This window comes from Pseudomonas mosselii (assembly GCF_003205295.1).
GTDB classification, from domain to species: Bacteria; Pseudomonadota; Gammaproteobacteria; order Pseudomonadales; family Pseudomonadaceae; genus Aquipseudomonas; species Aquipseudomonas mosselii_B.
Window position 1 is genome coordinate 112936 of sequence record NZ_QJRP01000001.1, and the last position, 53033, is coordinate 165968.

Below are 53033 nucleotides of genomic sequence, written 5' to 3' on the forward strand. Positions count from 1 at the left end.
TGACAGCTGTGCTGGCGAACCTGGGCTTGAATGCCGCCGCCGAGCGGCTGGCGCGCCCGGATTCGGCCTTGCTGCAGGCCAACGACGATCGTGTGGTGCAGGGGCGTACCTTGCTGGGTCGCGTGGGCGGCCGAGGCGTCCCGACATTTGTCCTGCAAGAAGCGGACGATGCCCTGCAGTTGTTACCTGCCAGCGCTATCTTTTCAGATCCACAGGCCTTCATTCGCGAGCTGAACGCGGGGGTAAAACCATGAGCAAGAGCAACCTGGACATCATCCGAGCCTCGTACGAAGGCTCAGCCGAACAGAATGGCCAGAATCTGCTGGCGGCGTTGGCTGCGGACGTGAGCTGGACCGAGGCGGCCGGCTTTCCTTATGCCGGTACCTATGTCGGCCCCCAGGCGATCATGGAGGGTGTGTTCCATCGCCTGGCCACCGAATGGGATGGCTACCAGGCCAAGGTGCATACCTATGTGGCCGAGGACGACCGAGTTGCCGCCTTTGGCGTTTACTCAGGTACCTATCGCAAGACCGGGAAAGCGATGACCGCAACCTTTGCCCATCTGTACCGTTTGACGAACGGCAAAATCGTCAGCATGGAGCAATACGTCGACAGTGCGCAGGTCAACGCGGCGCTCACCTGAGTCCGTGGCACACACGTTTTGGAGTCGTGGACGGATCAAGGGGCAGGCCGCTGCAGGGCGGCCTGCCCCCGCTGGCAATTACTTGCCCGAAGTATCCTGCTCGACCACCAGGTCCAGCACATAGACCTGCGACGGGGCGTCGGCCGGCGGGTTCTTCCATTCGTATTGCTTCACGCGCAGCACGGTGCGCACGCCGTCGCGGTGCTCGAAGCCCTCGATGGACTGGTACAGCGGATGCCAGCTGTCCTGGGTCGCCAGCTGCAGGCCGGCGTCGTCATAGCGACGCTCGCGCACTTGCAGGCACTGGTAGTTGGGGATCAGCGGGTGGCTGCACTTGACGGTCTTGGCGGCCACCTCGAGGAACTTGATCTCGCCCTTGCTGCCGTAGCGGGTCTCCGGGGTGGCTTCACCCTGGAACTTCAGCACCGAGCCGTCCTGTGTGGTCAGTTGCAGCACCGGCTCCCCGGCATCGTCGGAGAGGGTGGTGCGCAGGTCGCCCTTGAACAGGCGCCCGACCTGGGCATCCAGTTCCATCAGGGGCTTGTCGCAGGCTTTCAGGGTCGAGGCCAGTGATTGCACCTTCAGTACGCCGTCCTGGACGGTATAGCCGCCAAACTGGTTGTTGCAGCCGCCGCTGATGTTCAGGTTACGCTCGGCGAAGTTCAGGCGCAGTTTGCCCTCGATGCCAGGCGCCATGGCGGCAATGGCCTTGCCCGACGCATCGTTGGCAGTGATCAGGTTCCAGTAGTAGGCCGAGAGTTTGGGCTGGGTTGCGGTAGACGCGGCAGTAGCAGGCATGGAAGGCGTCCCTTCATGGGAAGTGGAAGCCGGGGCGCAGGCCTGGAGCAGGGCGGCGCAGACGGCAACTAGGAGAATATTCTGTTTCATGGTTCGCTCTTTCAGCCTTGAAAAATGGTGGCGGCATCCTCGACAAGCGGGATGCGCGCGCCGGTAAACCGGGATATCGAGGCCGTAAAGGGTCGCTTCGCGATGTGGACCTTGCCACGCTGTGAGCGGTGTTGGACGGCCTCGGCAATAACCGATGGCAATGGGACAGCATCGATTCCATTGAGTTTCATCGACGGGGTGGCCTGCAAGTGTTGCCAGATTTTGCAAGAAAGCCAGCGCCCTCTAGACCTGCGGACCTTTGCAGGGATATCCACTCATTTTCGCGGCCTGGAGCGCACGCTCCCTGGTCAGGGGCCTGAGTGCCCCTGCTGCATAGCCGTTCTTGATGTAAAGAAAATAGTTACCCTGCAGGTCGTGGAAGATCCGGTAAACATCGGCAGCTCCATGGGGGGTTGGCAGCGTGACTTTATCGACCACCAGTTCGTAGCCGTCGATATCCAAACCGCCCAGCCTGGCCGTGAAGTCTGCCTCGAAGGCTGCGCGCCAGCGATTGCGCTCGTAGGTGCATGCCCAGAAGAGGGCGATCAGTACCAACAGTCCAGCGCACAGAAAGGCGATGTCGGTGAGCAGTTTCAGCATGTCGTTCCTTTGACCTATGGTCCTTCAATACCGGCTGTATGCCACTTTACCAAGTCGCAACGGGAGAGTGCGCGCCCGCCGTAGTGTTGATATGCCTGATTGCTCAAGTAGGGGCATGGCAAAGACTCATGGCGTTGTCGTGGGCTAGGATTGCACAGACCCCAATCTGCAGAGGCAAGCAGCAATGAACAAACGCCGCCCCGTCATTGCCACACTGACATCCATCGCACTGGCACTGGGGCCCTGCATGTCCTTCGCCGACCCGGGTAATGGCAAGGGGCATGGCAAGGGGCAATCCCAGCAGAACCATGGCAACCCAGGGGCGGGCAAGCACGATAGCGGTGATGGCGGCCCCGTAATCGACCGTGGCGATGTGCTCGGTATCCTGGGTGGGCACCGTGACTACTGGAGTCCTGGGCCAGCGCTTCCTCCAGGTATCCAGAAGAACCTGGTGCGTGGCAAGCCTCTGCCCCCTGGCATTGCAAAGAAGCTCGACGGCCGGCTGCTGGGCCAACTGCCGCGTTATGACGGTTACGAATGGATGCAGGCGGGTGTCGATCTGATTCTGGTGGCAGTCGCCACGGGGGTGATCTACGAAGTGCTCAACGGTGCTTTCGACTAGTGTGGTACTTCTGAAACACCGCACTAGCGCAGGCAAAGAAAAGGCCCGCTGGGGAGGGCGGGCCAAGTGTTTCACGGATGAGTCACTACCTTGGCACAGCGGACGTGAAAATGTTGTCAATTGCCGTGGCTTTCTCGTGATCGGAGCGCTCAAAAAAAGAAAACCCGCCAAAGAGGCGGGTTGAACAGAACGTATCGAAGCCAGGTCAGTCTGCCTACGCGGATGTCAGAATTTCGTGAAGGTCTGGTCGAAGCGATGTCAGTAACCGTTACTGAATTTTTCGTCGATCATGCGCCGTTTCACGGCGTATTGTTTCTGGTTGATGACATCCAGCAGCAGTTGGTTGTCGAGCACATCCAGTTCGCTTCGTTTCAGGCGTGAGACATGCGCCCGGGTGACTTGGTAATTGATCGATTCCGCAGCGTTGTACCCACTGACAGGGTCCCACAGTACCGAGACTGGCCATAGCAACAGGTTGACCGTGCCGTACCCGTAGGCACGCCCATAAAACGAACCACCTCCCGGAAGCAGCCCTAACAACAGCGCGCCTGCAGGGCTCTTTTCCTCAACAGCCAGGTTGTTGGCCCGATAATGATCGAGTTCGGCCTTCTGAATGGAATTCAGACCGCTGGCGCAGCCGGTGATCAGCGTAAGTAGCACGGCGGTGAACAGATAGCGATGAAGCATTGTGGATCCTTACTTGCGGGGAGATTTTTCCTCGCAAGCCATGGGCACGAGGTAGCGCTATGCTGCGCCGAGGGCGGCCACCTGGCTGTCATCCGAATCATCCGTGCTCGTCAGAAATAGCCATGAGAAGACGCATCAGCCAGCTCAGGCATGAGCGATCGCCAGCTGGCTGATGACGCACACCGAGCGATCCTTCGCTGGCGTGGTTGCGCTGTAGTCCATCTGGTTGTAAACCCCACCATGGAAGTTGAAGGTGCGTCCATTCCAGCTGGAGGTCAGCTTAAGTGTGCCCGAGTCGGCTTCGCGTCCGTCGTGGATGGCGATGACCTTGGCAGCGCTGTCGGCGGTGACTTCAATACTGATGTCGAAGAGCGCGCCCAGGGGGACACCCGTCAGCAAGGTGCTGTTGATCGGCGTCGCCTGATCGAAGTCCCGGCGAAAGCCGAGGGTGATCTTGCCCTTGTTCCAGAACACCTTGATTGCCGGGCTGTCGTCGTCTTTCACATGCATCTGTGCGATCACCACCTTCTGCGCCGAGTTGACCTGCTCGAGCACCATGCGCTGCTGGCTGAAATGTCGGTTGGCACTGTTCATGGCCCAATAGGTGGCTTCCTTCCACTCGCAGCGGGTGCGATGGGTGCTCTTGCTCGACGCGCCCTTGGTCGGCGCGGTCATGCGTATTGCGCCATTGTCCAGGCGACTGACCACCTGGGGCAGGGTGGCCAGGGCCTGCGCTCCGGTGACCTCCAGGGCCACAGGGTTGGTAGCGGATTTGGCAAACGGTGTGGTGATGATCAGCGTGTCGATGTTCACGGCCATGGGGAAACCTCCTGGATAAAAAGATCCTGCATCTATGCGAGCGTTTAAAAGGCGTCCGGTTCAGTGAGCCAGGGAGGGCCGGGCAAAAAAAGCCCGCCAGGGCGGCGGGCAAAGTGCGTTTTTGAAGGGAGAGCCTGCACCATGCGCCTTGTCGGTTAAGCCGGGGTTAAGCGCCGCGAGGATTGACCGCCCGCGCCGATGCGCCTATACAGGCGTGCCGTTGTTACCGGAGCCTGCGATGCACGCCGAAGACGATCTGCCCGAACCCGAGCACGACCACCTGCTCGACCCCGAATTCCACGAAGACTACGACCCCGAGGCGGACGCCTACGGGGCGCTGGATGAAGTCGAGGAGGATGAAGAATCGCTCGACGACTTCGACGATGAGGACGACCATCCGGCCTGGCACGACGACTGCGACGATTGATGTCGCCGCCGTCGCGCTCAGCGACGGTCGAGGGAGAAGCGCCCGGCGCCGGTAACGGCCAGCAGCAGTAACCCGCCGACGATGGCGAGGTTCTTCAGGAACTGGGTCATGTTGGCACTGCGCTCGGGTTCGACCATGTTCCAGAACGGGTGCCCGAGCAGCGCGGTGCCCAGCACGAAAAGAGCGAACAGCAATGCCAGCGGGCGGGTGTAGAAGCCCAGTATCAGCAGGATGCCGACCAGCAGTTCCATGATCACGGCGACGGCCGCCGCCAGCATGGGCGCGGGCGCGCCAAGGGAGGTCATGTAGCCGACCGTGCCTTCGAAACCGCTCAGCTTGCTCCAGCCGGAGAGCACGAACAGGATCATCAGCAGGATGCGGGCGAGCAGCAGGATGACGTCGCGTTGACCGTCGAGCAGGCTATAGCGCATGGCGGCGCTCCAGTGGATAGGGACAGGTTCCACTCTAGCAGCTGTGCGGCGGTTTTCCGGCGGGCATGAAAAAGGCGCCGCAAGGGCGCCTTGATCGACAGAAGATGGTGCGAGTGGCGGGACTCGAACCCGCAAGGCTCACGCCGACAGATTTTAAGTCTGCTGTGTATACCAATTCCACCACACTCGCACGATTGACCGGCATGCTTCATAGCAACAGGGCCGAGGCAATCAGGCGCGCTTTATAACCCATTGTTATAGAAGCGTCAACCGGCCCCAGGGTTCAGGGTTCGATGCTGCGGGCGATGTCGCGCATGTCGCGGGCCGAGTGACGCAGGTCATCGGCGTGTCCATCCATGGCTCGTGCATCGGCCTGATGGATCGAGTGGCGCAGGAACCGGGCATGGCCATCCAGGGCCTGGCACAGTTCATCGAGTTCACCGGCGTTGCGCATCAGGTCGTCCTGCAACCCTTGCAGGCGAAGGTTCGAAGTCATGTCGCTTCCTTGTGGGATCGGGGCGCGGCCACTATAGGTCAATTGACAGGATGCCGCCATTACGCCACTGTTGACTCATTGGATCCAATGGTTGTGTCGCCATGTCATCGCGTTCCCCCGACCCAGGCGCAGTCCGGCGTATCCGGCCGAAGCTGTTCTGGCGTCTGCTGTTTCTGCTTGTCTGCCTGCTGGCGGCGTTCCTGTATGCCGGCTTCATGAGCCTGGGCGGCTATCTGCTGATGCTCGGGCTCGATCCGCAACACCCTGAGTCACAGCGCTACATGGCCTTGGGCGGCGGGGCGTCGATCTTGCTGCTGGGGCTGTGGCTGTTGAAAGTGGCGATGCCGCGCCGACTGGTGCCGACGGTGGTGGAGCGCGACAACTGACGATCGTCGCCTGAGGGGCGGTGTCGGCGGGACTTTTGACTACGCTCAATATGTCCTTTCGCGGTGCTTGTGGAGCTTGCATGGTATCGACAGACCGCCCCACCCATTCGGTAATGCCCGAGGCGCGCTACGAGCAGTTGGTCCAGGCAGTGGTGGACTATGCCATCTACATGCTTGACCCGACTGGTCATGTGGTGTCCTGGAATGCGGGCGCGCAACGAATCAAGGGTTATCACGCCGACGAGGTGATCGGTCGGCATTTCTCGTTGTTCTTTACCGATCAGGACCGTGCCGAAGGCCGTCCGCAACGCCTGCTGCGCCAAGCCCTGGAAGAGGGCAAGGCGCAGGACGAGGGCTGGCGCGTGCGCAAGGACGGCACGCAGTTCTGGGCGCTGGCGGCGCTGGATGTGATCCGCGACCAGTATGGCAAGGTCATCGGTCTGGCCAAGATCACCCGCGACATCACCGATCGGCGCGAATCCGCCCTGCAACTGGATGCCATGCGCGCGCAGCTGTTCCAGGCGCAGAAGCTCGAGGCGCTCGGGCAACTGACCGGCGGCCTGGCCCATGACTTCAACAACCTGCTGACCATCATTCTCAGCTCTGCCCGGCTGGCGTGCGGCAGCCAGGATCCGGCACGGGTGCGGCGTCTGCTCGAGCATATTCTCGACGCCGGCCAGCGCGGTACCCAACTGACCCAGCAACTGCTGACCTTCGCCCGGCATCGACAACTGAGCATCACCAGCATCGCCCCGGCCCAGGTGATCGACACCACCTGCGGATTGGCGGCGCACGTGCTGCCCAGGGACATCGAACTGCTGCCGCAGGTGCAGCCGGACCTGCCATTGATCGAGGTGGATGCCGGGCAGTTGCAGATGGTCCTGCTCAACCTGGTGTTCAACGCCCGTGATGCCATCGCGGCGACGGGGCAGATCCACCTGGTGGTCGAAAGTGTCCGCTTGGCCGGTGAGGTGGAAGGGCTGCATGGGCACTTCGTGCGTTTCGATGTGCGTGATGACGGGCAGGGCATCGACCCGCAGATACTGCCGCGGATCTTCGAACCGTTCTTCACCACCAAGGCCTTCGGCAAGGGCACCGGCCTGGGGCTGAGCCAGGCCTATGGTTTCGCCCGGCAGAGCGATGGCGCGATCAGCGTGTCCAGCCGCCCCGGCGAAGGCACCTGCATGAGCCTGTACTTTCCCGCCCGAACGGGTGCCGATACACCTTCGACCGACGGATAGACGACCATGGTAGAGCAACTCAAACGGCTGGCCACGGGCATTGAGGGGCTCGATGCACTGCTCAGGGGCGGGCTGGTGGTCGGTGCTTCCTACATCGTCCAGGGCCACCCGGGTTCGGGCAAGACCATCCTCGCCAACCAGCTGGCCTGCAACCATGTGCGCGACGGTGGCCGGGTGCTGGTGGCGACCTTGCTCAGCGAGTCCCATGAACGCCTGTTCCAGTACTTGTCGACGCTGAGTTTCTTCGATCCGGCGCTGGTGGGGGACAGCATCCAGTTCGTCAGCGCCTTCGACACCCTCGAGCAGGATGGCCTGGACGCAGTGGTCAGGCTGTTGCGCCAGGAGATTGCCCGGCAGCAGGCCTCCTTGCTGATCGTCGATGGCCTGCTCAACGCCCGATCGCGGGCGGAAACCAGCCTGGACACCAAGAAGTTCGTCTCCGAACTGCAGGGGCATGCGGCATTCGCCGGTTGCACGGTGCTGTTGCTGACCAGTGCGCGGCTGGAGGAAGACAGCCCGGAGCACACCATGGTCGATGGCGTGATCGAATTGGGCGAGCACCTGGTCGGCAGTGCCGCGGTGCGTCATGTCCAGTTGCGCAAGACCCGCGGCAGCAGCGCGCTGTCCGGGCGCCACGAGTGCCTGATCAACGAGGCGGGGTTGCAGGTCTATCCGCGCCTGGAGTCGCTCTACAGCCGGCCCAGCCAGCCGGACGGACAAACCCTGGCACGGGTCGCCACGGGGGTCGCCGACCTCGATGGCATGCTCGGTGGCGGGTTGGCCGAGGCGTCGGTGAGCCTGTTGATGGGACCCTCCGGCGTGGGCAAGACGGCATTGGGCATCGCATTTCTCGCCGCCTCGACGAAAACCGCGCCGGGCCTGCATTTCGGTTTCTACGAGACACCGGCGCGGTTGCGTTTGAAGGCGTCCGCGCTGGGCTACGACCTGCCGGCGCTGGAACGCGATGGCGTGGTGCAACTGAGCTGGCAGCCTACCACCGAAGGCCTGCTGGACCAGCTCGGCGCCCGCCTTTTGAAACAGGTCGAGGCATTGGGCGCCAGGCGCGTGGTGATCGACAGCCTGGGTGCCTTCGGTCGCCTGGCGTTGGAACCAGCCCGCCTGAACGCTTTCTTCCGGGTGCTGACCGGCGAGTTGCGCGCCCGTGGCGTCACGGTGCTGCTGACCTGGGAAATGCGCGACATCTTCGGCTCGGAGATCACCGCGCCGGCCCCGGATCTGTCGAGCATCGTCGACAACCTGATCCTCATGCGCTTCGCTGAGCTCGATGCACAACTGCACCGTGCCCTGTCGATCATCAAGGTGCGCGACAGCGACCATGATCCGGCCCTGCAGGCGTTGAATCTGGGGCCCATGGGCATCAGCCTGGCGCGGGCGTTCGAGGGCGCCAGCGGCGTGCTCAGTGGCTCGGCGACAACGCCAGGAGACCGCTGATGGGATGAACAGCATCCAGGGCGTTAATGAGAAGAAGATCATTCTGATCGTCGACGACGAGTACCTGATCGCCGATATCCTGGGTTTCGCCCTGGAGGACGAGGGCTACCTGGTGGAAAAGGCCAGCAATGGGCGCAAGGCCCTGGAGGCCCTGAGAGAGAAGCGCGTGGACCTGGTGATCACCGACTACATGATGCCGGTGCTCAATGGCGAGGAGTTGCTCAACGCGATTCGTGACGAGCTGCAGATGGCGGACCTGCCGGTGATCCTCATGAGCGGTGCCCAGGCCAGCCAGGGCCAGGCCTGCCCCGGAAGGTTCGCGGCGGTGTTCGACAAGCCATTCGACATGGACCGGATGATCGCCACGGTGCGCGAACTGCTCGGCACCTGAGGTTCGGGAGAGGCTCCCCGCATGGGCGGGCAATCGATCAGGCGCATCCGTGCGGCATGATGCGTTGGCTTGGGATTACTCGTCGTTGCTCTTTTCCGGCGCTGGGCTGCCGGCCTGGATGCGCTTGTAGATCTCTTCACGGTGCACCTGGACATCCTTCGGTGCATCGATACCGATCCTCACCTGCATCCCCTTGACGCCCAGAATGGTGACTTTGATGTCGTCGTCGATGACGATGCTTTCGCCAACCTTGCGTGTGAGTATCAGCATGTAGTTCTCCTTGGTGATGTAGAAAACCGCCGAGCCTGATGGTCTGCGGTGGGAGCCTGTCCCTCTTCCTTCTCATTAAAGACGCTTTCGGCGGATAGTAATTCCCCGACAGACAAATTCTGTTATCGATCTTTAGTTACAGGAGCCATTCGGGATGCTACGCATTCCCCTGGCCAAGGTGCTCGGTGGCAAGGATAGGGTGCTTGGCGCCATATGGGAAATTTCTCTGCTCGATGAACTAAATAGTGGGGGTCAATGATCGTTTTGGGTCGCCAGGGCCTCGAGGAAACGCAGCAGCGACACTTCCTCGGGTTCCAGGCCCTTGCGCGCCCGTGTGCGGGGCAGGTCCGCCAGACGCCCGAGCTGGAAGTGTTCAAGGACTGCCGGATGTATGTAGCAGCGCCGGCATACCGCCGGCGTGTTGCCCAGGCGCGCCGCAACCTGGCGGACGATTTCGGCAACCTGGCGCCGGGCCTCGCTGTCCGGTTCCCAGGCCAGCGGCCGCAGCAGGCTCAGGGCCAGGCTGCTGCCGGCCCAGGTGCGGTAGTCCTTGGCGGTGAAATCGGCGCCAGTCAGTTGCTGGAGGAACTGGTTGACCTCGGTCGAGCCGATGCCATGGCGCTGACCCTGGTCGTCCAGGTACTGGAACAAGGCCTGGCCGGGCAGTTCCATGCAGCGCTTGACCAGCCCGGCCAGGCGCCGATCGGTCAGGGTGACGTTGTGTTCGACGCCGCGCTTGCCACGAAACTGGAAGCGGATACGGCTGCCCTTGACCTGCACATGGCGGGTATTGAGCGTGGTCAGGCCATAGGAGCGGTTGTCGCGCAGGTACTGGCGGTTACCGATGCGGATCAGCGTGCTGTCGAGCAGGCTGATCACCAGTGCCATGACCTTCTCCCGGCCCAGCCCCGGGCGGGCCAGGTGCGCATCCAGTTGCTTGCGCAGCCTCGGCAGCGCTTCGGCGAAGGCCAGCATGCGCCCGTACTTGTGCTGGTCGCGCAGCTCGCGCCATTGCGCATGGTAGCGATACTGCTTTCGTCCCCGGGCATCCCGGCCGGTGGCCTGCAGGTGGCCCTGCGGGTCGGCGCAGATCCACACATCGGTGTAGGCCGGGGGGATCACCAGGGCGGCGATGCGCGCCAGGGTGTCGGCATCACGGACCCGCTGGTTGCTTGCGTCGAAGTACTGAAATCGATCGCGCCAGCGCCGCCGGGTCAGGCCGGGCTGGCTGTCATCGACGTAGTGCAGGGCGGCAGGCAGCGGGCAGTCGGGCATGGGCGCGGTCCATCAAGGGCACTCTTGCTGCAATGGACAGCGTCCGTTGCGTCATTGCTCAACCCAGCAGCGCCACCGACTTGATCTGCGCCCACAGCATCTGCCCAGGCTGCACCGCGAGCTGGTCCGCCGAATAGCGGGTGATGCGCGCCAGCAGGGCGTTGCCGGCGGCATCCAGGCTGACCAGCACATGGGCCGGGTTGTCCGCCGGGCGGCACTCGCGGACCCGCACCGGCAGGCGGTTGAGGATGCTCGAGGCGCCGTCCGCGGTGAGTGCCAGGCTGACATCCCGGGCCTGCACCTTGAGGCGCAGGGTGCTGCCCATGTGTAGCCCGGGGTGGGCGATGCGCAAGCGCTGGCCGTCACCACCGGGCAGGCGCAGCTCGAACAGCTGGTAATGTGGATCGTGGCCCACCACCACGCCTTCGAGCACCACGCCGGCATCCTCGCCCTGGGCCAGTGGCAGGTCGAGGCGCGCCAGGGTCTGGCCGATCGGCCCGCTGGCCACGGCCTTGCCCTGTTCGAGCAGGACCAGGTGGTCGGCCAGGCGCGCCACTTCGTCCTGGGCATGGCTGACGTAGATCAGCGGGATGTCCAGCTCGTCGTGCAGGCGCTCCAGGTACGGCAGGATCTCGCGCTTGCGCGCGCTGTCGAGCGCAGCCAGCGGCTCGTCCATCAGCAGCAGCCGTGGGCTGCTGAGCAGGGCCCGGGCGATGCCGACCCGCTGCGCCTCGCCGCCGGACAGGGTCGCCGGTTTGCGCGCCAGCAGGTGGCCGATGCCCAGCAGCTGGCAGGCCTGCTCCTGGCTGATCTTGCGCGCCTCGGGGGCGATGCGGCGCCAGCCGAACTCGAGGTTGCCGCGCACCGACAGGTGCGGGAACAGGCTGGCTTCCTGGAACACGTAGCCGACCGGGCGTTGGTGCGGCGGGATGAAGTGCCCGCGGGCGCTATCTTCCCAGACCTCGCCATTGACCTCGATGTAGGCGCTGGCGGCCCGCTCGAGGCCGGCAAGGCAGCGCAGGCATGAGGTCTTGCCCGAGCCGGAATGGCCGAACAGGGCGCTGATGCCGCGTCCGGGCAGGTTCAGGTCGACGTTCAGGGTGAAGTCGTCACGCGCCAGTTTCAGGCGCGCCTGTATCGATGCGCTCATGTCAGCTCCAGCCGGCCTTGCCACGGCGGCCGGCATAGAGCATCAGCAGCACCAGGAACGAGAATACCAGCATGGCCCCGGCCAGCCAGTGCGCCTGGCTGTATTCCATGGCCTCGACGTGATCGAAGATCTGCACCGAGACCACGCGGGTCTTGTCGGGAATGTTGCCGCCGATCATCAGTACCACGCCGAACTCGCCCACGGTGTGGGCGAAGCCGAGGATGCTGGCGGTGACGAAGCCGGGGCGCGCCAGCGGCAGCACCACGTGGATGAAGGTATCCCACGGGCTGGCGCGCAGGGTGGCGGCCACCTCCAGCGGGCGCTGGCCGATGGCGCCGAAGGCGTTCTGCAGAGGCTGCACCACGAAGGGCATGGAGTACACCACCGAGCCGATCACCAGCCCGGTGAAGCTGAACACCACGCTGCCCAGGCCCAGGGACTGCGTGGCCTGGCCGATCCAGCCGTGGGGGCCGAGGGCCAGCAGCAGGTAGAAGCCGATCACGGTCGGTGGCAGCACCAGGGGCAAGGCCACCACCGCGCCAATTGGCCCGCGCAGCCAGGAGCGGGTGCGCGCCAGCCACCAGGCGATGGGCGTGCCCAGCACCAGGAGGATGGCGGTGGTCAGGCTGGCCAGCTTGATGGTCAGCCAGATCGCGCCCAGGTCACTGGCGTCGAGCGGCATCAGAGCTCATAGCCGTAGGACTTGATCACCGCGGCGGCCTTCGGGCCCTTGAGGTAGTCGACCAGGGCCTTGGCGGCCGGGTTGTCCTTGCCTTTGTTGAGGATCACCGCGTCCTGGCGGATCGGGTCATGCAGCTCGGCGGGCACGATCCAGGCGGAGCCTTCGCTGACCTTGCCGTCCTTGTAGATCTGCGACAGGGCGACGAAGCCCAGCTCGGCATTGCCGGTGGACACGAACTGGAAGGCCTGGGTGATGTTCTGGCCTTCGACGATCTTCGCCTTGGTAGCCTCGGTCAGCTTCAGCTTGTCCAGCACCTGGGTGGCGGCCAGGCCGTAGGGCGCGGCCTTGGGGTTGGCGATGGACAGGTGCTTGTATTCGTTCTTCTTCAGCACTTCGCCCTTGGCGTCTACGTAGCCCGGCTTGGCCGACCACAGCGCCAGGGTGCCGATGGCGTAGGTGAAGCGCGAGCCGGCGACGATCTCTTTTTCCTGCTCGAGCTTGGCAGGGGTGCTGTCGTCGGCGGCGAGGAACACTTCGAACGGTGCGCCGTTCTTGATCTGTGCGTAGAACTGGCCGGTGGCGCCAAAGGCGGCGACCAGCTTGTGGCCGGTGTCCTTTTCGAAGTCCTTGGCGATGGCCTGGATCGGCGCTGTGAAGTTGGCCGCTACAGCGACCTGGACTTCATCGGCCTGGGCGGCGTTGACGGTGATCAGGGTGGCCAGGGCACTGAAGGCCAGGTGGGACAGGCGAATACGCATGCAAACGGCTCCTAGGGACGGCGGGTTATCGTTATGGTTTGAACTATATAGCGATACGCCATCCGTCGGGAAGAGGGTGTCCGAGTATTTCCTGATCTATGGGTCAGCTTTTTGTTGTCTGCCCGGCAATGGCCCGAGTCAGGTCGCCCGCTGGCATATGCCGCCCCAGGCGCAGCGCCTGTCCCGACCACAGGTTGCTGAAGTCGGCGTTGCCCTGTGGATCGGTGATCGCTCGCAGTGGCATCAGCGCGCCGCCGGCCAGAGGGAAGCGTGGGGCGAGGGGACTCATCGGCCCCAGTTCGCGCATCAGGCGGTTGTTGATGCCGCGGGCCGGACGACCGGTGAACAGGTTGGTCAGGGCGGTATCGCTGGCGGACGCGCTGTCCAGGGCGCGGCGGTGCGCCGGGGACACCTTGGCTTCGGGGCAGAACAGGTACGCGGTGCCGACCTGCACCGCCGAAGCCCCCAGGGCCAGGGCGGCGACCAGGCCGCGATGATCGCCGACACCACCCGCCGCGATCACCGGCAGCTTCACGGCATCGACCACCTGGGGCACCAGGGCGAAGGTGCCGATCTGGCTGGTGATGTCGCTGCCGAGGAACATGCCGCGATGGCCGCCGGCCTCGTAGCCCATGGCGATGATCGCGTCGCAGCCGTGCTGCTCCAGCCACAGTGCTTCCTCCACCGTGGTGGCGCTGGACAGCACCTTGGCCCCGGTCGCCTTGACTCGCCGCAGCAACTGGGCCGCTGGCAGGCCGAAGTGGAAACTGACCACTTCCGGGCGCAGTTCCTCCACCAGCTGGCAGCTCAGTTCGTCAAAGGGCGCGCGGTTGGACACCGGCGTCGGCGCCTCGAAATCCGCGCCAACTTCCTCGTAGTAGGGCTTGAGCGCCTGCTTCCAGCGGGCATCGCGCTCGGGGTCGGGCGCCGGCGGCTGGTGACAGAAGAAGTTCAGGTTGAGCGGGCCCTGGCAGGCTGCGCGGAAAACCTCGATCTCGCCGCGCACCTGCTCGGCGCTGAGCATGGCGCAGGGCAGGGCGCCCAGGCCGCCGGCGTTGCCGACGGCAATGCCCATGGCCGAACCGCTGGCGCCGGCCATGGGCGCCTGGAGAATGGGCAACTCGATACCCAGCAGGTCGAGGATGCGACGGTCTTGCCAGGTGCTCATGGGCGACTCCTTGAGTGCGGGGCGTGCTGCGTGGTTACAAGGCCTTGCTGACCTGGATGTCGCTGATCTTGTCGGCGTCTTCGCCGTGGATCTTGCGCAGGGCTTGCTGCGCCTGCTCGAGGGAGGCGTCGGGCATCTGGGCGAAGTCCCAGCGGCGTTCGCCGTCGAGCTTGTACTTGATCACGTACTTGATGGTCTGGGTCATGCGGCTATCCGAGTGTTATCCGAGTTTCGACGACGAGCGACGAATGATCTTGATCTTGTGGCTGAGGGACGGCTTGCGCGTCACCGAGATCGGGCGGGTGGTCACGGTGTCGATGGTGATGTTCCAGAAACCGGTGCTGGGCACGGTGATCTTCGCCGGGAAGCGCTCGAAGTGGCCGCCGTGGTAGGTATGGCGCCCGCCATTCTTGAAGCTGCGGAAGTTGGCGTCGTTCATCAGGCGGATGTTGCAGCGCTGGGAGCACTCGATGACGACGATGTCGTCCTCGTTCAGGTGCTCGCGCTGGTGTACGAATTTCATGGGGTGCTCCGCAAGGATTGGTTCAGCAAACGCGAAAGATACCACGATGTGAGGTTACACTTGCGCCCGGGCTGGCCCGGCCAAGGAGATTTCTGCCAGACGTGGGAGCAAAACCGCCTGGATGTGGTCAGAGGATGACTTTGCAGATGCTGGAGAGATGTGGATGAAATGGGTAGTAGCCGCGGTATCGCTGGCGTTGGGTGGCTGTGTCAGCGTGACGGAGCTCGAGCAGTCCCACGCGACGCTGGATGTGATCTCCGGCAAGACGCCGCGTGAGTATGCCGACTGTGTAAAGGACAAGTTGGCCGATACGCGTGATCCCTTGCAGGAAGAGGTGCGGGGCGATGGCCTGCGCCTGACCGTGCCGCAGAAACTGTCGTCCGGTGTTGGCCCGGCGGCGTTGTTCGATATCGACAAGCGCGGCAGCGGCAGCGCGATCAAGGTGTATGAGCGGCTGAACAACTTCCCGTTGCGCCTGGGCGATGTGCGTACTTCGGCGACCCAATGCATCTCCGGTTCTTGATCCAGCTCAGTTAATCGGCAATTAGCTGGCGGTTTGCCACTTTCCTTCCCGGTGACGCGTTGTCGCACGCTGGGGAATAGGCCTAGTATTTCTGGGCTTATATCGTTTAAGCCTAAGCTTATAACAAGGAAATGGAGCCTCCGTGATGAAACCCCTGAGCCATGTCCTGATCGGCAGTTTGCTGATCCTGGCCTGGCCCTCGGCGCACGCTGCCGATGGCCAGAAGATCTTCAACCAGGGCGGGCAGAACCCCGCCGCCATGGCCTGCCTGGGCTGCCATGGCGCCGACGGCAAAGGTATCGCCGCCGCCGGCTTTCCCCGCCTCGCCGGCTTGCCTGCCGGTTACCTCAGCAAGCAATTGCACGACTTTCGCAATGGCAGCCGCAAGCAGGCGGTGATGGAACCGCTGGCCAAGGCCCTGGATGATGCCGAGATAGAGGCGGTCAGTGCCTACCTGGCCAAGCTGCCGGCCGATGCCGCAGCGGACACGCGTCGCCAGCAGATCGCCAACGATCCGGTGACCCGCCTGGCGATCTACGGCGACTGGAACCGTATGATCCCCGGTTGCGTGCAGTGCCACGGCCCGGGCGGCAGCGGCATCGGCGAGCACTTCCCGCCGCTGGCCGGGCAGCCTGCCGGTTACCTGGTGGCGCAACTCAATGCCTGGCGCGATGGCAGCCGCAGCAACGATCCCAACCAGTTGATGGTCAACGTGGCCAAGGCGATGACCGATGCCGAGGTCAAGGCGGTCGCCGACTACTTCGCCCAACCGGCCAGCCAGGAGGTCAAGCCATGAAAGTCCTGATGCCAACCCTGCTGCTGGCGATGGGCACTGCCCAGGCCACCCCCATCGCCATGGAAGACCAGTCACAGCTCAAGGTCCCGGGGGTGCAGGCCGCTCCGCAGTTCGTGCCGCCCGCGGAAAGCGCCATCCCGGACAATGCCTTCGGCAAGATGGTCCGTGAAGGCCACGCGCTGTTCGTCGATACCCGTCGACTGATGCCCGACGCCGTCGGCAACGGCATGAACTGCAGCAACTGCCACCTCGATCAGGGGCGCATGCCGCATTCCGCGCCGCTCTGGGGCGCCTACCCGATGTATCCGGCTTATCGCAAGAAGAACGACAAGGTCAACACCTTCGCCGAGCGCATCCAGGGCTGCTTCACCTTCAGCATGAACGGCAAGCCGCCGGCGGCCGACAGCCCGCAGATGACGGCGCTGAGCGTCTATGCCTACTGGTTGTCGACCCAGGCGCCGACAGGCGTGGAGATCGCCGGTCGCGGCTATCCGGAAGTGCCCAAGCCCGAAGGGGGGTACGACTTCAAGCGTGGCAAGCAGGTGTACGACACGCAATGCGCGATCTGCCACGGCAGCAATGGCGAAGGGCAGAAGGTGGCCGGTGAATATGTGATGCCGCCGCTGTGGGGCAAGGATTCCTACAACTGGGGCGCCGGCATGCACCGAATCAATACCGCGGCGTCGTTCATCAAGTACAACATGCCACTGGGCAAGCCCGGCAGCCTGAGCGACCAGCAGGCCTGGGACGTGGCGGCCTGGATCAACCGCCATGAGCGGCCGCAGGATCCGCGGCTGGTCGAAGGCTCGATCGAGAAGACCCGGCTGAAGTTCCATGCCAACGACGGGGTCAACCTGTATGGGCAGAAGGTCGATGGCGTGCTGATCGGACAGGGGATCGGCGGCTGATTCGACGTCATCGCGGGACATCTTAGTGCCCCGCGATGATGCCGCCAGGCGCTTAATATTCACGCCCTGGCGGAACTATCTACACTGGAATATCTCTATGATGGCATCGGCCAGCGCGGGGGGCATTGTAAGGTGACTGCCGCGTGATTAGACTGCGCCGAATTTCGTACGCAAAGCCCTTGTTAAGGACGTATATGATCAAAAAATGCTTGTTCCCGGCAGCCGGTTACGGCACCCGCTTCCTGCCCGCTACCAAAGCCATGCCCAAGGAAATGCTGCCGGTGGTCAACAAGCCACTGATCCAGTATGGCGTCGAAGAAGCGCTGGACGCCGGCCTCAACGAGATCTCCATCGTTACCGGTCGTGGCAAGCGTGCCCTGGAAGACCACTTCGACATCAGCTACGAGCTGGAAAACCAGATCAAGGGTACCGACAAGGAAAAATACCTGGTCGGCATCCGTCGACTGCTCGACGAGTGCTCGTTCTCCTACACCCGCCAGACCGAAATGAAAGGCCTGGGCCACGCGATCCTCACCGGCCGTCCGCTGATCGGCGACGAGCCGTTTGCCGTGGTGCTGGCCGACGATCTGTGCGTCAACCCGGAAGGCGATGGCGTTTTGACCCAGATGGTCAAGCTGTTCAAGCAGTACCGCTGCTCGATCGTTGCCATCCAGGAAGTCGACCCGCAGGAAACCAACAAGTACGGCGTGATCGCCGGCGAAATGATCCGTGACGACATCTACCGTGTGACCAACATGGTCGAGAAACCGGCCCCCGAGGACGCGCCTTCGAACCTTGCGATCATCGGCCGATACATCCTGACGCCGGACATCTTCGACATCATCCAGAACACCCAGCCTGGCAAGGGCGGTGAAATCCAGATCACCGACGCCCTGCTGCAGCAGGCCAAGGATGGCTGTGTAATCGCCTACAAGTTCAAGGGCAAGCGTTTCGACTGCGGTGGCGCTGAAGGTTACATCGACGCGACCAACTTCTGTTTCGAGAACTACTACAAGACCGGCAAGGCGTACTGATACGCCAGGCAAGTCCGAGAGCCACCCCACGGGGTGGCTTTTTTGTTTGCGGCGGCCAACGGCGCTATGCTGGGCGCCTGCCTAGGAGACTGAATACATGGCCTACGATTTTGATCTGTTCGTGATTGGCGCCGGTTCCGGCGGTGTGCGCGCGGCACGGTTCGCCGCCGGGTTCGGCGCCAGGGTGGCGGTGGCCGAAAGCCGCTACCTCGGCGGTACCTGCGTCAACGTCGGTTGCGTGCCGAAGAAGTTGCTGGTGTACGGCGCGCATGTCGCCGATGAGCTGGAACAGGCCGCGGGCTTTGGCTGGACCCTGGAAGAGGGGCACTTCGACTGGGGCACGCTGATCGCCAACAAGAACCGTGAGATCGAGCGCCTCAACGGCATCTACCGCAACCTGTTGGTCAACAGCGGAGTGACCCTGCTGCAGGGCCATGCGCGCCTGACCGGTGCCCACGAGGTGGAAGTCGAAGGCCAGCGCTATAGCGCCGAGCACATCCTCATCGCCACCGGCGGCTGGCCGCAGGTGCCGGACATCCCCGGCAAGGAGCTGGCGATCACCTCCAACGAAGCGTTCTACCTCAAGGACCTGCCGCGCCGGGTACTGGTAGTGGGCGGTGGCTACATCGCCGTGGAGTTCGCCGGTATCTTCCAGGGCCTGGGCGCCGACACCACGCTGCTGTACCGCGGCGAGCTGTTCCTGCGCGGCTTCGACGGTTCGGTGCGCACGCACTTGAAGGAGGAGCTGGAAAAGCGCGGCATGAACCTTGAGTTCAACGCCGATATCCAGCGCATCGACAAGCTCGACGACGCCAGCCTGAAGGCCACCCTCAAGGACGGTCGCGAGCTCGTTGCCGACTGCATCTTCTACGCCACCGGGCGCCGGCCGATGCTGGACAACCTGGGCCTGGAGAACACCGGGGTGGAGCTGGACCCGCGTGGTTTCATCCGTGTCGACGAGCAGTACCAGACCACCGAGCCGTCGATCATTGCCATTGGTGACGTCATCGGCCGCGTGCAGCTCACCCCCGTTGCCCTGGCCGAAGGCATGGCCGTGGCCCGGCGCCTGTTCAAACCCGAGCAGTACCGCACGGTCGACTACCAGAACATCCCGACCGCGGTGTTCAGTCAGCCGCCGATCGGCACCGTGGGCCTGACCGAGGAACAGGCGCTGGCCGCCGGGCACAAGGTGCAGATCTTCGAGAGCCGCTTCCGGGCGATGAAGCTGACCCTCACCGATATCCAGGAAAAGACCCTGATGAAGCTGGTGGTCGATGCCGACACCGACAAGGTGCTGGGCTGCCACATGGTCGGGCCGGATGCCGGCGAGATCATCCAGGGCCTGGGGATTGCCCTGAAGGCGGGGGCGACCAAGCAGCAGTTCGACGAGACCATCGGCGTGCACCCGACCGCCGCGGAAGAGTTCGTGACCATGCGAACCGTAACCCGCTGATACGCGTTATCCCAGATCGCGGGGCAAGCCCGCTCTCACGCCCAGTTACCTTCTGGCGTGGGAGCGGGCTTGCCCCGCGATGTTTTTTGCTCCCCGCAATCCTTTGCTCAGCCCAATCCCTTCTATTAATAATCCCGCCTTATAGCCAAAACCAATCACCAGCATGAGCTTTGCCAATGAGCCTTCGAGGGGACCAGCGGTTAGGATTCTCTCCGTCAACCGATTTCAACCCATGAAGGAGCGTCTCTCATGCCAATCATCAACAGCCAGGTCAAACCGTTCAACGCCACCGCTTTCCACAATGGCGAATTCGTCCAGGTCAGCGAAGCCGACCTCAAAGGCAAGTGGTCCGTCGTGTTCTTCTACCCGGCCGACTTCACCTTCGTCTGCCCGACCGAACTGGGTGACCTTGCTGACAACTACGCCGAGTTCCAGAAGCTGGGCGTGGAAATCTACGGTGTGTCCACCGACACCCACTTCACCCACAAAGCCTGGCACGACACCTCGGACACCATCGGCAAGATCAAGTACCCGCTGATCGGTGACCCGACCCACGTCATCTCGCGCAACTTCGACGTGCTGATCGAAGAAGCCGGCCTGGCCGATCGCGGTACCTTCGTGATCAACCCGGAAGGTCAGATCAAGATCGTTGAAATCAACGACGGCGGTGTAGGCCGTGACGCCAGCGAGCTGCTGCGCAAGGTCAAGGCTGCCCAGTACGTTGCCGCCCACCCAGGCGAAGTGTGCCCGGCCAAGTGGAAAGAAGGCGAAGCCACCCTCGCTCCGTCGCTGGACCTGGTCGGCAAGATTTAAGGCCATGCGTCAGATGCGGGCGGTGAGCAACCGCCACTTCTAAGTTGTCACCGCCCCGTAAAAACGCCCGGGCGATCTCGCCTGGGCGTTTTTGTATCCGAGTTTTGATAAAGGAATCGCCCGTATGTTGGACGCCACGCTTAAATCGCAACTGAAAACCTACCTGGAGCGGGTCACCCAGCCGATCGAGATCGTTGCCTCCCTCGACGACGGCGCGAAGTCCCGCGAACTGCACGACCTGCTGGTGGAAATCGCCGGCCTGTCGAACCTCATTACCTTCAGCGCGGATGGCAGCGACGCCCGTCGTCCTTCGTTCTCGCTGAACCGCCCGGGGGCCGAGATCAACCTGCGTTTCGCTGGCATCCCCATGGGCCACGAATTCACCTCCCTGGTGCTGGCGCTGCTGCAGGTCGGTGGCCACCCCTCCAAGGCCAGTGCCGAAGTGATCGAGCAGATCCAGGCGCTGGAAGGCGAATTCACCTTCGAGACCTACTTCTCGCTGTCGTGCCAGAACTGCCCGGACGTGGTCCAGGCGCTGAACCTGATGGCGGTGCTCAACCCCAATGTGCGCCATGTCGCCATCGATGGCGCGCTGTTCCAGGATGAAGTCGAAGCGCGCAAGGTCATGGCGGTGCCGAGCATCTACCTGAACGGCGAAGTGTTCGGCCAGGGCCGCATGGGCCTGGAAGAGATCCTCGGCAAGATCGACACCAACGCCGGTGCCCGCCAGGCCGAGAAGATCAACGCCAAGGACGCCTTCGACGTGCTGGTGGTCGGGGGTGGCCCGGCTGGCGCCGCTGCCGCGATCTATGCCGCCCGTAAAGGCATCCGCACCGGTGTCGCCGCCGAGCGCTTCGGTGGCCAGGTGCTCGACACCCTGGCGATCGAGAACTTCATCTCGGTGCAGGAGACCGAAGGGCCGAAGCTGGCCACGGCCCTGGAAGAGCACGTCAAGCAGTACGACGTCGACATCATGAACCTGCAGCGCGGCGAAGCGCTGATCCCGGCCACCGACGGCGGCCTGCACGAAGTACGCCTGGCCGGCGGCGCCTCGCTCAAGGCCAAGACCGTGATCCTCGCCACCGGTGCCCGCTGGCGTGAAATGAACGTGCCGGGCGAGCAGCAATACCGCGCCCGTGGCGTGGCCTACTGCCCGCACTGCGACGGCCCGCTGTTCAAGGGCAAGCGTGTGGCGGTGATCGGCGGTGGCAACTCCGGCGTGGAAGCGGCCATCGACCTGGCGGGTGTGGTCGCCCAGGTGACCCTGATCGAGTTCGACAGCCAGCTGCGCGCCGATGCCGTGCTGCAGCGCAAGCTGCACAGCCTGCCGAACGTCAAGGTGATCACCAGTGCGCTGACCACCGAAGTGCTCGGCAATGGCGAGAAGGTCACCGGCCTGCGCTACAAGGACCGCACCAGCGACACGCTGCATGACCTGGCGCTGGAAGGCATCTTCGTGCAGATCGGCCTGCTGCCGAATACCGACTGGCTCAAGGGCACGGTCGAGCTGTCGCCACGTGGCGAGATCATCGTCGACGCCAAGGGCCAGACCAGCATCCCGGGCGTGTTCGCCGCCGGTGACGTGACCACCGTGCCGTACAAGCAGATCGTCATCGCCGTGGGCGAGGGGGCCAAAGCCTCGCTGGCGGCCTTCGATCACCTCATCCGCACCTCGGCTCCGGCTTGATCACCAGGCCCCGCACATGAAAACGCCGCCATTCCCCGAGGGATGGCGGCGTTTTCATTACTGGACGGTGACAGCGCGGTCAGGCGCCACGGCGCTCCATCGCCTGGCACGCCGCGGCGGTGAACAGCACGTCGGTGGAGGAGTTCAGCGCGGTCTCCGCCGAATCCTGCAGCACGCCGATGATGAAGCCGACCGCCACCACCTGCATGGCGATCTCGCTGGGAATGCCGAACAGGCTGCAGGCCAGCGGGATCAGCAGCAGCGAGCCGCCGGCCACGCCCGAGGCGCCACAGGCGCAGACCGCCGCCACCACGCTGAGCAGCACCGCGGTCGGCAGGTCCACCGGGATGCCCAGGGTATGCACGGCGGCCAGGGTCAGCACGGTGATGGTGATCGCCGCGCCGGCCATGTTGATGGTCGCGCCCAGTGGGATCGACACCGAATAGGTGTCCTCATGCAGGCCGAGCTTTTCCGACAGCGCCAGGTTGACCGGGATGTTGGCCGCCGAGCTGCGGGTGAAGAACGCGGTGATGCCGCTCTCGCGCAGGCACAGCAGGGTCAGCGGGTAGGGGTTGCGGCGGATCTTCCAGAACACGATCAGCGGGTTCATCACCAGCGCCACGAACAGCATGCAGCCGATCAGCACGCCGAGCAGGTGCAGGTAGCCGAGCAGCGCGTCCAGGCCCGATTGCGCCAAGGTGGCGCTGACCAGGCCGAAGATGCCCAGCGGGGCGAAGCGAATCACCACGCGCACGATCAGGGTCACGCCGTTGGACAGGTCCTCGACCACGGTGCGGGTGGTGTCGTTGGCATGGCGCAGGGCCACGCCCAGGCCGATGGCCCAGGTCAGCACGCCGATGAAGTTGGCGTTGAGCAGCGCGTTGACCGGGTTGTCCACGGCGCTGAGCAGCAGGTTCTGCAACACCTCGGCGATACCACCTGGGGCGCTCAGCGCAGCATCGCTGGTGCTCAGCGCCAGGTTGGACGGGAACAGCATGCTCGCCGCCACGGCCACGACCGCCGCGGCAAAGGTGCCCAGCAGGTACAGCCAGAGGATCGGACGGATGTGGGTTTCCTGGCCATGGCGGTGGTTGGCGATCGAGGCCATCACCAGGATGAACACCAGCACCGGCGCCACGGCCTTCAGGGCGCTGACGAAGACCTTGCCGAGGAACGCCAGGTCGCGGGCCACGGCGGGGGCGAGCAGGGCGAGGAGGATGCCGGCCACCAGGCCGATGCAGATCTGCGTCACCAGGCCGGTGCGGTTGATGAGGCGGAGGATGGGGGTCATGTGCAGCGCAATCCAGTTACGTGAAAGCGCGCGACTTTACCACAGTCCTTGCTGGCCCCTGTAGGCGCAGGCTTACCAGTGGAACAACTCCCGTCGCGCGCCTTCGGTGATCGCCAGGATCCCTGGGTGCTTGACCTTGCGCTCCACCGAAATGGCGTAGAACGACTCGTTCACCGCCTCGGTCTGGCCGATCAGCCGCACCCCGTATTGGCGGCAGACTTCCTCGGCGATCACGCTGGGGGCGACGAAGATGCCGCTGCCCGACTGGCCGAAGGCCTGCATCAGCGCGCTGTCGTCGAATTCGCCGACGATGCGCGGCTGCACCTGCTGCTCGGCCAGCCAGCGCAGCAGCCTACTGCGCACCACGGTTTCCTGGCCGGGGATCAGCAGCGGCGCGTCGTCCAGGCAGGCAGGGAAGGGCCGGTCGAGGCGTTCGGCCAGCGTGGGTGTGGCGAAAAAGCTCAGGCCGCATTCGCCGAGCTTCTGGCTGTAGCCCTTGATGTCCAGGTGGTTGGGCATGGGGCTGTCGGAGATCACCAGGTCCAGGCGCTGGATCGCCAGGTCTGCCAAGAGCCGTTCGAGCTTGTCCTCACGGCAACTGATGCGCAGCACCTCGTCCAGCTCCATGGTCGGCGCCAGCAAGCGGTAGACGATGGACTTGGGCACCACGTCGGCCACCCCCACGCGAAACAGGATCTGCTCCTGCGGCCCGGCCCGCAGCATGGCCTCCAGCTCGCCGCCGATCTGGAACATCTGTTCGGCGTAGACCAGCGCCTGGCGCCCGGTCTCGGTCAGCTCCAGCTGGCGCCCGACGCGCTGGAACAGCTCCAGGTTCCAGGTCTGCTCGAACAGGCTGATCTGGCCGCTGATGGTCTGCGGGGTGAGGTTCAGCTGCTCGCTGGCGCGGGCGATGCTGCCGGTCTTGGCCACGGCCCAGAAATAGTGGAGCTGGCGGTAGTTGAGCATGGCCTGCCTCGGTTCGGAAAAACCGAAGTATACACGCTGAAAAAACGAATTTTCCGGATGTTTCAGCCTCTTTAGAATGCCACCCCATCAGGCGCACGACGCGCCGCCCGGAATTCGACAAGCGAGGACTCCATGCTACAACTCAAATCCATTGGTACACCGCTGGTGCTGGCCCTGGCCCTGTTTGCCATGTCCGGTTGCGACCAGGCCGAGAAATCCGCCCAGCAGATGCTCGACCAGGCCGCCGAAACCGCCAAGCAGGCCATCGACAAGACCAACGACGCCGCCCAGCAGGCCTTGAGCGACGCCATCGGCAGCGAAGGCGAGAAGGCCAAGGCCGAAGACGACAAGAAAGACACCCAGGACATTTGAGAGCAGGACTGACCAATGGAATATTTGCTGGAACTCGCCGCAAGCCCGACCGCCTGGGTTGCCCTCGCCACCCTGGTGGCCATGGAGGTCGTGCTGGGTATCGACAACCTGATCTTCATCTCCATCCTCACCAACAAGCTGCCCGAGGCCTACCGCTCCAAGGCACGGCGCATCGGTATCAGCATGGCCCTGGTCATGCGCCTGGCGCTGCTCAGCACCGTGGCCTGGATCGTCCAGCTGACCGAGCCGGTGGTCGAGGTGTTCGGTCATACGTTCTCGTGGAAGGACATGATCCTCATCGCCGGTGGCCTGTTCCTGCTGTGGAAGGCGACCAAGGAGATCCATGAAAGCGTCGACCCCCATGGCGCCAAGGAAGAGTCCAAGGCCGGCAACGCCGTGACCATCGGCTTCACCGCGGCGATCTTCCAGATCCTGCTGCTGGACATCGTCTTCTCGATCGACAGCATCATTACCGCCGTGGGCATGACCGAGCACCTGCCGATCATGATCATCGCCGTGATCAGCGCCGTGATCGTGATGCTGGTGGCCGCCGACCCGCTGGCCAAGTTCATCAACGACAACCCGACCGTGGTGATGCTGGCCCTGGGCTTCCTGATCATGATCGGCATGACCCTGATCGCCGAAGGCTTCGGCGCCCATGTACCGAAAGGCTATGTGTATGCGGCCATGGCGTTCTCGACCGCGATCGAGATCCTCAACATCCTGGCGCGTCGGGCACGTTTGAAGCGTGAGGCGGCCGAGGGCAACTGAGCCGCAAGCTGCAAGTGATATGCAAGAGGGAGCCTAGGCTCCCTCTTGTCGTTCATGGCTCGACGTTTGTAGATGCCGTCAATGCGCCCCGGCATGCCGCCGGGCACGACGCACGGGCTGTGCCTTGGCCACGGCCTGTGGTGGCAGGTGATGAGGGTGGGAATGCCGGCGCACGATGCGCAACACCCCCCAGAGCATGGCCGCCGCGACGCTGAGCCACATGCCGACCAGCATGAGAATTGCCATTGTCAGGCTCATGTGTGCCTCCTTCTCTCTGGCGAGCCGGGCCCGCCATCCAGACACAGCTTCAGTCTAGCCTGTCGCCTGTGACGTTCCATTGACCGAAGGTCTAGTGCTTGGGCCGTTTCGTTCCAAGCCCGCATCGGGCTATACCCGCGGGCGCCGGCGTCCTATGATCGGCTTCTTGGCCGGGCGCTGCCTGCCTGGCCGCGGAACAAGCGAGTGCCCACGTTGCAAAAGCTCCCCAAGTTTCGGGCCCAGGGCCCACGTCGCCTGCTGGCCGCCTGCCTGGTGGCGGCGACCCTGTCCGGCTGCGCCGGCACGCCACCTGCCGCGATCAAGGGCCTGCCGCAGCGGGTCGAGATCAGCAGCGTGCCGTTCTATCGCGGCAACGCCAACCACAGCGGCTCGATGGCCCTGGCCGCGGTGCTGTCGCAACAGGGCGCGCCGATTACTCCGGGCCTGCTCGACAAGGCGCTGGGCCTGCCCCAGGCCGCCGAATCGCTGGACACCGGGATTCCCCGGGTAGCCCGTGAGTATGGTCGGGTGGTCTACCCGTTGGACAAGCACATGGACGCCTTGCTCGCGCAAGTGGCCGCCGGGTATCCGGTGCTGCTGCGCTATCAGGAAGGTTCAGCCTGGTGGAGCGAGACACGCTACGCCGTGCTGATCGGCTACGACCGCTACAAGCAGCGGGTGCTGTTGCGTTCGGGCATGCATCGACGGCAGTTGATGGCCTTCGATGATTTCGAGTCGGCATGGGCCAAGGAGGGCAGTTGGGCGGTGCTGCTGCAGTCGCCACGGCAACTGCCGGCCCAGGTGGATCGCCAGCGCTGGTTGCGGGCGGCGGATGAGCTGGCCCGTTCAGGGCAGGAGATTGCCGCCAGGCAGGCCATCACCAGCCTGGGCCAGTGATGGCTTGGGTTGTTGCAGGACAACCCCGGCAGCTGAAACGTGCCTCTACAGATCGAATGAGAGCATTGTCGCGAAAGGGCTTATTGGATTGCCGTCTCGTGCAGGCACCGCCACACCACCCCACGGTTGCTGCATTCGAGCAATGCCAGCGACCAGCGTGCCTGCGTCACGCCCTGCGTGCGGTGGGTTTCCTTGTAGCGCACAGCCACGTTCACCCCGGCCTGCCACACCACTTGCACATTGTCGACGGTGATCTGCAGCGCGGGCCTGGTCCCGGCGGCCCCTTTGAACAACTGCTCGACCTGCTGACGGGTCACCAGCGTGCCTGTCGTGCCAACCATGCTGAAATCGTCAGCGAACACTGCCATCAGGCCGCCGAGCACCGACTGGGTCTCGGCCGCCGGGCGGGAGAAGACCACCTGGATCAGTTCGTGGATGTGGTGAATGCTGCGTTCGGCGCGGGCAATCGCGTGTTCAGGCATGGGCGTGGTTCTCCTTGGGCAGTGTGTTCAGGGACAGCAGTGGCGCCAGCCCCAGCAGCGCGGCCAGGGCGAAGGTCAGGTGATAGGCTGCGGACGCGGCCAGGCCCACCAGCAGCAGGTTGAAGATCATCAACAGCAACGCGGCGCCGACACTGAAGGCCATCTGGCGATTGAGGTTCCACAGTACGCTGGCCTGCTGCATCCGCTCGCCGCTGAAGTCGAGCAGCGCGGTGGTCTGGGCGGTGTTGGCGCCGATGCCGCCGCCGATGCCCATGAGGCCGTAGGCGGCCATCAGTACGGCGCTATCCGTCGGGGTGTCGACCATGACCAGCAGGCCGATACCCAAGCTGTGCAGAAGCATGCCGAACAGCAACAGGCGGGCGGCACCGGCGCGGTTGTACAGGCGGCCGGCCAGCAGCATGGCGGCGAAGGCCCCGGCGGCGTAGACCAGCATGAACAGGCCGGTGGCCTGGGCGCTCAGGTTCAGCACATCCTGCAGGTAGAAGATGTTCAGCAGGTTGACCCCGGTGAACACCCCAGGGATCGCATGGTAGACCTGCATCGAGACCCGCAGGCGAGGGCTGCCGAGCAGCTTGAGCTCGACGATGCCCCCAGCCGAGCGTTGGTAATGGGCGCGGTACAGCAGGGCGCAGGACAAGCCGGCCAGTGCGCAGGTGATGGCCAGTTCGACGCCATGACCGGCGCCATACAGCGACAGGCCCAGCAGCAGGCAGGCGAGGGCGGTGCTGACCAGCAGCAACCCCTTGAAGTCCGGACGGGGTGTTGCCGGGCCCGGCGTCTGGTCAATCCAGACCCAGGCCAGCAGCGCCGTCAGCAGGGCCAGCGGAATGTTGCAGTGGAAGACCCACGGCCAGCGGCCATGGTCGACGATCATCCCGCCCAGGGAGGGCGACAGTGCCGGCGCCAGCAGCGCCACGGCCATCACCAGGGTGGACACGCGGGCGCGCTCCGGGCCCTGGAACCGTTCGAAGGTCAGCGCCTGCCCCACCGGGATCAGCAAGCCACCGGCCATGCCCTGCAGCAGACGCCAGGCGATCAGCGCGGCGAAACTTGCGGCCTCGCCGCAGCCCCACACGGCCACGCTGAACGCCAACATGGAGGCGCTCAGCAGCCGCCGAGCGCCCCAGCGGCTCGCCAGCCAGGTGCTCACCGGCACGGCCAGGGTCAGCCCGAGCATGTAGGCATTGCCGACCCAGGCGCTGCTGGCATTGCCGATGGCGAACTCGGCCGCGATCCGCGGCAACGCCACGGTTGGCATGAACAGGTTGATGCAGTCGATAAAAAAGCCCATCAGGAAGATCGTTGCCACGCGATACCGGTACGTCATTGCCACTCCTTTTCGGCGCGCAGAGTAGGTGCCGTGGACTGTCCCTGTCGATGTCGCTACCCTTGAAACTCTGTTTGATGGAAGTGAACAATGCCGCGCACGGCCCTCCACACCCAGCTCAACCGGGTGCAGACGTTTCTGGCGGTGGTCGATTTCGGCTCCTTCACCAAGGCGGCGGACTTTCTCGGCATCAGCAAAGCCATGGCCAGCCAGCACGTCAAGGCACTGGAGCAGGCCCTGGGGGTGACGCTGCTGGCGCGCAGCACCCGGGCCATCGCCCCGACCGAAACCGGCCAGGGCTTCTACGACGATTTCAAGGTGATCGTCAGCGATGTCGAGGGCGCCTTCGACAGTGTGCTGCGTCGGCACAACAGCGTGGCGGGCAGGCTGCGCATCAGCACCACCGGGGAGTACGGCGAGCGCTTCATCCTGCCGCTGATCCCGTTGTTCGCCGAGCGCTACCCGGCGCTGTCGATCAGTTATGAAATCGACTCGTCGCTGAGCGACCTGATTGCCGAACGGCTCGACCTGGTGGTGCGCCTCGGCGCCCTGACGGACTCGAACCTGCGCAGCCGCAAGCTGGCCGACTACGACATTCTGCTGGTTGCCTCACCGGCGTTTCTCGACCGTCATGCCATTGCCAGGCCTGCGGACCTGGCGGATGTGCCCTGGATCGCCAACAGCAACCTGCGCAGCCCGACCAGCTGGACCTTGCATGGCGGGCGCAAGGGCAGCGCGAGCGTGGTGGGCAGGGCGGCCTACCAGTCCAATGCATCCCACGCCATCCGCGCGATGGCCTGCGCCGCGCTGGGGGTGGCGGTGCTGCCTGCCTGGTTGGTCGAGGAGGATCTGGACGCCGGCAGGTTGCGGCGTGTGCTGCCGGATTACAGCCTGCCGGCGCAGCCGATCAGCGTGGTCTACCCCAACGGCAACCATGTGCCGCACAAGACCCGGGTGTTCATCGACTTCCTGGGCGAGCACCTGGGGCGCTAAGGCTCCAGGCCGATACCGCGCAGGATGACGCCGGTGACGGTCTGCACCGCTTGCTCGAACGCCAGGTCGGACAGCGGCTCGCCGCCATTGAGCAGGCTGACCTGGTAACCGAAGTCGGCGTAATGCTGGGTCGCAGCCCAGATCATGTACAGCAGCGCCGACGGCTCCACCGGCAGGATGCGCCGGTCTTCGACCCAGCTGCGGATCTTCGCCTCCTTGAGCTGCGCCCAGGGCACCAGGATGTCGTCCAGGCTGGCGCCGAGCAGCGGGGCGCCACGGAGCATCTCCTCGGCCCAGATCTTCGAGCCCAGTGGCCTTGAGCGCGAGTGTCCCATCTTGGCGCGGATGTAGCTGGTCAACACCACCCGCGGGTCGTCGAAGTGCTCGAAGCACAGGGCGTCCTGCTTCCATACATCCAGCAGGTCCTGCAGCACGGCGCGGTACAGCTCGTCCTTGGTGCTGAAGTAGTAGTGCAGGTTGGAGCGCGGCAGTTGCGCCAGCTCGGCGATATCACCCATGGAGGTGGCGCCGTAGCCCTTGTCGGCGAATACCTGCTCGGCGGCTTGCAGGATCTTTTCGACGTTGCGCCGGCGGATCTCGATCTTGTGGTTGGCCATGGGCTGTCCGTGGTGACCTGAACAGGGCAAGGCTAACAGCTTTGCCGTGCCCAAGGTAAACGGCCCGTGCGCGATCCCTGTAGGAGCGGCCTCGTGCCGCGAAAGGGCCGCAGAGCGGCCCCGGCAATTTCGGCTGCGAAGCTGAAATCCTTGGGGCCGCTACGCAGCCCTTTCGCGGCACGAGGCCGCTCCTACAGGTGAACGCGTCAGCCCTGGCTATTCGGCAGCAGGGTCAATGCCTGGCGGCTTGCGTCACGCAGGTCTTCGGCAGACACGCCATCGCGGGCCTGAACCGAGATGCCATGAAGGAAGGTGGCATACAAGTGGCCGAGAGCCTCGACCTGCGTGTCGGCCGGCAGTTGCCCCTGGTCACGGGCCAGGCGCAGGCGCTCGATGATCGATTCGGTGCGCTGCCGGCGGTGCCCGGACAACCATTGCTGGACCGCCAGGTTGTCCGGCGCCACGCCGCTGGCGGCGCTGACCACCAGGCAGCCCCTGGGCTCGTCGGCGCGGGTGTAGGTGCTGATGGCGTCCTCGAACATTTGCGCCAGCGCCTGGTGGATGTCCGGCAGGGCCAGGGCGCGGTCGGCGAAGCCACCCTCGGCCGACTCGTACAAGGCCACGGCCTCCTCGAACAACTGCTGCTTGCTGCCGAAGGCCGCATAGATGCGTGCGGAGGCGATGCCCAGCGCAGACACCAGGGCCGACATCGAGGTGCCCTCGTAGCCATGTTCCCAGAACAGCCGCATCGCCTTGCGCAGCGCCTGTTGCTTGTCGAATTCCCGAGGTCGCCCTGCCATCGCTCGTCTGCCTGATTACGCCAAACCCGCATTCTAGCCAATTTGCGATTGACGGGCAGCGCCATTCGACTCTATTGTTTGTCGATCAACAAACAATGAGATGGCATCATGAGAACACTCAAGGGACCCAGCCTGCACCTCGCGCAGTTCAGCAGCGACAAACCGCCGTTCGACAGCCTGGACAGCATCGCCGACTGGGCGGCGGGGCTTGGCTTCAAGGGGCTGCAGGTACCGGCCTGGGATGCTCGGCTGTTTGACCTGGAACTGGCCGCGCAGAGCACGGGCTACTGCGATGAGATCAAGGGGCGACTGGCCGAGCGCGGCTTGCAGGTCAGCGAGCTGACCACCCACCTGATCGGCCAGCTGGTCGCCGTGCATCCGGCCTACGACCCGATGTGCGACGCATTTGGCCCGGCCGCGCTGGCCGGGCACCCGGCGGAACGCACCGCCTGGGCGATCGAACAGATGAAGCTGGCGGCGCGGGCCAGCCGCAACCTTGGCCTGGACGATATGGGGACGTTCTCCGGCGCCCTGGCCTGGCCCTACCTGTTCCCGTTCCCGCAGCGTCCCCAGGGCCTGGTCGAGGCCGCCTTCGAGGAGCTGGCGCGGCGCTGGCGGCCGATCCTCGACTGCTGCGACGAGCAGGGTGTCAACCTGTGCTTCGAGATCCACCCGGCCGAGGACCTGCACGACGGCACCAGTTTCGAGCGCTTCCACGCACTGGTGGGAGAACACCCACGCTGTCGCATCCTCTTCGACCCCAGCCATTTCGTCCTGCAGCAGCTCGACTACCTGTCCTACCTGGACCTCTACCACCCGTTGATCCGCATGTTTCACGTCAAGGATGCCGAGTTCAATCCGAGCGGCCGGCAGGGTGTGTACGGTGGCTACAGCGACTGGACCGAACGTGCCGGGCGCTTCCGCTCGCTGGGCGATGGCCAGGTGGATTTCAAGGCGATTTTCGCCAAGCTGGCGCAATACGACTTCGCCGGCTGGGCAACCCTGGAGTGGGAATGCTGCCTGAAGAACCAGGAGGACGGCGCCCGTGAAGGCGTCGAGTTCATCAACCGCCATATCATCCAGGTCACCGACCAGGTGTTCGACGACTTTGCTGGCGCGCCGATCGACGCCCGGCAGGTCCAGCGCATGTTGGGCATCGACAAGGAGGTACGGGTATGAGCTTGTCCGTCGAGACCTTGGGTGACGCCTTCGAGCATGTCTATGTGCAGGTGCAGGGCCAGCGTCTGCACTGTGTCGTGGCCGGTGCGGGCGAGCCGGTGCTGTTGCTGCCGGGCTGGCCACAGACCTGGTACGCCTGGCGCCATGTGCTGCCGATCCTGGCCGCGCGGGGTTTTCGCGCCATCGCCATCGATCCGCCGGGGCTGGGGGATTCGGACCGTCCCCAGGAGGGTTACGACACGGGCAACGTCGCCCGCGTGCTGCATGCCGCCATGGCCCGGTTGGGGCATGAGCGCTATCACTTGGTCGGCCACGACGTGGGGATGTGGGTGGCCTATGCCATGGCCTGCGACCTGCCGCAGGCGGTCCGTTCGTTGACGGTGGCCGAGGCGGTGATTCCCGGATTGGCCGAAGCGCCGCCGATCTTCGTGGCGCCGCAGGAGAACATCTTCCTTTGGCATTTCCTGTTCAACCAGGTGCGCGACCTGCCGGAATTCCTGATCGCCGGACGCGAGGAGGGTTACCTCAACTTCATGTTCGATCGCTGGGCGGTGCGCCGGCACACGGTGGCGGCGGATGTCTATATCCGCGCCTACGCATCGCCGGGCGGGATGCGGGCCGGCTTCGCCTATTACCGGGCGATCCCCGAGACCGTCCGGCAGAACCGCGAGCGCGCCAGGACGCCGCTGCCCATGCCGGTGCTGGCGATCGGTGCCGAGCATGCCACGGGCGATGCGCCGCTGCTGACGATGCAGGGGCACGCCGACTCGGTGCGCGGCGTGATCCTGCCGGGGTGTGGGCACTTCGTCATGGAGGAGGCGCCGGTGTCGTTCAACGAGCACTTGCTGGCGTTTTTGGAGGAGGTCGAGGTCAACCGCTGATTGCGGTCCTGGTCCTGGCGGCGTCGGTCACCACCTGCGGGCGGCCGGCGCGCGACACAGCCAGTTTGCGCTGCTCGTATTCCTCCAGGCTCAGGCCCTGACGCTGCAGCGCCTCAAGTTGCAGCTGACGGGTTTCCTCGGCGGTATAGGGGCGTAGCTCGGGATGACTGGCGCAGCCGCTTAGCACAGCGATGGCCAGGGCAGCGAGGAGGCGGCGGGCGGTGGTATTCATCGGGGCGGTTCCGTGAGCCTGGGATTCGAGGGTGTCGAATCGATGAGCTCAGGTTATGGGCCGCGATGACGCTTTGGAAATTGCTGCGCTCGATAGTGAGTATCGAAGCATACGCATATCCGCTTGGTCGCCCGTTCCATGCGCTTGTACTGTCTGGTCCGTCCTCAGCGAGGCATGTAGCCCAACTGCCAGGCCCGCGGAATGAACACCGTCACCAGTGCCAGCAGGCAGGCCAGGCCGCAACTGGCCGTCAACGCCTGCAAGCCAAGCCGCTGCTGCAACCATGCACCGAGCGCGGCGCCCAGCAGCATGCCGCTCCAGGGCACCAGTTGCACCCGCCAGCCATCGCGCCGCTCACCCAGCAGCCAGCGCCCCAGGCCACGGCCGAAGCGCGACAGCGCGCCGGTGACGTAGGTAAGACCGATCGGCAGGCCGTTCACCTGCTCGACCACGGCGTTGAGCATGCCCATGGCCAGGGTGGCCGCGATCAGCGCGGGGAAGGTGATCGACGCCGGCCAGGCCGCGGCGAAGGCCAGCAGGGTGGCGACGATCAGCAGCAAGGGCGCAGCGCGCCGGCGCAGGCGCCGGGCCAGCAGGACACCCAGGGTGTTGCCCAGCACGAAACCGAGGATCGCCAGGGCCAGGCGCAGCATCAGCGCCAGGTCCGCCTGGCTGATGGCCACCGCCAGGCGGGTGGTGTTGCCGCTCATGAACGAGACGAAGTCGCCCAGTGCCAGCAGGCCGATGGCATCGGTCATGCCGGCCAGCACCGACAGCCCGGCCACCAGCCCCAGGCCGACCCGCCCGCGCAGGGCCTGCAGGCGCGCGCGACGGGCACTGTGCTGGGAGGAGGCGGTGGGCAGCATGGGACGGGTCTCCGGGGCAGGGGGTTCTGATCTTATACCCGGGTCACGACCTTGCGCATGGGGATGCAGGACAGTTCGAGGCCAAAGGGCGACTGGTAGGTCGATTGTGCTTCGCCGACGTAGCCGCAGCGGCGATAGAACGCGGCGGCGTTGAGGGTGGCATCCAGATGGACCGTTTCCAGGCCCTCGGCCCGGGCGATGCCTTCGAGGTGTTCGACCATCCTGCGGGCGATGCCCTGGCCCATGAACGACGGCAGCACGAACAGTGCACCCAGTTCGCCGTTGTGCAGGTCGAGCATGCCGGTGGCGGCAATCGTGCCGTCCACGCAGGCAAGGTGGTAATAGTCGGCGACCACTGCCGCATAGCCTTCGGTATACGGAACCTCAGCCCAGGCCTGGGCCAGCGTGTCGCCGTAGGCCTCGGCGCACTGGTGCAGGATCGCCTGGCGGCGGATGGTGTAGGTTTCCAGCGCATCGTGGCGGCTGGCGCGGCGTATTTCGAGCATGGGTTCCCTCCCGGTTGAGCCCGGATGATAACAAGGGCGTCCGGGAAATCGCTCATTGGCGTGGTGCAATGGGATTGTGCTGTTCAATCACCGTGGTTGGTCGCATGCTGCGGGCTTCTCGCAAGCACAGTGTCGAGGCAGGCAATGACAATGGATACGCCCGTGGTAATGGTCAATGGCCTGGTCGGCTGCCTGGATCACCCGGCGTTTCAGCGCACCCTGCGACCAAGGAAGGTGTTCGCCCCGGAGCTGCTCGGCTACGGTAGCCTGGGCGACACGCCGTCGCCGCTGGTCGACATCGGCGCTCAGGTCGAGCACCTGCGACGGATCCTGTTGGCGCACAACCTGCCCTATGTACACCTGCTCGGCCACTCCGTGGGCGGGGTGGTGGCTATGCTGTTTGCCCGGCGCTATCCGGCCAGCGTGGCGAGCGTGATCAGTGTCGAGGGCAATTTCACCTTGAAGGATGCGTTCTGGTCGGCGTCGGTGGCACGCATGGCTCCAGTCGAGGCAGAGGCGCTGTTGCAAGGTTATCGTGACGATGCCTCTGCCTGGCTGGCCCGCTCCGGCATCATGGCCGATCCTGGGCGCCTGGCGCTGGCGGACCAGTGGCTGGTCTACCAGGGCGCGGGCACGCTGCAGGCCATGGCGCGCTCGGTAGTGGCGGTGACCGGCGCGCCAGGCTACCTGGCGCAGTTGCGCACGTTGTTCGCCATGAAACCGGTGCACTTGGTCGCCGGCGAACATTCGCGGGCGGGCTGGGATGTACCGCACTGGGCCGAGGAGCAGGCGGCCAGTTTTACCGTGCTGCCGCGAGTGGGGCACCTGATGATGCTCGAAGACCCGCAAGGCTTCGCTAATGCCATCGCCCGCCTGCTCGACTGACCGGGCTCAGAACGATCCTGTCTGCACCTCGCCGCTGCGCACGTAATGCGCCAGCAGTACCCCGTTGGGCGTGCTGCTCGATTCCACCAGCTTGAAGGCTGCGGCCTGTGCATCATCGCCGAACAGGCGTTTGCCGCGCCCCAGCAGCAGGGGATGGATCAGCAGGCGCAGCTCGTCCACCAGCCCGGCCGCCAGCAGTTGGCGTACCAGTTCACCGCTGCCCTGGGTCAGCAGAGCCGGGCCGTCCTGTTGCTTGAGCGCGCGCACCGCCCCCGTCACATCGCCACCCAAGGGGTGGCTGCTTTGCCAGTCGATGGATTCGGGGCGGTGGGTGGCGACGTGCTTGGCCACGCCATTGAACAGGTCGGCCAACGGACGATCCGGTGCCTCGCGCCCGACCTCTGGCCAGAACCTGGCGAAGATGTCGTAGGTGCGCCGCCCCAGCAGCAGTTCGAAAGGTTGGCTGAACAAGGTCTGCATGGCCTGGCCGAAAGCCTCGTCGGCCAATGGCGGGATCCAGCCGCCATGGGTGAAGCCGCCGCTGGTGTCTTCCTGTGGACCGCCAGGAGCCTGTATGACGCCGTCGAGAGTGATGAAGGCGGCGACGATGAGCTTGCGCATGGGATGAATCTCCTCGGGTGGGTATGCTGGATAGTCGAACGGGGTTGGCGAGAATCGACAGCAGTGCTGAACGATAGCCAGGGTTCGACGGGTAGGTGCACAGGAGGAGGGAGAAGCAAGGAGCGGCCTTGGCGCGCAGGGTAAGCATCACCAGCGTGGGAGCGGCGCACCGCCGCTCCCACGCTGTTTCAGGTAGCGTTTTGTTCCTGGCTGCTACAGCCAGTAGGTCACTGCCCACCAGCCAAGGCCACCCATGACCATGGTGTAGGGCAAGGCCATCCACACCATCCTTCCATAGGACAGCCGCACCAGCGGCGCGATCGCCGAGGTCAGCAGGAACAGGAACGCCGCCTGGCCATTGGGCGTGGCCACGCTGGGCAGGTTGGTGCCGGTGTTGATCGCCACCGCCAGGGTCTCGAAGTGCTCGCGGCTCATCGCGCCATTGACGAACGCCTGCTTGACCTCGGTGATGTAGATGGTGGCGACGAACACGTTGTCGCTGATCGCCGACAGCAGGCCGTTGGCCAGGTACAGCATGCCCGGCTGTTGCTCGCTGGGCAGGGCCAGCACCCAGGCGATCAGCGGGCTGAATAGCTGCTGCTGGTGGATCACCGCGACCACGGCAAAGAACACCACCAGCAGTGCGGTGAACGGCATGGCGTCCTGGAACGCGCGGCCCAGGCGGTGTTCGTCGGTGATGCCGGTGAAGGCGGTGATCAGCACGATGACCATCAGGCCGATGAGGCCGACCTCGGCAATGTGCAGGCCCAGGCAGACGATCAGGATCAACGCGGCCAGGCCTTGCACCACCAGGGCGATGCGCTGGGCCGGAGTGCGCGCGGCGTCGTCCTCGGCGGCGTAGGCGGCCAGTACCTGGCGCACACGCTCGGGCATCAGCGTGCCGTAGCCGAACAGGCGCAGCTTCTCCAGCAGCACGCAAGTCACCAGGCCTGCCGCCAGTACCGGCATCGACACCGGCGCGACCTTGAGGAAGAAGTCGGCGAAGTGCCAACCCATTTCATGGCCGATCAGCAGGTTCTGCGGCTCGCCCACCAGGGTGCACACGCCACCCAGCGCCGTGCCCACGGCGCCGTGCATCAGCAGGCTGCGCAGGAAGGCGCGGAACTGGTTGAGGTCGTCGCGGTGCAGTTGTTCGACCTGGTGGTCGCTGTCCAGCGCCGACTCCTCCCGTGGGTTGGTGCCCGAGGCGACCCGGTGGTACACCGCATAGAAGCCCACCGCGGCGCTGATGATCACCGCGGTCACGGTCAGGGCGTCGAGGAACGCCGAGAGAAACGCCGAGAGCACGCAGAACAGCAGGCTCAGCACCGCCTTGGAGCGCACGCCCAGCAGGATCCGCGAGAACAGATACAGCAGCAGCTCCTTCATGAAGTGAATGCCAGCGACCATGAACATCAGCAGCAGGATCACCGGGAAGTTGTGCTGCAGCTCTTCGTACAGGGCCTCGGGCGTGGTCATGCGCAGCAGCAGCGCTTCGACCAGCAGCAGGCCGCCGGGCATCAGCGGGTAGCACTTGAGCGCCATCCCTAAGGTGAAGATGAACTGGATCACCAGCACCCAGCCGGTGACCACCGGGCCAAGGGTCGCCAGCAGCAAGGGGTTGAGGACCAGGAACAGGCAGATGATGGCCTTGTACCAACGCGGCGACTGGCCCAGGAAGCCGTGGGCGAGGGCGCCGGTCAGGGAACGGGACATGAATTTGTATCCTTTTGATTCAGCAGTGGCGCAAGGTGCCGCATCGCGCCTCGGGGTGCAAGTCATCCAGTCCGGCTTTTGGCACATGTGCAGCCTTGCGGGTGCGCTAAGATCCGGCGTTGTGAATCCTTTTCCCACAGGAGTGCCGCTCGTGACCGAATACACCGCGTTCAAGGTCGAACTGACCGACAACATCGCCCACGTGCAGATCAACCGCCCGGACAAGATCAACGCGATGAACGCCGCCTTCTGGGAAGAGCTGGTCGAGATCTTCCAGTGGATCGACGACACCGACGCGGTGCGCGTGGTGGTCATCAGCGGCGCCGGCAAGCACTTCTCCTCCGGCATCGACTTGACGATGCTGGCCACCCTGGCGCAGCAACTGGGCAAGGACGTGGGCCGTAACGCCCGGGTGATGCGCCGTACCATCCTGCGCCTGCAAGGCTCGTTCAACGCCGTGGACAACTGCCGCAAGCCGGTGCTGGCGGCGATCCAGGGCTACTGCATCGGCGGCGCCATCGATATGGTCTCGGCCTGCGACATGCGTTACTGCGCCGCTGACGCGCAGTTCTCGATCAAGGAAATCGACATGGGCATGGCCGCCGATGTCGGTACCTTGCAACGTTTGCCGCGTATCATCGGCGACGGCATCATGCGTGAGCTGGCCTACACCGGCCGCCGGGTCGACGCCCAGGAGGCGCTGCGCATCGGCCTGGTCAACCGCGTCTATGATGACCAGGCGGCACTGCTCGACGGGGTCTTTGCCATCGCCCGCGAGATTGCCGCAAAATCGCCGATCGCCGTGGCCGGCACCAAGGAGATGATCAGCTACATGCGCGACCATCGCATCGACGATGGCCTGGAGTACATCGCCACCTGGAACGCGGCCATGCTGCAGTCCGAGGACCTGCGCGTGGCCATGGCTGCGCACATGAGCAAACAGCAACCGACGTTCGCCGACTAACTGGACAGTGGCGGGCGCCATCAAGGGACCCGAACCATGTCAGCACGCTGGACAACCGCAGTACTCGACCCGCAGATCACCGGGGGGCTGGCCGTCGCCCGCAGCCCGGAGGGGTTCCTGGTGGACGCCAACGGCGCGCTGTTCCCCCGCGACTGGCTCAAGCGCCAGGAGCTGGATGTGCTGTGCGAGCACGGTATCGGTCATTTCGACGGCCAGCCGGTGTTCCTGCTGGAGCTGCGCGGCGCCGGTGAAGTGCCGGGTTGCCACTGGCAGGGGCTGCGCCGGTTTATGCTTGAAGGCGACTTCGACACTTACAAGGTGCTCGGTTACGCCGCGCAGATCGGCACCTGGGCTCGCGAGCACCGCTTCTGCGGCAGTTGCGGGCAGGCCATGACGCAGATTCGCTGGGAGCGGGCGATGTACTGCCAGCCGTGCGACCTGCATAGTTATCCGCGGATTTCACCGAGCATGATCGTGCTGATTACTCGCGGCGACGAGGTGCTCTTGGCTCGTTCGCCGCGCTTTGTCACCGGGGTCTACAGCACCCTGGCGGGATTTGCGGAGCCGGGGGAGTCGGCCGAGGACTGCCTGGTGCGCGAGGTGCGTGAAGAGGTGGCGGTGGAGGTCAGGAACATTCAGTACGTCGGCAGCCAGTGCTGGCCGTTTCCGCATTCGATGATGCTGGGGTTTCATGCCGAGTACGCTGGGGGGGAGATTGTCATGCAGGCGGATGAGATCGAGGATGCGCGGTGGTTCAATGTGCATGAGTTGCCGCCTTTGCCGGCGGGGCGGTCGATTGCGCGGTATCTGATTGATTTGTATGTGGCGCGGCGATTGGGTTTGCCTGTGCCTGTGCTGCAGGGGTGAGTGCTGCTCATTCTCCGAGGTTTGATCCATCAGTTTAAAGCCTACATCAATAGATATGCCCTAGTGTTCTGTCTCGGAAATAAGCTGTTCACTTTTGACGGCGTCTTGGGCGCCCGGCCGGCGTTGCCACTCCTCGCCATAGCCCTGCTATGACTCGTCGCGGCGCCTTGGCCGAACACCCAAGCCACTCGCCAAAAGAGAACGTATTTCCGAGACAGGACACTAGACAGAGTTTCTTCTGATCTCGTAACCGGGAGGCGCGTCGTTCAATATCAGTCTCTGGTGGCGCCGCATATCGTTTGCCTCGGCAGCAGCAACTCCATAGGCGGGAGCGTCTTCCAGCGCTCGGCCATAAGTGGGAGGTCTGGTCGACATTGAAAAAATCATACTTGAAATCGCAGTCGCTTGTTCAGGTAGGGAGTTTTTTAGATGTTGTAGCCTCTTCTCGGTTACCTCGATTTTTCTTTCGGTCTTCCCAAGTTTGTATTTGGCATACCATCCGGGAACATTTGACTGGTTTACGTAAGACATCTCAAGTTCCCATCGATATTTTTTTACGTCGCTCAGGCGCTTTGGTAGTTTGATTGCCATCTTCGCGTCCCAGCCAGTCGCCTCGTTATTCAAGTGCCAACCGGCGTATTGGCTAGTTTCGGGCGCGTTGTCGGTGGCTTTGATGGCACTCAACTTGTATTGCGGCTCTATACCAAAGAATGCCCGCAAGCCAGGGGCATGACCGGATGGGTCACTGCTGTTGACTGGGTCACCTGCGCAATAGCTGTAACTGTTGATTCCCCCTTGTGCAAAGGGGCTCAAATTGTCCGGTGAGTAAAACCGCATCAGCACGGGATCATAGACCCTATAACCATTACCCAACAGGTAATAGCCGGTGTCGGCCTCGCGGTGTTGGCCAGTGAACCCCCGCGTGATCCGAACACACGGGGCCTTGGTGCTGAAGCCGTAGGGCATGTAGACAAGGGCGTCGAGTTTGGTTGAACATCGAGCCCCTACAGTTGAGCCCTGTGTGTCGGCTATCAGCATCCATGCATCGATCGTGGTCTTTTGCCCGTTGCTACGCATGGCCACCTCCAGAACAGTGAAAGAGTAGCAGTAGATTCACTCATCCTACGGGAACAGCCTACTGGCAAATTTACTAGTGTCCTGTCTCGGAAATACGTTCTATTTTGGCGAGTGGCTTGGGTGTTCGGCCAAGGCGCCGCGACAAGTCATAGCAGGGCTATGGCGAGGAGTGGCAATGCCGGCCGGGCGCCCAAGACGCCGTCAAAAGTGAACAGCTTATTTTCGATCCAGGACACTAGATTGAAACTTAATTAATCTCTTGATTGTTTCGCGGGGCAAGCCCGCTCCCACGCAATAGTCGCCGTTATATAGAATCCTGTAGGTGCGGGCTTGCCCCGCGAAAGGGCCGGAACAGCCAATATATAACTAACTTAAAAGAACTAGCTTCGCAGCTCTTGCTCTTGCTTCTAAGCGCGCGATAGTTCAGGCGCCGCCAATTGCGACTTCAGGAGGCCGAGCGGAGTTCTTGCGCAGGGAGGTGACGGCCATGGATGGCCGTCAAGCGCTGCGCCCCAGGATGGGGCGTTCAGCGCGGTCCTCCCGGGAGCAAGAACGGAGCGAGGGGACCCCGGAGCGCAGCGTAGGGGCCGGATGAACGGAGCGGAACGGTTTTGCCTACTTTTCCCTAGAGAAAAGTAGGTCGCCGTAAAGGCGAAAAGGTGACTAACTGTCGACATCACCTACGAATGTGCATGCAAAAATCAAAACAATCGCCAAAAAAACCTACCCGAACCAGTGTTGCCACGCCAAGCGAATGGTCAACGCCAACACCACGGCAATAAACACCGGCCGAATAAACTTGCTCCCCCCGCTGATCGCCGTACGCGCCCCAAAGAACGCCCCGACCATCACCGACACCCCCATGCACAGCCCAACGATGTAATCCACCTGCCCGGAAATGATGAACACCGTAAGCGCCGCGATATTGCTGACAAAGTTCATGCTGCGCGCCACGCCACTGGCGCGAACCAGGTCGATCGGGTAGAGCAGCAATGTGCTAACGGTCCAGAAGGCACCGGTGCCGGGCCCGGCGACGCCGTCGTAAAAGCCCAGGGTGAAACCTTGCGGGAACTGCCACTTCTTCCTTATCGGCGCCTCGGCGTCCAGAGGCGCCTTGGGCGTCCCACCGAACAGCAGGTAGACGCCACAGGCGAAGACGATTACCGGCAGCATCTTGTTCAGCCATTCGGCGGGCATGTAGTGGGCCACCACCGCGCCGATCAGCGCCCCCACCAGGGTGCCGACGATCGCCAGGCGCCACTGCGCCGGGTGGAACAGCTTGCGCCGGTAGTAGGTGATGCTGGCGGTGGCGGCGCCGAAGGTCGAGCTGAGCTTGTTGGTACCCAGCACCAGGTGCGGCGGCATGCCGGCGGTGAGCAGCGCCGGAGTGGTCAGCAGGCCACCGCCGCCGGCAATGGCGTCGATGAAGCCGGCGACGAAGGCGACCAGGGCGAGGATCAGCAGGGTGAGCGGTTCTACGGTGAGTTCGAAGGGCATGGGTGGCGTGCGCAGGCTGGAAGGCGGGGTGCGGCAAAAGGCCGCGCTAGAGGTGGTGCATGGTAATCCTGGGCGGCGCGTGATTCCAGTGCCAGCCTCTTCGCGGGTAAACCCGCTCCCACAGGTACGGCACTGGATTCTGGCTCAGTGGAACACCTGTGGGAGCGGGTTTACCCGCGAAGAGGCAGCAACAGTGCCTACAGGAACCAGCGATATTCCCGCGCACTGACCTCCTGCAGGAACGCCAGATGGTCCTGGCGCTTGTTCTCGCAATAGACCATCACGAACTCCGCGCCCAGCCCTTCGTTGACTGCCGGGTGCCCGCGCATGGCCGCCACCGCGCCGAGCATGTCCTTGGGGAAGTCGATCCCGCTGCCTCGATCCTCGTTCAGCGGCGCGATCGGCTCCTGCGCGGCATCCAGCCCATGCTCCATCCCGCAGAGAATCGCCGCCAGCACCAGGTACGGGTTGGCATCCGCCCCGGCCAGCCGGTGTTCGATCCGCAGGTTGCGCGCATCCGACTCGGGAATGCGGATGCAGGCGTCGCGGTCCTCGAAGCCCCAACTGGCGCGACTGGCGGCGTTGACCATGGCGCCGTAGCGGCGAAACGCGTTGTGGTTGGCGGCGAACACCGGCATGCAGTTCGGCAGCAGCGCAAGGCAACCGGCCACGGCGTGGCGCAGCGGGCGCTGGGCGTCGGCGGCGAGCAGGTTGTTGCCGGCCGGGTCGTAGAGGCTGACATGCACATGCATGCCGCTGCCCGGCGCGTGCAGGTAGGGCTTGCTCATGAACGAGGCACGCAGCCCATGCTTGAGCGCCACGCCACGGGTGCTGCGGCAGAACAGCGCCGCCCAGTCGGCGGCGCGCAGGCCGTCGTCGCAGTGGCCGAAATTGATCTCGAACTGGCCGGGCCCCAGCTCTGCGGTGATGACATTGGCGTCCACTCCCTGTGCGTTGGCAGTCTCGACCATCTCGCGCAGCACATCGGAAAAGCGCGACAGGCGCTCGATATGCATGTTCGGCTGGTCGTCGGCATCGCCACTGGCCGGGTCGCGGGGAAACTGCGGCAGGCCGTCTTTCAGCGCCCGGTCGAACAGGTAGAACTCCAGTTCGAACGCCACCACCGGGCGGATGCCCCGGCACTCGAGGCGCTGCAGGACGCGGGCCAGCACCTCGCGGGGCTCGAACTCGATGGGCGCCGCGGTGCCGTCCGAGGTGATCAGCATCTGTCCCAGCGGCTCACGCTCCCAGTTCACCGGCTTCAGCGTGCCGGGTACCAGGCGGCGCGGGGCGTCCGGGTCGCCGTCGTTGAAGCAGTAGTCGCCGATCGAGAACAGCCCGCCCTGCACGCCGAGCAGCACGCAGTTCTGCGGCAGCTTGAGCGGGCTGCCGGCGGCCACCTTCTCCAGCATGTCGATGGGATAGCGCTTGCCGTAGAAGTGCCCGGGGATGTCCAGGCTGATCAGGTCGACGTAGCGCACCTCGGGGTGTCCGGCGCGGAAGGCGCGTACTTCGCTGAGCAGATCGGGGAAGCCTGTTGTACTTGTCATTGGCATGCTCTCAACGGAAGACCCAGAGAACCCGGGTCGTTCGGGCGGTCAGGTTGGCGTAGCGGAACTGGCTGTGGGGTGGCAGCTGGAAACTGTCGTTGGGGTGCAGGGTAATAGCGTCATCCTGGCCTTCGAGCCACAGGGTCAGTTCGCCCTCGAGGACGAAGCCGCCTTGTTCCGAGCTGTCATCCAGATGCCCTTCGCCACTGCTGGCACCGGGCGCCAGGTGGCTTTCGAGCATGGCGAAGCGGCCGGTGAGGGTAGGCGAGACCAGCACGTCGGTGACCCCGGCGGCGTAGTACAGGGTGCGCCGCTCACCGGGACGGGTGACCCAGTCGATCACCCGGGGCGGCACGGCCTCGTAGAAGTAGGTGGTGGGGACCTGCAGCGCCTCGCTGATGGCGGTGAGGTCGGCCACCGTGGGGCGCGACAGGCCGCGCTCGACCTGGGAGAGAAAGCCCAGCGAGCGCTTGACCCGGCCGGCCAGCTCGTCCAGGGTCAGCCCGCGGTGCTTGCGCAGATCGCGCACCAGCCGCGCCAGGCCCTGGTTGTCGTCGATCGGCTCAGACATGGTCGCGCATCCTGTACCAGGCCTTGGCGGCCGCTTCCAGCGGCGCGGCCAGCAGGGCGCCGCCGGGGAAGCGGCCATTCTCGATGCCCTGGTAAAGCGCGAGCAGGTCGTCTTCACCCAGAATTGCGTCGCTGACCGCCCGTGCGCCGGCCAGGGTCGGCAGCACGCCGTGGCCGGAGAATCCCTGCAGCCAGTAGCGTTGGCCCTGACGGCCGATATCCGGGGTGCGCCGGATGCTGCAATCGATATGGCCGCCCCAGGCATGTTCGATGGCCACCCCACGCAACTGCGGAAAAACTCGCTCCAGATAGGGGCGGGTGGCGCTGGTGACGTCCTTGGGGATGCCGCCCAGGTAGGTGCAGCCGCCGCCGAACAGCAGGCGGTGGTCGGGCGTCAGGCGCAAGTAATCGGGAACGAACTGGTTGTCGATCACGCAACTGTTGCGCGGCAGCAGCGAGGCGGCGAACTCGGCGTCCAGTGGCGCCGTGGCCACCTGGTAGGAGCCCACCGGCAGCAGGCGGCGCGAGAGGGTACGGTCGAGGCGGTCGATATAGGCATTGCAGGCCAGCACCAGCACGCTGCTGCGCACTTCGCCCTGTTCGGTGCGTGCGACGAAGCCGTCGGCGTATTCGTGGTAGTCGAGCACCTGGCTCTGCTCGTAGATCCGCCCGCCGTTAGCCTCGATCGCGCCGGCCAGGCCCTGGGTCAGCTTCAGCGGGTTGAGGTGGGCGCCATTGGGATCGTATAGCGCGGCCTGGTAACGCGGGCTGTCGATCCACTCGGGCAGTTCCTCGCGGCCGATAAGGCGCAGGCAATCGTAGTCGAATTTCTCCTGTGCTTCACGTCGGGCCTCCTCCAGCAGTTTTACGCGACGCGGCAGCACGGCGGTCCACAGGCTGCCCAGGTGGTAGTCGACATCGAAGCCATGACGCTGGGGCAGTTCGCGCAGCTCGCGGGCGGCCCAGCACATGCTGTCCCACAGGCGTCGGCTGCGCTCAAGGCCCAGGGCTCGTTCCAGCGGGGGCATGTCGCACGACCAGCCCAGCAGTGCCTGGCCACCGTTGCGGCCCGAGGCGGCCCAGGCCACCCGGCTGGCTTCCAGCAGGGTCACTCGCTGGCCGGCCAGTGACAGGCGCAGGGCCGTGTGCAGGCCGCTGAATCCGGCACCGACGATTAGGATGTCGGTGTCGTGGGCACCCTGCAGGGTGGGGCGCAGGGGGATGGTGGTGGGGTAGGTGCGGGCGTAGTAGCTGGCGACGTGCTGGGCGGATTGCTTGAACATGCCGGGGCCTCGTGAAATTTTTTCTGATTATTTTCATGAAAAAATAGCAGAGGATTTTCATAGCGCCAGTCTTCTTCAGACGAAGTGCCTAGCATGAGGATCGGTATTTACGCGTTTTCTGTGGGAGCGGCCTTGCGTCGCGAAAGGGGCGCGTAGCGGCCCCAGGATCTCAGCGCTGGACAGCGAATGTCAGGGGCCGCTGCGCAGCCCTTTCGCGACACGAGGCCGCTCCCACAGGTTGAGCTGGAGCTTGTCTACCTTATGTAGATGCCTTGCGCCGCGGCTGTCGGGGCTTGCCGGCTGCTGTCTTGCCCTTGGCAGCACCCTTGCGCTTCTTCTTCCACGGCGCCGCCGCCTTGCCCGTCACCGACCCGTTGATGGTCAGGCGCAGGCCGCTGCAGCGCTGCACCAGCTTGCCCATCCAGGCCGACTGACGGGTGACGAACTCGTCCAGGCTCATCTCACCGCTCTGCACCATGTCCAGCGCCTGTTCCCAGATCGCCGTGGTGCCGGGGTCGGCGATGGCCCGGGGCACGGCGTCGATCAGGCTGAAGGCGGCGGGTGTGGCCGACAGGGCCTTGCCGTTCTTGACCAGGTAGCCGCGGTCGAGCAGGCCCTGGATGATGCTGGCGCGGGTGGCCTCGGTGCCGATGCCGGTGGTTTCCTTGAGTTTCTGTTTAAGCCGAGGGTCGTCCACCAGCTTGGCGACGTTCTTCATCGCCTTGATCAGGTCGCCTTCGGTGAACGGCTTGGGCGGCTGGGTCCACAGGTCTTTCAGTTGCAGGTCCCGCACTGTGCAGTCCTGGCCTTCGCGCAGCGCCGGCAGCACCTGGGCCGGTGGTGCCTCGCGGCCCTTGGCCGGGGTCAGTGCTTCGGGCAGCGCCCGGCGCCAGCCCGGCTCGACGATCTGCTTGCCCACCGCCCGCAGCGCATGGCTGGCGCAATCGAACTCAGCCTGGGTGCGGTCGTACTCGTGGTTGGGCAGGAACTGCGCCAGGTAGCGGGCGCGGATCAGGGCATACACCGCCTTGTACTTGGGCGTCAGGCGCGCCGGGTCGCTGGCGGCGGCGGTGGGGATGATGCCGTGGTGGGCGCTGACCTTCTGGTCGTTCCATGCCCGTGAGCGGCGACCTGGGTCCAGGTGCGCCCGCAGCGGCGCGAGGCTGTCATCGGCCCGTTGCAGGGCAGCGAGGATGCCAGCGGCCTCACCGTGCTGGCTGAGGGGCAGGTAGCCGCTGTCGCTGCGCGGGTAGGTGATGAGCTTGTGGGTCTCGTACAGGGCCTGGGCGATGTCCAGGGTCTCCTGGGCGCCGAGGCCGAGCTTCTTCGAGCACACCTCCTGCAGGGTGCCGAGGTCGAAGGGCAGGGGGGCCGCCTCGCGCACGCGTTCGGTGGCGATCTTGCGCACCCGGGCGTTGCCGGCCGCCTGCATGTCGATGGCCGCCTGCTGGGCCAGGTCCTGCCTCAGGCAGCGGCCCTGGTCGTCGCAGGCGTCCTCCGGCGCGCGCCACTGGGCGTTGAACACGCTGCCGGAGCTTTCCAGCTGTACTTCGATGGCCCAGAAGGGCACCGGCACGAAGTCGGCGATGCTGCGGTCGCGGTCCACCACCAGGCGCAGCGTCGGTGTCTGCACCCGGCCCACCGGCAGCACGCCCTGGTAGCCGGACTGGCGGCCGAGCAGGGTGAACAGGCGGCTCATGTTCATGCCGATCAGCCAGTCGGCCCGCGAGCGGCCGAGGGCCGAATGGTACAGGCTGAAGGTCTCCTGGCCCGGCAACAGCCGACCTAGCGCCTTGCGGATCGAGGCGTCATCCAGTGCCGACAGCCACAGGCGCTGGATCGGCCCCCGGTAGCGGCAGTGTTCGACCAGTTCACGGGCGATCATCTCGCCCTCGCGGTCGGCGTCGGTGGCGATCACCAGTTCGCGGGCCTCGCCGAGCAGGCGCTTGACCGCCTTGTACTGGCTGGCGGTCTTGGGCTTGACCGTCATCTTCCACTTTTCCGGGATGATCGGCAGGTCCTCGAGGGTCCAGCGCTTGTAGCGCTCGTCGTAGCTATCCGGCGGGGCGGTCTCGAGCAGATGGCCGATGCACCAGGTCACGCAGACATCGGTCCCATGCCAGCAGCCGTCGCCCCGACGCTGGGCGCCGAGGACCTTGGCGATGTCTTTTGCCTGGGAGGGTTTTTCGCAGAGGAAGAGGCGCATGGCCGAAACGCTTGATCGTGGGAGGTGGGCACTAGGATGCGCAAGGCAGGGCGCGCAGGCAAGCTTTATCTGTATGTATGTACAGGTTTTTCGCCCGCATGTTTGGCAGGGTAGTCACCCCTTGGGGTTGGACGATTCGGCAAATGCGTGCCAGCTTTGCCTTTCGCCCGCCAGTCGTGTCACTGGACGATGTCGCTGGGGTGTCCTTCCTACAAGAACAACAGGGATGTAAACCAATGCCCGTTTTCGATTACCGACAGCTCGACAGCACTGCCTCCTCCTCGCTCTATAAAGATGCCATGGCCCTGGCCACCTATGCCTACCATGGCATCGACGATGGCTTCAGCGCCGGCTATCAAAAGTACGGCTTCGGCCTGGGCCTGCCGGCCACCCTGGTCAAGGCGCTGATCGGCGGCACCGACAGCCAGGGCGTGATCCCGGGCATTCCGTGGAACCCCGATTCCGAAGCCCGGGCCCTGGCCCAGGTCAAGGCCGCCGGCTGGACGCCGATCAGCGCGGCGCAGCTGGGCTACCAGGGCAAGACCGACGCCCGCGGCACCTTCCACGGCGAAGCGCCAGGCTACACCTCGGCGCAGGTGGAAATCCTCGGTCGCTATGACACCGCCGGCCAACTCAGCGGCATCGGCATCGCCTTCCGCGGCACCAGCGGGCCGCGCGAGAACCTGCTGGGCGACACCATCGGCGATGCCATCAACGACCTGCTGGCGGCGATCGGCCCGGCCGGCTATGCCCGTGACTATGCCGGTAACGCATTCGGGCAACTGCTCGCCGATGTGGCGGCCTTCGCCAAGGCCAACGGCCTGAGCGGCGCCGATGTCACCGTCAGTGGTCACAGCCTCGGCGGCCTGGCGGTCAACAGCCTGGCCGACCTGAGTGGCTCGCGCTGGGGCGGCTTCTACCAGGATGCGCGCTACGTCGCCTTCGCCTCGCCGACCCAGGCCGCCGACGCCGGCAAGGTGCTCAATATCGGCTACGAGAACGATCCGGTGTTCCGCGTGCTCGACGGCACCTCGGCGACCTGGGGCACCCTGGGCGTGCACGATGGTGCCAAGGCCTCGGCCACCAACAACATCGTCAACTTCAATGACCACTACGCCTCCGACGCCTGGAACCTGCTGCCGTTCTCCATCGGCAACATCGCCACTTGGCTGTCGCACCTGCCGACGGCCTACGCCGATGGCCTTGGCCGGGTACTGGGCTCGTCGTTCTATCAATGGACCAGCCGCGACTCGACCATCGTGGTCAGTAACCTGTCCGATGTCACCCGTGGCTCGACCTGGGTCGAGGACCTCAATCGCAATGCCGAGCCGCACAAGGGCAGCACCTTCATCATCGGCTCCGACCAGAATGACCTGATCCACGGCGGGCGTGGCAACGACTACCTTGAAGGTCGGGCCGGCAACGACACCTTCCGCGACGACGGCGGCTTCAACCTGATCGACGGCGGCGCCGGCCATGACACCCTGAAGTTGCAGGACGCCCTGGCCAACCTGAGCATCGCCCGGGACGGCGAGGGCACGCTGTACGTGCGCGATGGCCAGGGCGGCATCAGCCTGGTGCGCAATGTCGAGAACCTGGTGAGCAAGGAGTCGAGCCTGCTGATCTTCAGCAAGGAGGTCAGCCACGGGGTGGCGGCGCAAGGTCTGTTCGAGAGCGGCAAGGTCACGCCCTATGCGTCCTCGCTCAACGGCACACAGGCCGGCGACCAGCTGGTGGCGGGCAACCAGGGCCAGTGGCTGTTCGGCCTGGGCGGCGACGACCGGCTGCAGGGCGGCGCCGGCAATGACGTGCTGGTCGGTGGTGCGGGCAATGATGTGCTCATTGGCGGCGGCGGGCGCGACACCTTCCTGTTCAGCGAGCATTTTGGCCAGGACCGGGTGCTGGACTTCACCGGGCAGGACCGGCTGGTGTTCATTGGTGTGGATGGTGGTACGGCGACGCCGGACTGGCGTGCCCATGCCAGCCAGGTCGGCGATGACCTGGTGCTGAAGTTCGGCGGGGACAGCGTGACGCTGGTGGGGATCTCGGCGCAGTCACTGGGGGATGGTCAGGTCGTGATTGCCTGAGGGGTAGGGCGTAACCCTGTAGGAGCGGCCTTGTGCCGCGAAAGGGCCGCATAGCGGCCCCGGCGATCTTTGCGTCAATGCTGAAATCGTGGGGCTGCTACGCAGCCCTTTCGCGACACAAGGCCGCTCCTACAAGGAGCAGGCCGCCAACTTGGTGGCTCAGGCCATCTCGCACGAGTCGCGAACCATGTCCACGTGCGGGATGCCGGCCTCGAGGAACTCCTCGCTGACCACGCGGAACCCCAGGCGCTCGTAGAACGGCGTGGCGTGAACCTGGGCGCTGAGCATCTGCTGCTTGAGGTCGCGGTTCTGCGCCTCGACAATCACCGCGCGCATCAGCGCGTCGCCCACGTTCAGGCCGCGCCAGTCCTTGAGCACCGAGACCCGGCCGATGGTGCCGTCGGGCAGCAGGCGGGCGGTACCGATCGGGTAGTCGCCCTCCATGGCCAGGAAGTGCACGGCGGTCGGGTCCTCGGCGTCGAATTCCAGCTCCGGCGGCACGTGCTGCTCGGCGACGAACACGGCGCTGCGGATGCGGTGGATGTCGGCGTTGTCCTTGTGCCAGTCGGCCAGTCGAACACTGATCTTATTCATCGGCGAATCCCAGGCTGCCTTGCATGACCAGCTGTTGTACCAGCATCAGGCCGTCTTCGTCCTCCAGCCACTGCCCAAGGTTCTCGCTGTGCAGGGCGTCGGCGGAGCAGATCAGCTTCAGCAGTTCGCGCAGTTTGCCCGGCAGCGGGCAGCTGCGACCGCTGGCGAACAGCAGCAGATCGTCACCGAACTCCGACCAGGCCATACGAGCGCTCGGGTTGCGGATCAGGATGGCGCCCTGGCCGAGGTAGTCGAGCAGCTCCTGTTCGCTCAGCTCTTCGCCTACCACCTGCTCGGGATAACGAGGCTCGGTCATGAACTGGCCGAACCAGGTCAGCAGCAGGTCCTTGTCGGCCATGTGCTTGTCGATCAGCGCCTTGAGACGGTCCAGGGCATCGTGCTGGATCTGGTGCGGGTCGCTGACCGGCTGGGCGTCGGCGTCGCTGTAGCGCTCTTCATCCGGCAGGAACTGGCCGAGGAAGTCGGTGAAGTGGGTCAGCACTTCGGCGGCGCTCGGGGCGCGGAAGCCCACCGAGTAGGTCAGGCACTCGCTCTCGGCAACGCCGTAGTGGGCCAGGCGCGGCGGCAGATAGAGCATGTCGCCCGGCTCCAGGGTCCACTCATCGCTCTGCTCGAAGTCGGCCAGGATGCGCAGGTCGGCGTGGTCGATCAGCGCGCTGTCGCTGTTGCACATCTGTCCGACTTTCCAGTTGCGCGTGCCGTCGCCCTGCAGCAGGAATACGTCGTAGTTGTCGAAGTGCGGGCCGACGCTGCCGCCGGGCGCCGCGTAGCTGATCATCACATCGTCGATGCGCCAGCTGGGCAGGAAGCGGAACTCTTCGAGCAGCTCGGCGACTTCCGGCACGAACTGGTCCACGGCCTGCACCAGCAGGGTCCAGTCACGCTCGGGCAGGTCGCTGAAGGCGTCCTCGGCGAACGGGCCGCGGCGCAGCTCCCACGGGCGCTCGCCGTGCTCGAGCACCAGGCGCGACTCGACTTCTTCTTCCAGGGCCAGGCCGGCCAGCTCGTCGGCGTCGATGGGGCTGACGAAGTCGGGGAAGGCCTGGCGCACCAGCAGCGGCTTCTTCTGCCAGTAGTCGCGCAGGAATTCACGGGCCGTGAGGCCGCCCAACAGTTGCAGTGGAGTATCAGAATTCATGTTCAACCTATTGAAAAAACTTGGTTTTCGTACGGGAATAAAAACGCCCGGCCAGGCCGGGCGTTAGGCGCGGGGTGCAGGTCAGATGCGTTTGGCCTGGGCTACCGCGTTGCCGATGTAGGTGGCAGGAGTCAGTTGCTTGAGCTCGGCCTTGGCTTCGGCCGGCATGTCCAGGCCGTCGATGAAGGTCAGCAGCGCTTCAGGGGTGATGCCCTTGCCACGGGTCAACTCCTTGAGCTTCTCGTAGGGGTTCTCGATGTTGAAGCGGCGCATCACGGTCTGGATCGGTTCGGCCAGGACTTCCCAGCAGGCGTCCAGGTCGGCGGCGATGCGGGCGGCGTTGACTTCCAGCTTGCCGATGCCTTTGAGGCTGGCTTCATAGGCGATGACGCTGTGGGCGAAGCCCACGCCCAGGTTGCGCAGCACGGTGGAGTCGGTCAGGTCGCGCTGCCAGCGCGAGATCGGCAGTTTGCTGGCCAGGTGCTGGAACAGTGCGTTGGCGATCCCCAGGTTGCCTTCGGAGTTCTCGAAGTCGATCGGGTTGACCTTGTGCGGCATGGTCGAGGAGCCGATTTCGCCGGCGACGGTCTTCTGCTTGAAGTAGCCCAGCGAGATGTAGCCCCAGACGTCACGGTCGAAGTCGATGAGGATGGTGTTGAAGCGGGCGATGGCGTCGAACAGCTCGGCGATGTAGTCGTGGGGCTCGATCTGGGTGGTGTAGGGGTTGAACACCAGGCCCAGCTCGTCCTCGATGAAGGCGCGGGCGTTGGCTTCCCAGTCGATCTGCGAGTAGGCCGACAGGTGGGCGTTGTAGTTGCCCACGGCACCGTTGATCTTGCCCAGCAGTGGCACGGCGGCCACCTGGGCGATCTGGCGCTCCAGGCGGTAGACGACGTTGGCCAGCTCTTTACCCAGGGTGGTTGGCGAGGCCGGCTGGCCGTGTGTGCGCGACAGCATCGGCACTTCGGCGTGGGCGTGGGCCAGGGCGCGGATGGCCTCGGCGATCTGGCGCATCAGCGGCAGCAGCACGTCATCACGGCCGGCGCGCAGCATCAGGGCGTGGGACAGGTTGTTGATGTCCTCGCTGGTGCAGGCGAAGTGGATGAACTCGCTGACCTTGGCCAGCTCAGGCAGTTGAGCCGCTTGCTCCTTGAGCAGGTACTCGATGGCCTTGACGTCGTGGTTGGTGGTGCGCTCGATTTCCTTGACGCGTTCGGCGTGCTCAAGCTTGAAATCGGTGGCCAGGCTGTCCAGCACGGCGTTGGCTTCGGCGGAGAACGCCGGCACTTCGCCGATCTGCGGGTGGGCGGCCAGGCGCTGCAGCCAGCGTACTTCGACCAGGGCGCGGAAACGGATCAGGCCGAATTCGCTGAAG

Annotated in this window: 61 protein-coding genes and 1 tRNA gene (2 of these 62 only partly in view); 25 read left to right on the plus strand and 37 right to left on the minus strand. The window is 64.6% G+C overall.

All coding sequences use genetic code 11. The features are described 5' to 3' along the window. Both DMX06_RS00545 and DMX06_RS00550 read left to right on the plus strand, forming a co-directional pair. On the plus strand, nucleotides 1–254 hold the 3' portion of the coding sequence (locus tag DMX06_RS00545; protein WP_110733498.1) for a DsbA family protein. 397 nt of this gene lie to the left of the window's left edge; 254 of the gene's 651 nt are visible here — the last part of the coding sequence; its start codon lies off the left edge, out of view; its stop codon occupies nucleotides 252–254. Further along, complete coding sequence (locus DMX06_RS00550; protein WP_110733500.1) at nucleotides 251–643, plus strand: nuclear transport factor 2 family protein; 393 nt, start codon at nucleotides 251–253, stop codon at nucleotides 641–643. Before DMX06_RS00545 ends, DMX06_RS00550 begins: the two co-directional genes overlap by 4 nt. Nucleotides 644–721: 78 nt before the next feature. Here the strand turns inward: DMX06_RS00550 and DMX06_RS00555 are convergent, their stop codons facing one another. The 3 genes from DMX06_RS00555 to DMX06_RS00560 all read right to left on the minus strand — a co-directional run bounded on the left by DMX06_RS00555 (nucleotide 722) and on the right by DMX06_RS00560 (nucleotide 2131). Further along, entirely contained in the window at nucleotides 722–1441 is a 720-nt protein-coding gene (locus DMX06_RS00555) for an META and DUF4377 domain-containing protein (protein ID WP_258378759.1), read from the minus strand. Between the two features lie 101 nt (nucleotides 1442–1542). Continuing rightward, complete coding sequence (locus DMX06_RS26045; RefSeq protein WP_146232174.1) at nucleotides 1543–1722, minus strand: hypothetical protein; 180 nt, start codon at nucleotides 1720–1722, stop codon at nucleotides 1543–1545. A gap of 52 nt (nucleotides 1723–1774) precedes the next feature. Continuing rightward, entirely contained in the window at nucleotides 1775–2131 is a 357-nt protein-coding gene (locus DMX06_RS00560) for a hypothetical protein (protein WP_110733505.1), read from the minus strand. Nucleotides 2132–2315: 184 nt separating this feature from the next. Between DMX06_RS00560 and DMX06_RS00565 the strand changes: the two genes are divergently transcribed. Continuing rightward, entirely contained in the window at nucleotides 2316–2753 is a 438-nt protein-coding gene (locus DMX06_RS00565; RefSeq protein WP_110733508.1) for an anti-virulence regulator CigR family protein, read from the plus strand. A 258-nt stretch (nucleotides 2754–3011) separates the two neighbouring features. Here the strand turns inward: DMX06_RS00565 and DMX06_RS00570 are convergent, their stop codons facing one another. Both DMX06_RS00570 and DMX06_RS00575 read right to left on the minus strand, forming a co-directional pair. Beyond that, nucleotides 3012–3440 carry a hypothetical protein gene (locus DMX06_RS00570; RefSeq protein ID WP_110733510.1) on the minus strand — a complete coding sequence of 143 codons (429 nt, stop codon included), beginning with the start codon at nucleotides 3438–3440 and terminating at the stop codon, nucleotides 3012–3014. Nucleotides 3441–3584: 144 nt separating this feature from the next. Then, nucleotides 3585–4259, minus strand: coding sequence for a polysaccharide lyase family 7 protein (locus tag DMX06_RS00575; RefSeq protein WP_110733512.1), 675 nt, complete (start codon nucleotides 4257–4259; stop codon nucleotides 3585–3587). A 238-nt stretch (nucleotides 4260–4497) separates the two neighbouring features. Here DMX06_RS00575 and DMX06_RS00580 point away from each other — a divergent pair, with 238 nt between their 5' ends. Then, nucleotides 4498–4686, plus strand: a complete 189-nt coding sequence (locus DMX06_RS00580) for a hypothetical protein (protein ID WP_110733514.1) — start codon at nucleotides 4498–4500, stop codon at nucleotides 4684–4686. A gap of 17 nt (nucleotides 4687–4703) precedes the next feature. Here DMX06_RS00580 and DMX06_RS00585 read toward each other — a convergent pair whose 3' ends face one another. From DMX06_RS00585 to DMX06_RS00595, 3 genes are all read right to left on the minus strand, one after another. Then, a complete protein-coding gene (locus DMX06_RS00585) occupies nucleotides 4704–5117 on the minus strand; it encodes a DoxX family protein (RefSeq protein ID WP_062573504.1) in 414 nt (137 codons plus the stop codon). Nucleotides 5118–5222: 105 nt separating this feature from the next. Beyond that, nucleotides 5223–5307 (minus strand) — tRNA-Leu (locus tag DMX06_RS00590). 93 nt (nucleotides 5308–5400) lie between these two features. After that, entirely contained in the window at nucleotides 5401–5613 is a 213-nt protein-coding gene (locus DMX06_RS00595) for a hypothetical protein (RefSeq protein WP_110733515.1), read from the minus strand. 101 nt (nucleotides 5614–5714) lie between these two features. On the opposite strand from DMX06_RS00595, the gene DMX06_RS00600 reads away from it, so the two are divergent. The 4 genes from DMX06_RS00600 to DMX06_RS00615 all read left to right on the plus strand — a co-directional run bounded on the left by DMX06_RS00600 (nucleotide 5715) and on the right by DMX06_RS00615 (nucleotide 9083). Continuing rightward, complete coding sequence (locus DMX06_RS00600; protein WP_110733517.1) at nucleotides 5715–5999, plus strand: hypothetical protein; 285 nt, start codon at nucleotides 5715–5717, stop codon at nucleotides 5997–5999. 80 nt (nucleotides 6000–6079) lie between these two features. Then, nucleotides 6080–7240: a two-component system sensor histidine kinase NtrB gene (locus DMX06_RS00605; protein WP_110733519.1), complete on the plus strand. Its 1161-nt coding sequence runs from the start codon at nucleotides 6080–6082 to the stop codon at nucleotides 7238–7240. Between the two features lie 6 nt (nucleotides 7241–7246). Then, the gene (locus DMX06_RS00610) at nucleotides 7247–8692 is read left to right on the plus strand and encodes an ATPase domain-containing protein (RefSeq protein WP_110733522.1); all 1446 of its coding nucleotides are present in this window, start codon (nucleotides 7247–7249) and stop codon (nucleotides 8690–8692) included. A 4-nt stretch (nucleotides 8693–8696) separates the two neighbouring features. Next, a complete protein-coding gene (locus tag DMX06_RS00615; RefSeq protein ID WP_110733524.1) occupies nucleotides 8697–9083 on the plus strand; it encodes a response regulator in 387 nt (128 codons plus the stop codon). 75 nt (nucleotides 9084–9158) lie between these two features. On the opposite strand, the gene csrA is transcribed toward DMX06_RS00615, so the two are convergent. From csrA to DMX06_RS00650, 8 genes are all read right to left on the minus strand, one after another. Next, complete coding sequence (gene csrA / locus DMX06_RS00620; protein WP_023628788.1) at nucleotides 9159–9353, minus strand: carbon storage regulator CsrA; 195 nt, start codon at nucleotides 9351–9353, stop codon at nucleotides 9159–9161. Between the two features lie 252 nt (nucleotides 9354–9605). Then, entirely contained in the window at nucleotides 9606–10628 is a 1023-nt protein-coding gene (locus DMX06_RS00625) for a DNA topoisomerase IB (protein WP_110733526.1), read from the minus strand. A gap of 58 nt (nucleotides 10629–10686) precedes the next feature. Beyond that, complete coding sequence (gene modC, locus DMX06_RS00630) at nucleotides 10687–11778, minus strand: molybdenum ABC transporter ATP-binding protein (protein WP_110733528.1); 1092 nt, start codon at nucleotides 11776–11778, stop codon at nucleotides 10687–10689. A gap of 1 nt (nucleotide 11779) precedes the next feature. Then, nucleotides 11780–12460 carry a molybdate ABC transporter permease subunit gene (modB, locus tag DMX06_RS00635; protein ID WP_110733530.1) on the minus strand — a complete coding sequence of 227 codons (681 nt, stop codon included), beginning with the start codon at nucleotides 12458–12460 and terminating at the stop codon, nucleotides 11780–11782. Next, nucleotides 12460–13218, minus strand: a complete 759-nt coding sequence (modA, locus tag DMX06_RS00640; protein WP_110733532.1) for a molybdate ABC transporter substrate-binding protein — start codon at nucleotides 13216–13218, stop codon at nucleotides 12460–12462. The genes modB and modA overlap by 1 nt, the downstream gene beginning before the upstream one ends. A 103-nt stretch (nucleotides 13219–13321) precedes the next feature. After that, nucleotides 13322–14386 (minus strand): NAD(P)H-dependent flavin oxidoreductase, encoded by a 1065-nt coding sequence (locus tag DMX06_RS00645; RefSeq protein WP_110733535.1) that lies wholly within the window; start codon nucleotides 14384–14386, stop codon nucleotides 13322–13324. A 34-nt stretch (nucleotides 14387–14420) separates the two neighbouring features. Continuing rightward, the gene (locus DMX06_RS26240; RefSeq protein WP_181427758.1) at nucleotides 14421–14591 is read right to left on the minus strand and encodes a hypothetical protein; all 171 of its coding nucleotides are present in this window, start codon (nucleotides 14589–14591) and stop codon (nucleotides 14421–14423) included. Between the two features lie 15 nt (nucleotides 14592–14606). Then, nucleotides 14607–14909: a DUF1883 domain-containing protein gene (locus DMX06_RS00650; protein WP_110733537.1), complete on the minus strand. Its 303-nt coding sequence runs from the start codon at nucleotides 14907–14909 to the stop codon at nucleotides 14607–14609. Between the two features lie 163 nt (nucleotides 14910–15072). Here DMX06_RS00650 and DMX06_RS00655 point away from each other — a divergent pair, with 163 nt between their 5' ends. From DMX06_RS00655 to ahpF, 7 genes are all read left to right on the plus strand, one after another. Further along, nucleotides 15073–15432 (plus strand): hypothetical protein, encoded by a 360-nt coding sequence (locus DMX06_RS00655; RefSeq protein WP_110733539.1) that lies wholly within the window; start codon nucleotides 15073–15075, stop codon nucleotides 15430–15432. 145 nt (nucleotides 15433–15577) lie between these two features. Continuing rightward, nucleotides 15578–16228 (plus strand): c-type cytochrome, encoded by a 651-nt coding sequence (locus tag DMX06_RS00660; RefSeq protein WP_110733542.1) that lies wholly within the window; start codon nucleotides 15578–15580, stop codon nucleotides 16226–16228. Continuing rightward, complete coding sequence (locus DMX06_RS00665) at nucleotides 16225–17136, plus strand: c-type cytochrome (RefSeq protein ID WP_110733544.1); 912 nt, start codon at nucleotides 16225–16227, stop codon at nucleotides 17134–17136. Before DMX06_RS00660 ends, DMX06_RS00665 begins: the two co-directional genes overlap by 4 nt. Nucleotides 17137–17330: 194 nt before the next feature. Further along, nucleotides 17331–18170, plus strand: a complete 840-nt coding sequence (gene galU / locus DMX06_RS00670; protein ID WP_110733547.1) for a UTP--glucose-1-phosphate uridylyltransferase GalU — start codon at nucleotides 17331–17333, stop codon at nucleotides 18168–18170. Nucleotides 18171–18267: 97 nt separating this feature from the next. Beyond that, entirely contained in the window at nucleotides 18268–19623 is a 1356-nt protein-coding gene (gorA, locus tag DMX06_RS00675; protein WP_110733549.1) for a glutathione-disulfide reductase, read from the plus strand. A gap of 249 nt (nucleotides 19624–19872) precedes the next feature. After that, nucleotides 19873–20436 carry an alkyl hydroperoxide reductase subunit C gene (gene ahpC, locus DMX06_RS00680; protein ID WP_008090543.1) on the plus strand — a complete coding sequence of 188 codons (564 nt, stop codon included), beginning with the start codon at nucleotides 19873–19875 and terminating at the stop codon, nucleotides 20434–20436. Nucleotides 20437–20560: 124 nt separating this feature from the next. Next, on the plus strand, nucleotides 20561–22123 hold the full coding sequence (gene ahpF / locus DMX06_RS00685) for an alkyl hydroperoxide reductase subunit F (RefSeq protein WP_110733552.1): 1563 nt from the start codon (nucleotides 20561–20563) through the stop codon (nucleotides 22121–22123). Nucleotides 22124–22202: 79 nt separating this feature from the next. On the opposite strand, the gene sstT is transcribed toward ahpF, so the two are convergent. After that, nucleotides 22203–23414, minus strand: coding sequence for a serine/threonine transporter SstT (gene sstT, locus DMX06_RS00690; RefSeq protein WP_110733554.1), 1212 nt, complete (start codon nucleotides 23412–23414; stop codon nucleotides 22203–22205). A 72-nt stretch (nucleotides 23415–23486) separates the two neighbouring features. Next, on the minus strand, nucleotides 23487–24380 hold the full coding sequence (gene nhaR, locus DMX06_RS00695; protein WP_110733556.1) for a transcriptional activator NhaR: 894 nt from the start codon (nucleotides 24378–24380) through the stop codon (nucleotides 23487–23489). Between the two features lie 132 nt (nucleotides 24381–24512). Here nhaR and DMX06_RS00700 point away from each other — a divergent pair, with 132 nt between their 5' ends. Both DMX06_RS00700 and DMX06_RS00705 read left to right on the plus strand, forming a co-directional pair. Continuing rightward, a complete protein-coding gene (locus DMX06_RS00700; protein WP_110733559.1) occupies nucleotides 24513–24752 on the plus strand; it encodes a hypothetical protein in 240 nt (79 codons plus the stop codon). 15 nt (nucleotides 24753–24767) lie between these two features. After that, nucleotides 24768–25523 carry a TerC family protein gene (locus DMX06_RS00705; protein ID WP_110733561.1) on the plus strand — a complete coding sequence of 252 codons (756 nt, stop codon included), beginning with the start codon at nucleotides 24768–24770 and terminating at the stop codon, nucleotides 25521–25523. A gap of 78 nt (nucleotides 25524–25601) precedes the next feature. Here DMX06_RS00705 and DMX06_RS00710 read toward each other — a convergent pair whose 3' ends face one another. Next, on the minus strand, nucleotides 25602–25781 hold the full coding sequence (locus DMX06_RS00710; protein WP_110733563.1) for a hypothetical protein: 180 nt from the start codon (nucleotides 25779–25781) through the stop codon (nucleotides 25602–25604). A 204-nt stretch (nucleotides 25782–25985) separates the two neighbouring features. On the opposite strand from DMX06_RS00710, the gene DMX06_RS00715 reads away from it, so the two are divergent. Further along, nucleotides 25986–26678 (plus strand): peptidase C39 family protein, encoded by a 693-nt coding sequence (locus DMX06_RS00715; protein ID WP_181427759.1) that lies wholly within the window; start codon nucleotides 25986–25988, stop codon nucleotides 26676–26678. Between the two features lie 80 nt (nucleotides 26679–26758). On the opposite strand, the gene DMX06_RS00720 is transcribed toward DMX06_RS00715, so the two are convergent. Next, on the minus strand, nucleotides 26759–27160 hold the full coding sequence (locus DMX06_RS00720) for a DUF4440 domain-containing protein (RefSeq protein ID WP_110733568.1): 402 nt from the start codon (nucleotides 27158–27160) through the stop codon (nucleotides 26759–26761). Then, complete coding sequence (locus DMX06_RS00725) at nucleotides 27153–28508, minus strand: MFS transporter (RefSeq protein ID WP_110733571.1); 1356 nt, start codon at nucleotides 28506–28508, stop codon at nucleotides 27153–27155. The genes DMX06_RS00720 and DMX06_RS00725 overlap by 8 nt, the downstream gene beginning before the upstream one ends. Nucleotides 28509–28598: 90 nt before the next feature. Between DMX06_RS00725 and DMX06_RS00730 the strand changes: the two genes are divergently transcribed. Continuing rightward, nucleotides 28599–29501 (plus strand): LysR family transcriptional regulator, encoded by a 903-nt coding sequence (locus tag DMX06_RS00730; protein WP_110733574.1) that lies wholly within the window; start codon nucleotides 28599–28601, stop codon nucleotides 29499–29501. Here the strand turns inward: DMX06_RS00730 and DMX06_RS00735 are convergent. Beyond that, nucleotides 29498–30118: a TetR/AcrR family transcriptional regulator gene (locus DMX06_RS00735; RefSeq protein ID WP_110733577.1), complete on the minus strand. Its 621-nt coding sequence runs from the start codon at nucleotides 30116–30118 to the stop codon at nucleotides 29498–29500. The two genes, DMX06_RS00730 and DMX06_RS00735, sit on opposite strands and share 4 nt — an antisense overlap. Nucleotides 30119–30324: 206 nt before the next feature. After that, complete coding sequence (locus DMX06_RS00740) at nucleotides 30325–30918, minus strand: TetR/AcrR family transcriptional regulator (RefSeq protein ID WP_110733579.1); 594 nt, start codon at nucleotides 30916–30918, stop codon at nucleotides 30325–30327. Between the two features lie 108 nt (nucleotides 30919–31026). Between DMX06_RS00740 and DMX06_RS00745 the strand changes: the two genes are divergently transcribed. Together DMX06_RS00745 and DMX06_RS00750 are read left to right on the plus strand one after the other, a co-directional pair. After that, entirely contained in the window at nucleotides 31027–32097 is a 1071-nt protein-coding gene (locus tag DMX06_RS00745; protein WP_110733582.1) for a sugar phosphate isomerase/epimerase family protein, read from the plus strand. Further along, complete coding sequence (locus tag DMX06_RS00750) at nucleotides 32094–32978, plus strand: alpha/beta fold hydrolase (protein WP_110733585.1); 885 nt, start codon at nucleotides 32094–32096, stop codon at nucleotides 32976–32978. The genes DMX06_RS00745 and DMX06_RS00750 overlap by 4 nt, the downstream gene beginning before the upstream one ends. Here DMX06_RS00750 and DMX06_RS00755 read toward each other — a convergent pair. From DMX06_RS00755 to DMX06_RS00765, 3 genes are all read right to left on the minus strand, one after another. Continuing rightward, nucleotides 32968–33210 carry a hypothetical protein gene (locus DMX06_RS00755; RefSeq protein ID WP_110733588.1) on the minus strand — a complete coding sequence of 81 codons (243 nt, stop codon included), beginning with the start codon at nucleotides 33208–33210 and terminating at the stop codon, nucleotides 32968–32970. The genes DMX06_RS00750 and DMX06_RS00755 overlap by 11 nt on opposite strands. A 164-nt stretch (nucleotides 33211–33374) precedes the next feature. Beyond that, nucleotides 33375–34076 (minus strand): YoaK family protein, encoded by a 702-nt coding sequence (locus tag DMX06_RS00760; RefSeq protein WP_110733591.1) that lies wholly within the window; start codon nucleotides 34074–34076, stop codon nucleotides 33375–33377. 32 nt (nucleotides 34077–34108) lie between these two features. Then, a complete protein-coding gene (locus tag DMX06_RS00765) occupies nucleotides 34109–34582 on the minus strand; it encodes a GNAT family N-acetyltransferase (RefSeq protein WP_110733593.1) in 474 nt (157 codons plus the stop codon). A 150-nt stretch (nucleotides 34583–34732) separates the two neighbouring features. Here DMX06_RS00765 and DMX06_RS00770 point away from each other — a divergent pair, with 150 nt between their 5' ends. Continuing rightward, nucleotides 34733–35467 (plus strand): alpha/beta fold hydrolase, encoded by a 735-nt coding sequence (locus DMX06_RS00770; RefSeq protein ID WP_110733595.1) that lies wholly within the window; start codon nucleotides 34733–34735, stop codon nucleotides 35465–35467. Nucleotides 35468–35473: 6 nt separating this feature from the next. Here DMX06_RS00770 and DMX06_RS00775 read toward each other — a convergent pair whose 3' ends face one another. Together DMX06_RS00775 and nhaB are read right to left on the minus strand one after the other, a co-directional pair. Then, nucleotides 35474–36088 carry a dihydrofolate reductase family protein gene (locus tag DMX06_RS00775; protein WP_110733597.1) on the minus strand — a complete coding sequence of 205 codons (615 nt, stop codon included), beginning with the start codon at nucleotides 36086–36088 and terminating at the stop codon, nucleotides 35474–35476. A 213-nt stretch (nucleotides 36089–36301) separates the two neighbouring features. Then, complete coding sequence (gene nhaB, locus DMX06_RS00780; protein WP_110733599.1) at nucleotides 36302–37804, minus strand: sodium/proton antiporter NhaB; 1503 nt, start codon at nucleotides 37802–37804, stop codon at nucleotides 36302–36304. Nucleotides 37805–37955: 151 nt separating this feature from the next. Here nhaB and DMX06_RS00785 point away from each other — a divergent pair, with 151 nt between their 5' ends. Continuing rightward, nucleotides 37956–38768 (plus strand): crotonase/enoyl-CoA hydratase family protein, encoded by an 813-nt coding sequence (locus DMX06_RS00785; RefSeq protein WP_028692407.1) that lies wholly within the window; start codon nucleotides 37956–37958, stop codon nucleotides 38766–38768. Between the two features lie 36 nt (nucleotides 38769–38804). Continuing rightward, nucleotides 38805–39635: an NAD(+) diphosphatase gene (gene nudC / locus DMX06_RS00790; RefSeq protein ID WP_110733602.1), complete on the plus strand. Its 831-nt coding sequence runs from the start codon at nucleotides 38805–38807 to the stop codon at nucleotides 39633–39635. Between the two features lie 222 nt (nucleotides 39636–39857). Here the strand turns inward: nudC and DMX06_RS00795 are convergent, their stop codons facing one another. The 6 genes from DMX06_RS00795 to DMX06_RS00820 form a co-directional block, all read right to left on the minus strand. Then, the gene (locus DMX06_RS00795; protein WP_110733605.1) at nucleotides 39858–40712 is read right to left on the minus strand and encodes an RHS repeat-associated core domain-containing protein; all 855 of its coding nucleotides are present in this window, start codon (nucleotides 40710–40712) and stop codon (nucleotides 39858–39860) included. A 723-nt stretch (nucleotides 40713–41435) separates the two neighbouring features. Beyond that, a complete protein-coding gene (locus DMX06_RS00800) occupies nucleotides 41436–42209 on the minus strand; it encodes a TSUP family transporter (protein ID WP_110733608.1) in 774 nt (257 codons plus the stop codon). Between the two features lie 197 nt (nucleotides 42210–42406). Further along, nucleotides 42407–43759, minus strand: a complete 1353-nt coding sequence (locus DMX06_RS00805; RefSeq protein ID WP_110733610.1) for a glutamine synthetase family protein — start codon at nucleotides 43757–43759, stop codon at nucleotides 42407–42409. 10 nt (nucleotides 43760–43769) lie between these two features. Further along, nucleotides 43770–44330 (minus strand): helix-turn-helix domain-containing protein, encoded by a 561-nt coding sequence (locus DMX06_RS00810; protein WP_110733613.1) that lies wholly within the window; start codon nucleotides 44328–44330, stop codon nucleotides 43770–43772. Continuing rightward, a complete protein-coding gene (locus DMX06_RS00815) occupies nucleotides 44323–45612 on the minus strand; it encodes an NAD(P)/FAD-dependent oxidoreductase (RefSeq protein WP_110733616.1) in 1290 nt (429 codons plus the stop codon). The genes DMX06_RS00810 and DMX06_RS00815 overlap by 8 nt, the downstream gene beginning before the upstream one ends. Nucleotides 45613–45871: 259 nt before the next feature. Further along, nucleotides 45872–47818, minus strand: coding sequence for a DNA topoisomerase III (locus tag DMX06_RS00820; protein WP_110733618.1), 1947 nt, complete (start codon nucleotides 47816–47818; stop codon nucleotides 45872–45874). A gap of 236 nt (nucleotides 47819–48054) precedes the next feature. Here DMX06_RS00820 and DMX06_RS00825 point away from each other — a divergent pair, with 236 nt between their 5' ends. Beyond that, nucleotides 48055–49905 (plus strand): polyurethane esterase, encoded by a 1851-nt coding sequence (locus DMX06_RS00825; protein ID WP_110733621.1) that lies wholly within the window; start codon nucleotides 48055–48057, stop codon nucleotides 49903–49905. Between the two features lie 159 nt (nucleotides 49906–50064). Here the strand turns inward: DMX06_RS00825 and DMX06_RS00830 are convergent, their stop codons facing one another. The 3 genes from DMX06_RS00830 to purB form a co-directional block, all read right to left on the minus strand. Continuing rightward, the gene (locus tag DMX06_RS00830; protein ID WP_110733624.1) at nucleotides 50065–50499 is read right to left on the minus strand and encodes a GNAT family N-acetyltransferase; all 435 of its coding nucleotides are present in this window, start codon (nucleotides 50497–50499) and stop codon (nucleotides 50065–50067) included. Beyond that, complete coding sequence (locus tag DMX06_RS00835; RefSeq protein WP_110733626.1) at nucleotides 50492–51658, minus strand: ribosomal protein uL16 3-hydroxylase; 1167 nt, start codon at nucleotides 51656–51658, stop codon at nucleotides 50492–50494. Before DMX06_RS00835 ends, DMX06_RS00830 begins: the two co-directional genes overlap by 8 nt. An 81-nt stretch (nucleotides 51659–51739) precedes the next feature. Next, nucleotides 51740–53033 carry the 3' portion of an adenylosuccinate lyase gene (purB, locus tag DMX06_RS00840; RefSeq protein WP_110733629.1) on the minus strand. It continues 77 nt past the right edge of the window, so 1294 of the gene's 1371 nt are visible here — the last part of the coding sequence; its start codon lies beyond the right edge, outside the window; the stop codon is at nucleotides 51740–51742.

What these genes read in the sequence shown, in the direction of transcription:
- DMX06_RS00800 (WP_110733608.1), bottom strand. Translation starts at nt 42,209, where the DNA reads ATGCCCTTCGAACTCACCGTAGAACCGCTCACCCTGCTGATCCTCGCC.
- ahpC (WP_008090543.1), top strand. Translation starts at nt 19,873, where the DNA reads ATGCCAATCATCAACAGCCAGGTCAAACCGTTCAACGCCACCGCTTTC.
- DMX06_RS00835 (WP_110733626.1), bottom strand. Translation starts at nt 51,658, where the DNA reads ATGAATTCTGATACTCCACTGCAACTGTTGGGCGGCCTCACGGCCCGT.
- DMX06_RS00830 (WP_110733624.1), bottom strand. Translation starts at nt 50,499, where the DNA reads ATGAATAAGATCAGTGTTCGACTGGCCGACTGGCACAAGGACAACGCC.
- DMX06_RS00645 (WP_110733535.1), bottom strand. Translation starts at nt 14,386, where the DNA reads ATGAGCACCTGGCAAGACCGTCGCATCCTCGACCTGCTGGGTATCGAG.
- modB (WP_110733530.1), bottom strand. Translation starts at nt 12,460, where the DNA reads ATGCCGCTCGACGCCAGTGACCTGGGCGCGATCTGGCTGACCATCAAG.
- DMX06_RS00650 (WP_110733537.1), bottom strand. Translation starts at nt 14,909, where the DNA reads ATGAAATTCGTACACCAGCGCGAGCACCTGAACGAGGACGACATCGTC.
- DMX06_RS00605 (WP_110733519.1), top strand. Translation starts at nt 6,080, where the DNA reads ATGGTATCGACAGACCGCCCCACCCATTCGGTAATGCCCGAGGCGCGC.
- DMX06_RS00720 (WP_110733568.1), bottom strand. Translation starts at nt 27,160, where the DNA reads ATGCCTGAACACGCGATTGCCCGCGCCGAACGCAGCATTCACCACATC.
- DMX06_RS00825 (WP_110733621.1), top strand. Translation starts at nt 48,055, where the DNA reads ATGCCCGTTTTCGATTACCGACAGCTCGACAGCACTGCCTCCTCCTCG.
- DMX06_RS00810 (WP_110733613.1), bottom strand. Translation starts at nt 44,330, where the DNA reads ATGTCTGAGCCGATCGACGACAACCAGGGCCTGGCGCGGCTGGTGCGC.
- nhaB (WP_110733599.1), bottom strand. Translation starts at nt 37,804, where the DNA reads ATGTCCCGTTCCCTGACCGGCGCCCTCGCCCACGGCTTCCTGGGCCAG.
- DMX06_RS00625 (WP_110733526.1), bottom strand. Translation starts at nt 10,628, where the DNA reads ATGCCCGACTGCCCGCTGCCTGCCGCCCTGCACTACGTCGATGACAGC.
- DMX06_RS26045 (WP_146232174.1), bottom strand. Translation starts at nt 1,722, where the DNA reads ATGAAACTCAATGGAATCGATGCTGTCCCATTGCCATCGGTTATTGCC.
- galU (WP_110733547.1), top strand. Translation starts at nt 17,331, where the DNA reads ATGATCAAAAAATGCTTGTTCCCGGCAGCCGGTTACGGCACCCGCTTC.
- DMX06_RS00560 (WP_110733505.1), bottom strand. Translation starts at nt 2,131, where the DNA reads ATGCTGAAACTGCTCACCGACATCGCCTTTCTGTGCGCTGGACTGTTG.
- DMX06_RS00760 (WP_110733591.1), bottom strand. Translation starts at nt 34,076, where the DNA reads ATGCTGCCCACCGCCTCCTCCCAGCACAGTGCCCGTCGCGCGCGCCTG.
- DMX06_RS00595 (WP_110733515.1), bottom strand. Translation starts at nt 5,613, where the DNA reads ATGACTTCGAACCTTCGCCTGCAAGGGTTGCAGGACGACCTGATGCGC.
- DMX06_RS00610 (WP_110733522.1), top strand. Translation starts at nt 7,247, where the DNA reads ATGGTAGAGCAACTCAAACGGCTGGCCACGGGCATTGAGGGGCTCGAT.
- nudC (WP_110733602.1), top strand. Translation starts at nt 38,805, where the DNA reads ATGTCAGCACGCTGGACAACCGCAGTACTCGACCCGCAGATCACCGGG.
- DMX06_RS26240 (WP_181427758.1), bottom strand. Translation starts at nt 14,591, where the DNA reads ATGACCCAGACCATCAAGTACGTGATCAAGTACAAGCTCGACGGCGAA.
- DMX06_RS00765 (WP_110733593.1), bottom strand. Translation starts at nt 34,582, where the DNA reads ATGCTCGAAATACGCCGCGCCAGCCGCCACGATGCGCTGGAAACCTAC.
- DMX06_RS00575 (WP_110733512.1), bottom strand. Translation starts at nt 4,259, where the DNA reads ATGGCCGTGAACATCGACACGCTGATCATCACCACACCGTTTGCCAAA.
- DMX06_RS00795 (WP_110733605.1), bottom strand. Translation starts at nt 40,712, where the DNA reads ATGCGTAGCAACGGGCAAAAGACCACGATCGATGCATGGATGCTGATA.
- DMX06_RS00730 (WP_110733574.1), top strand. Translation starts at nt 28,599, where the DNA reads ATGCCGCGCACGGCCCTCCACACCCAGCTCAACCGGGTGCAGACGTTT.
- DMX06_RS00755 (WP_110733588.1), bottom strand. Translation starts at nt 33,210, where the DNA reads ATGAATACCACCGCCCGCCGCCTCCTCGCTGCCCTGGCCATCGCTGTG.
- DMX06_RS00805 (WP_110733610.1), bottom strand. Translation starts at nt 43,759, where the DNA reads ATGACAAGTACAACAGGCTTCCCCGATCTGCTCAGCGAAGTACGCGCC.
- DMX06_RS00725 (WP_110733571.1), bottom strand. Translation starts at nt 28,508, where the DNA reads ATGACGTACCGGTATCGCGTGGCAACGATCTTCCTGATGGGCTTTTTT.
- nhaR (WP_110733556.1), bottom strand. Translation starts at nt 24,380, where the DNA reads ATGCTCAACTACCGCCAGCTCCACTATTTCTGGGCCGTGGCCAAGACC.
- gorA (WP_110733549.1), top strand. Translation starts at nt 18,268, where the DNA reads ATGGCCTACGATTTTGATCTGTTCGTGATTGGCGCCGGTTCCGGCGGT.
- DMX06_RS00580 (WP_110733514.1), top strand. Translation starts at nt 4,498, where the DNA reads ATGCACGCCGAAGACGATCTGCCCGAACCCGAGCACGACCACCTGCTC.
- DMX06_RS00735 (WP_110733577.1), bottom strand. Translation starts at nt 30,118, where the DNA reads ATGGCCAACCACAAGATCGAGATCCGCCGGCGCAACGTCGAAAAGATC.
- DMX06_RS00705 (WP_110733561.1), top strand. Translation starts at nt 24,768, where the DNA reads ATGGAATATTTGCTGGAACTCGCCGCAAGCCCGACCGCCTGGGTTGCC.
- DMX06_RS00770 (WP_110733595.1), top strand. Translation starts at nt 34,733, where the DNA reads ATGGATACGCCCGTGGTAATGGTCAATGGCCTGGTCGGCTGCCTGGAT.
- ahpF (WP_110733552.1), top strand. Translation starts at nt 20,561, where the DNA reads ATGTTGGACGCCACGCTTAAATCGCAACTGAAAACCTACCTGGAGCGG.
- DMX06_RS00665 (WP_110733544.1), top strand. Translation starts at nt 16,225, where the DNA reads ATGAAAGTCCTGATGCCAACCCTGCTGCTGGCGATGGGCACTGCCCAG.
- DMX06_RS00740 (WP_110733579.1), bottom strand. Translation starts at nt 30,918, where the DNA reads ATGGCAGGGCGACCTCGGGAATTCGACAAGCAACAGGCGCTGCGCAAG.
- DMX06_RS00655 (WP_110733539.1), top strand. Translation starts at nt 15,073, where the DNA reads ATGAAATGGGTAGTAGCCGCGGTATCGCTGGCGTTGGGTGGCTGTGTC.
- DMX06_RS00745 (WP_110733582.1), top strand. Translation starts at nt 31,027, where the DNA reads ATGAGAACACTCAAGGGACCCAGCCTGCACCTCGCGCAGTTCAGCAGC.
- DMX06_RS00660 (WP_110733542.1), top strand. Translation starts at nt 15,578, where the DNA reads ATGAAACCCCTGAGCCATGTCCTGATCGGCAGTTTGCTGATCCTGGCC.
- DMX06_RS00820 (WP_110733618.1), bottom strand. Translation starts at nt 47,818, where the DNA reads ATGCGCCTCTTCCTCTGCGAAAAACCCTCCCAGGCAAAAGACATCGCC.
- modC (WP_110733528.1), bottom strand. Translation starts at nt 11,778, where the DNA reads ATGAGCGCATCGATACAGGCGCGCCTGAAACTGGCGCGTGACGACTTC.
- DMX06_RS00585 (WP_062573504.1), bottom strand. Translation starts at nt 5,117, where the DNA reads ATGCGCTATAGCCTGCTCGACGGTCAACGCGACGTCATCCTGCTGCTC.
- csrA (WP_023628788.1), bottom strand. Translation starts at nt 9,353, where the DNA reads ATGCTGATACTCACACGCAAGGTTGGCGAAAGCATCGTCATCGACGAC.
- modA (WP_110733532.1), bottom strand. Translation starts at nt 13,218, where the DNA reads ATGCGTATTCGCCTGTCCCACCTGGCCTTCAGTGCCCTGGCCACCCTG.
- DMX06_RS00600 (WP_110733517.1), top strand. Translation starts at nt 5,715, where the DNA reads ATGTCATCGCGTTCCCCCGACCCAGGCGCAGTCCGGCGTATCCGGCCG.
- DMX06_RS00550 (WP_110733500.1), top strand. Translation starts at nt 251, where the DNA reads ATGAGCAAGAGCAACCTGGACATCATCCGAGCCTCGTACGAAGGCTCA.
- DMX06_RS00710 (WP_110733563.1), bottom strand. Translation starts at nt 25,781, where the DNA reads ATGAGCCTGACAATGGCAATTCTCATGCTGGTCGGCATGTGGCTCAGC.
- DMX06_RS00815 (WP_110733616.1), bottom strand. Translation starts at nt 45,612, where the DNA reads ATGTTCAAGCAATCCGCCCAGCACGTCGCCAGCTACTACGCCCGCACC.
- DMX06_RS00570 (WP_110733510.1), bottom strand. Translation starts at nt 3,440, where the DNA reads ATGCTTCATCGCTATCTGTTCACCGCCGTGCTACTTACGCTGATCACC.
- DMX06_RS00750 (WP_110733585.1), top strand. Translation starts at nt 32,094, where the DNA reads ATGAGCTTGTCCGTCGAGACCTTGGGTGACGCCTTCGAGCATGTCTAT.
- DMX06_RS00555 (WP_258378759.1), bottom strand. Translation starts at nt 1,441, where the DNA reads ATGCCTGCTACTGCCGCGTCTACCGCAACCCAGCCCAAACTCTCGGCC.
- sstT (WP_110733554.1), bottom strand. Translation starts at nt 23,414, where the DNA reads ATGACCCCCATCCTCCGCCTCATCAACCGCACCGGCCTGGTGACGCAG.
- DMX06_RS00775 (WP_110733597.1), bottom strand. Translation starts at nt 36,088, where the DNA reads ATGCGCAAGCTCATCGTCGCCGCCTTCATCACTCTCGACGGCGTCATA.
- DMX06_RS00700 (WP_110733559.1), top strand. Translation starts at nt 24,513, where the DNA reads ATGCTACAACTCAAATCCATTGGTACACCGCTGGTGCTGGCCCTGGCC.
- DMX06_RS00615 (WP_110733524.1), top strand. Translation starts at nt 8,697, where the DNA reads ATGAACAGCATCCAGGGCGTTAATGAGAAGAAGATCATTCTGATCGTC.
- DMX06_RS00565 (WP_110733508.1), top strand. Translation starts at nt 2,316, where the DNA reads ATGAACAAACGCCGCCCCGTCATTGCCACACTGACATCCATCGCACTG.